The organism is Acidovorax sp. Root217 (genome assembly GCF_001428645.1).
Classification (GTDB): Bacteria; Pseudomonadota; Gammaproteobacteria; order Burkholderiales; family Burkholderiaceae_C; genus Acidovorax.
The window spans coordinates 32,640-81,753 of record NZ_LMIH01000042.1; the positions used below are offsets into that span (position 1 = coordinate 32,640).

At 66.8% G+C, this 49,114-nt stretch carries 49 protein-coding genes and 1 riboswitch; of the genes, 20 read left to right on the top strand and 29 right to left on the bottom strand.

Translation table 11 applies throughout. The annotated features are described in order from the left end of the window. Window positions 1-181: 181 nt before the first annotated feature. The 7 genes from ASE31_RS28700 to ASE31_RS28730 are packed head-to-tail and all read right to left on the bottom strand — an operon-like array spanning window position 182 to window position 7,514. A complete protein-coding gene (locus tag ASE31_RS28700) occupies window positions 182-859 on the bottom strand; it encodes an energy-coupling factor ABC transporter permease (protein WP_057206317.1) in 678 nt (225 codons plus the stop codon). 52 nt (window positions 860-911) lie between these two features. Beyond that, window positions 912-1,685: an ABC transporter ATP-binding protein gene (locus ASE31_RS28705; RefSeq protein ID WP_057206319.1), complete on the bottom strand. Its 774-nt coding sequence runs from the start codon at window positions 1,683-1,685 to the stop codon at window positions 912-914. Continuing rightward, entirely contained in the window at window positions 1,682-2,722 is a 1,041-nt protein-coding gene (locus ASE31_RS28710; RefSeq protein WP_057206322.1) for an iron ABC transporter permease, read from the bottom strand. Before ASE31_RS28710 ends, ASE31_RS28705 begins: the two co-directional genes overlap by 4 nt. Beyond that, complete coding sequence (locus ASE31_RS28715) at window positions 2,719-3,618, bottom strand: ABC transporter substrate-binding protein (RefSeq protein ID WP_057206324.1); 900 nt, start codon at window positions 3,616-3,618, stop codon at window positions 2,719-2,721. Before ASE31_RS28715 ends, ASE31_RS28710 begins: the two co-directional genes overlap by 4 nt. Then, window positions 3,615-4,220: a bifunctional adenosylcobinamide kinase/adenosylcobinamide-phosphate guanylyltransferase gene (locus ASE31_RS28720; RefSeq protein WP_057206326.1), complete on the bottom strand. Its 606-nt coding sequence runs from the start codon at window positions 4,218-4,220 to the stop codon at window positions 3,615-3,617. Before ASE31_RS28720 ends, ASE31_RS28715 begins: the two co-directional genes overlap by 4 nt. After that, the gene (locus ASE31_RS28725; RefSeq protein WP_057206328.1) at window positions 4,217-5,581 is read right to left on the bottom strand and encodes a cobyrinate a,c-diamide synthase; all 1,365 of its coding nucleotides are present in this window, start codon (window positions 5,579-5,581) and stop codon (window positions 4,217-4,219) included. The genes ASE31_RS28720 and ASE31_RS28725 overlap by 4 nt, the downstream gene beginning before the upstream one ends. Window positions 5,582-5,624: 43 nt before the next feature. Beyond that, window positions 5,625-7,514: a TonB-dependent receptor domain-containing protein gene (locus ASE31_RS28730; protein WP_057206330.1), complete on the bottom strand. Its 1,890-nt coding sequence runs from the start codon at window positions 7,512-7,514 to the stop codon at window positions 5,625-5,627. Between the two features lie 86 nt (window positions 7,515-7,600). Further along, a riboswitch (cobalamin riboswitch) is annotated at window positions 7,601-7,840 on the bottom strand. 36 nt (window positions 7,841-7,876) lie between these two features. Here ASE31_RS28730 and ASE31_RS28735 point away from each other — a divergent pair. The 4 genes from ASE31_RS28735 (at window position 7,877) to ASE31_RS28750 (ending at window position 10,404) form a co-directional block, all read left to right on the top strand. Further along, on the top strand, window positions 7,877-8,101 hold the full coding sequence (locus ASE31_RS28735) for a hypothetical protein (protein WP_007858570.1): 225 nt from the start codon (window positions 7,877-7,879) through the stop codon (window positions 8,099-8,101). After that, window positions 8,098-8,514 carry a cell division protein ZapA gene (locus tag ASE31_RS28740; RefSeq protein WP_057206332.1) on the top strand — a complete coding sequence of 139 codons (417 nt, stop codon included), beginning with the start codon at window positions 8,098-8,100 and terminating at the stop codon, window positions 8,512-8,514. Before ASE31_RS28735 ends, ASE31_RS28740 begins: the two co-directional genes overlap by 4 nt. A 393-nt stretch (window positions 8,515-8,907) precedes the next feature. Beyond that, the gene (locus ASE31_RS28745) at window positions 8,908-9,495 is read left to right on the top strand and encodes an ankyrin repeat domain-containing protein (RefSeq protein ID WP_082604412.1); all 588 of its coding nucleotides are present in this window, start codon (window positions 8,908-8,910) and stop codon (window positions 9,493-9,495) included. Window positions 9,496-9,588: 93 nt separating this feature from the next. Then, complete coding sequence (locus ASE31_RS28750) at window positions 9,589-10,404, top strand: sulfite exporter TauE/SafE family protein (protein ID WP_057206337.1); 816 nt, start codon at window positions 9,589-9,591, stop codon at window positions 10,402-10,404. A gap of 81 nt (window positions 10,405-10,485) precedes the next feature. On the opposite strand, the gene ASE31_RS28755 is transcribed toward ASE31_RS28750, so the two are convergent. Beyond that, window positions 10,486-10,863 carry a hypothetical protein gene (locus ASE31_RS28755; RefSeq protein ID WP_057206339.1) on the bottom strand — a complete coding sequence of 126 codons (378 nt, stop codon included), beginning with the start codon at window positions 10,861-10,863 and terminating at the stop codon, window positions 10,486-10,488. After that, on the bottom strand, window positions 10,848-11,882 hold the full coding sequence (locus tag ASE31_RS28760) for an NAD(P)-dependent alcohol dehydrogenase (RefSeq protein ID WP_057206341.1): 1,035 nt from the start codon (window positions 11,880-11,882) through the stop codon (window positions 10,848-10,850). Before ASE31_RS28760 ends, ASE31_RS28755 begins: the two co-directional genes overlap by 16 nt. An 86-nt stretch (window positions 11,883-11,968) precedes the next feature. On the opposite strand from ASE31_RS28760, the gene ASE31_RS28765 reads away from it, so the two are divergent. Further along, the gene (locus ASE31_RS28765; RefSeq protein ID WP_057206343.1) at window positions 11,969-12,787 is read left to right on the top strand and encodes a helix-turn-helix domain-containing protein; all 819 of its coding nucleotides are present in this window, start codon (window positions 11,969-11,971) and stop codon (window positions 12,785-12,787) included. Window positions 12,788-12,860: 73 nt separating this feature from the next. Here the strand turns inward: ASE31_RS28765 and ASE31_RS28770 are convergent, their stop codons facing one another. From ASE31_RS28770 to hemN, 4 genes are all read right to left on the bottom strand, one after another. Continuing rightward, window positions 12,861-15,329: a bifunctional diguanylate cyclase/phosphodiesterase gene (locus tag ASE31_RS28770; protein WP_057206345.1), complete on the bottom strand. Its 2,469-nt coding sequence runs from the start codon at window positions 15,327-15,329 to the stop codon at window positions 12,861-12,863. Then, window positions 15,326-16,654 (bottom strand): HD-GYP domain-containing protein, encoded by a 1,329-nt coding sequence (locus tag ASE31_RS28775; protein WP_057206347.1) that lies wholly within the window; start codon window positions 16,652-16,654, stop codon window positions 15,326-15,328. The genes ASE31_RS28770 and ASE31_RS28775 overlap by 4 nt, the downstream gene beginning before the upstream one ends. 313 nt (window positions 16,655-16,967) lie before the next feature. Next, window positions 16,968-17,699, bottom strand: coding sequence for a sulfite exporter TauE/SafE family protein (locus ASE31_RS28780; protein WP_057206349.1), 732 nt, complete (start codon window positions 17,697-17,699; stop codon window positions 16,968-16,970). Between the two features lie 2 nt (window positions 17,700-17,701). Continuing rightward, window positions 17,702-19,084: an oxygen-independent coproporphyrinogen III oxidase gene (gene hemN, locus ASE31_RS28785; protein WP_057206351.1), complete on the bottom strand. Its 1,383-nt coding sequence runs from the start codon at window positions 19,082-19,084 to the stop codon at window positions 17,702-17,704. A gap of 172 nt (window positions 19,085-19,256) precedes the next feature. On the opposite strand from hemN, the gene fnr reads away from it, so the two are divergent. Next, entirely contained in the window at window positions 19,257-19,976 is a 720-nt protein-coding gene (fnr, locus tag ASE31_RS28790) for a fumarate/nitrate reduction transcriptional regulator Fnr (RefSeq protein WP_057206353.1), read from the top strand. Between the two features lie 4 nt (window positions 19,977-19,980). Here the strand turns inward: fnr and ASE31_RS28795 are convergent, their stop codons facing one another. Then, entirely contained in the window at window positions 19,981-20,589 is a 609-nt protein-coding gene (locus ASE31_RS28795) for a histidine phosphatase family protein (RefSeq protein ID WP_082604413.1), read from the bottom strand. Continuing rightward, entirely contained in the window at window positions 20,561-21,532 is a 972-nt protein-coding gene (locus tag ASE31_RS28800; RefSeq protein ID WP_057206356.1) for an MBL fold metallo-hydrolase, read from the bottom strand. The genes ASE31_RS28795 and ASE31_RS28800 overlap by 29 nt, the downstream gene beginning before the upstream one ends. A 283-nt stretch (window positions 21,533-21,815) precedes the next feature. On the opposite strand from ASE31_RS28800, the gene ASE31_RS31975 reads away from it, so the two are divergent. The 5 genes from ASE31_RS31975 to ASE31_RS31330 all read left to right on the top strand — a co-directional run bounded on the left by ASE31_RS31975 (window position 21,816) and on the right by ASE31_RS31330 (window position 24,881). Further along, on the top strand, window positions 21,816-22,031 hold the full coding sequence (locus ASE31_RS31975; RefSeq protein ID WP_157412696.1) for a hypothetical protein: 216 nt from the start codon (window positions 21,816-21,818) through the stop codon (window positions 22,029-22,031). Window positions 22,032-22,136: 105 nt separating this feature from the next. Then, on the top strand, window positions 22,137-22,553 hold the full coding sequence (locus ASE31_RS28805) for a hypothetical protein (protein WP_235514799.1): 417 nt from the start codon (window positions 22,137-22,139) through the stop codon (window positions 22,551-22,553). A 4-nt stretch (window positions 22,554-22,557) separates the two neighbouring features. After that, a complete protein-coding gene (locus ASE31_RS28810) occupies window positions 22,558-22,833 on the top strand; it encodes a hypothetical protein (protein ID WP_057206360.1) in 276 nt (91 codons plus the stop codon). Window positions 22,834-22,953: 120 nt separating this feature from the next. Beyond that, window positions 22,954-24,168, top strand: coding sequence for an ATP-binding protein (locus tag ASE31_RS31325; RefSeq protein ID WP_162261446.1), 1,215 nt, complete (start codon window positions 22,954-22,956; stop codon window positions 24,166-24,168). Further along, a complete protein-coding gene (locus tag ASE31_RS31330; RefSeq protein WP_082604415.1) occupies window positions 24,165-24,881 on the top strand; it encodes an RloB family protein in 717 nt (238 codons plus the stop codon). Before ASE31_RS31325 ends, ASE31_RS31330 begins: the two co-directional genes overlap by 4 nt. On the opposite strand, the gene ASE31_RS32905 is transcribed toward ASE31_RS31330, so the two are convergent. Both ASE31_RS32905 and ASE31_RS28820 read right to left on the bottom strand, forming a co-directional pair. Continuing rightward, the gene (locus tag ASE31_RS32905) at window positions 24,868-25,272 is read right to left on the bottom strand and encodes a tyrosine-type recombinase/integrase (RefSeq protein ID WP_235514800.1); all 405 of its coding nucleotides are present in this window, start codon (window positions 25,270-25,272) and stop codon (window positions 24,868-24,870) included. The two genes, ASE31_RS31330 and ASE31_RS32905, sit on opposite strands and share 14 nt — an antisense overlap. A gap of 812 nt (window positions 25,273-26,084) precedes the next feature. Next, a complete protein-coding gene (locus tag ASE31_RS28820) occupies window positions 26,085-27,065 on the bottom strand; it encodes a tripartite tricarboxylate transporter substrate binding protein (protein WP_057206362.1) in 981 nt (326 codons plus the stop codon). Between the two features lie 95 nt (window positions 27,066-27,160). On the opposite strand from ASE31_RS28820, the gene ASE31_RS28825 reads away from it, so the two are divergent. From ASE31_RS28825 to iaaH, 3 genes are all read left to right on the top strand, one after another. Continuing rightward, on the top strand, window positions 27,161-27,973 hold the full coding sequence (locus tag ASE31_RS28825; protein ID WP_057206364.1) for an IclR family transcriptional regulator: 813 nt from the start codon (window positions 27,161-27,163) through the stop codon (window positions 27,971-27,973). Between the two features lie 55 nt (window positions 27,974-28,028). Then, window positions 28,029-30,368, top strand: a complete 2,340-nt coding sequence (locus tag ASE31_RS28830) for a cytochrome P450/oxidoreductase (RefSeq protein WP_057206366.1) — start codon at window positions 28,029-28,031, stop codon at window positions 30,366-30,368. A 109-nt stretch (window positions 30,369-30,477) separates the two neighbouring features. Then, window positions 30,478-32,034, top strand: coding sequence for an indoleacetamide hydrolase (iaaH, locus tag ASE31_RS28835; RefSeq protein WP_235514801.1), 1,557 nt, complete (start codon window positions 30,478-30,480; stop codon window positions 32,032-32,034). On the opposite strand, the gene ASE31_RS28840 is transcribed toward iaaH, so the two are convergent. Continuing rightward, complete coding sequence (locus ASE31_RS28840; protein WP_057206368.1) at window positions 32,031-32,963, bottom strand: LysR family transcriptional regulator; 933 nt, start codon at window positions 32,961-32,963, stop codon at window positions 32,031-32,033. The two genes, iaaH and ASE31_RS28840, sit on opposite strands and share 4 nt — an antisense overlap. A 98-nt stretch (window positions 32,964-33,061) precedes the next feature. On the opposite strand from ASE31_RS28840, the gene ASE31_RS28845 reads away from it, so the two are divergent. Continuing rightward, window positions 33,062-33,745, top strand: coding sequence for a glutathione S-transferase family protein (locus tag ASE31_RS28845; protein ID WP_057206370.1), 684 nt, complete (start codon window positions 33,062-33,064; stop codon window positions 33,743-33,745). 48 nt (window positions 33,746-33,793) lie between these two features. Then, complete coding sequence (locus ASE31_RS28850) at window positions 33,794-34,795, top strand: MBL fold metallo-hydrolase (protein WP_057206373.1); 1,002 nt, start codon at window positions 33,794-33,796, stop codon at window positions 34,793-34,795. A gap of 56 nt (window positions 34,796-34,851) precedes the next feature. Here ASE31_RS28850 and ASE31_RS28855 read toward each other — a convergent pair whose 3' ends face one another. Further along, the gene (locus ASE31_RS28855) at window positions 34,852-35,736 is read right to left on the bottom strand and encodes a LysR substrate-binding domain-containing protein (RefSeq protein WP_057206375.1); all 885 of its coding nucleotides are present in this window, start codon (window positions 35,734-35,736) and stop codon (window positions 34,852-34,854) included. A gap of 181 nt (window positions 35,737-35,917) precedes the next feature. Here ASE31_RS28855 and ASE31_RS28860 point away from each other — a divergent pair, with 181 nt between their 5' ends. The 3 genes from ASE31_RS28860 (at window position 35,918) to ASE31_RS28870 (ending at window position 38,891) form a co-directional block, all read left to right on the top strand. Then, window positions 35,918-36,943, top strand: coding sequence for a tripartite tricarboxylate transporter substrate binding protein (locus tag ASE31_RS28860; RefSeq protein WP_057206377.1), 1,026 nt, complete (start codon window positions 35,918-35,920; stop codon window positions 36,941-36,943). A 4-nt stretch (window positions 36,944-36,947) separates the two neighbouring features. Further along, on the top strand, window positions 36,948-38,420 hold the full coding sequence (locus ASE31_RS28865) for an amidohydrolase family protein (RefSeq protein WP_057206379.1): 1,473 nt from the start codon (window positions 36,948-36,950) through the stop codon (window positions 38,418-38,420). A gap of 186 nt (window positions 38,421-38,606) precedes the next feature. Beyond that, window positions 38,607-38,891, top strand: a complete 285-nt coding sequence (locus ASE31_RS28870) for a hypothetical protein (RefSeq protein ID WP_157412697.1) — start codon at window positions 38,607-38,609, stop codon at window positions 38,889-38,891. Between the two features lie 89 nt (window positions 38,892-38,980). On the opposite strand, the gene ASE31_RS28875 is transcribed toward ASE31_RS28870, so the two are convergent. From ASE31_RS28875 to ASE31_RS28920, 10 genes are all read right to left on the bottom strand, one after another. After that, complete coding sequence (locus ASE31_RS28875; RefSeq protein WP_057206383.1) at window positions 38,981-39,751, bottom strand: helix-turn-helix transcriptional regulator; 771 nt, start codon at window positions 39,749-39,751, stop codon at window positions 38,981-38,983. Between the two features lie 354 nt (window positions 39,752-40,105). Next, complete coding sequence (locus tag ASE31_RS28880) at window positions 40,106-40,402, bottom strand: hypothetical protein (RefSeq protein WP_057206384.1); 297 nt, start codon at window positions 40,400-40,402, stop codon at window positions 40,106-40,108. A 160-nt stretch (window positions 40,403-40,562) separates the two neighbouring features. Further along, a complete protein-coding gene (locus ASE31_RS28885) occupies window positions 40,563-40,850 on the bottom strand; it encodes a FixH family protein (protein WP_057206387.1) in 288 nt (95 codons plus the stop codon). A gap of 59 nt (window positions 40,851-40,909) precedes the next feature. Next, on the bottom strand, window positions 40,910-42,367 hold the full coding sequence (gene ccoG / locus ASE31_RS28890) for a cytochrome c oxidase accessory protein CcoG (protein ID WP_057206389.1): 1,458 nt from the start codon (window positions 42,365-42,367) through the stop codon (window positions 40,910-40,912). 115 nt (window positions 42,368-42,482) lie between these two features. Continuing rightward, window positions 42,483-43,403, bottom strand: coding sequence for a cytochrome-c oxidase, cbb3-type subunit III (gene ccoP / locus ASE31_RS28895; protein WP_057206391.1), 921 nt, complete (start codon window positions 43,401-43,403; stop codon window positions 42,483-42,485). Between the two features lie 47 nt (window positions 43,404-43,450). Beyond that, on the bottom strand, window positions 43,451-43,588 hold the full coding sequence (locus ASE31_RS28900; RefSeq protein WP_057206393.1) for a cbb3-type cytochrome c oxidase subunit 3: 138 nt from the start codon (window positions 43,586-43,588) through the stop codon (window positions 43,451-43,453). A gap of 140 nt (window positions 43,589-43,728) precedes the next feature. Continuing rightward, complete coding sequence (gene ccoO / locus ASE31_RS28905) at window positions 43,729-44,361, bottom strand: cytochrome-c oxidase, cbb3-type subunit II (protein WP_057206395.1); 633 nt, start codon at window positions 44,359-44,361, stop codon at window positions 43,729-43,731. Between the two features lie 26 nt (window positions 44,362-44,387). Further along, window positions 44,388-45,830, bottom strand: coding sequence for a cytochrome-c oxidase, cbb3-type subunit I (ccoN, locus tag ASE31_RS28910; RefSeq protein WP_057206397.1), 1,443 nt, complete (start codon window positions 45,828-45,830; stop codon window positions 44,388-44,390). Window positions 45,831-45,892: 62 nt separating this feature from the next. After that, window positions 45,893-46,030, bottom strand: a complete 138-nt coding sequence (gene ccoS / locus ASE31_RS28915; protein ID WP_007860012.1) for a cbb3-type cytochrome oxidase assembly protein CcoS — start codon at window positions 46,028-46,030, stop codon at window positions 45,893-45,895. Then, a complete protein-coding gene (locus ASE31_RS28920; protein WP_057206399.1) occupies window positions 46,030-48,441 on the bottom strand; it encodes a cation-translocating P-type ATPase in 2,412 nt (803 codons plus the stop codon). Before ASE31_RS28920 ends, ccoS begins: the two co-directional genes overlap by 1 nt. Before the next feature lie 103 nt (window positions 48,442-48,544). On the opposite strand from ASE31_RS28920, the gene ASE31_RS28925 reads away from it, so the two are divergent. Further along, window positions 48,545-48,988: a universal stress protein gene (locus tag ASE31_RS28925; RefSeq protein WP_057206401.1), complete on the top strand. Its 444-nt coding sequence runs from the start codon at window positions 48,545-48,547 to the stop codon at window positions 48,986-48,988. The last annotated feature ends 126 nt before the right edge of the window (window positions 48,989-49,114 follow it).

Sequence of the window (49,114 nt, forward strand, 5' to 3'; positions counted from 1 at the left end):
TTCCGAGCATCGCAGGTTGCCCCCATTCGCCCGGCAGGGCGAATGGGGGACGCAGACTGGGGGTCGCCTTTTCTTTGCCTACTTTCTTTTGGCGACGCAAAAGAAAGTAGGTGCGCCGCCGGGCGCACATCCCGGCCTCCGCCCTCGGCAAAGAAACAGCAGCAACCACAACCAAAAAACCTCAAGCCGCCTGGTGCAACCGGCGCTCAACGAATGAAGACCCCTCCAGACGACGCAACGCCTTGGCCGCCGCCAGCACCCCCAGATCCACCAGCGGCTCCAACAACACCACCGTCATATAGGCAGCCCCGAACGTGGCAATGCTCTCCAGATTCGCAGAGCCAACACCCGCACCGTAGATAGCCCAGAACGCCACCCACACCACGATCCCACCCTGGTACGCCACCGACAACTTGAACGTCTGCGCATACGTCATGTCGACATAGGCAATGCTGTCCGGCACGATGCGCTTGGCAATCGCAGCCGTCGCGAACAAAGGCACCAACAGCGTGGTGACGTTCATCCCGTACTGCGGCAGATCCTGCTGCGCAAAGAACACGCTCTGGATCAGCAGACCCCCAGCCAGACCGATGCAGGCAGGCGCAGCGCCGAACAGCAACAGCAAGGTGGTGCCCAGAATCAGGTGCACCTCGGACACCCCCACCGGGTGGTGCGGCAGCAGCTCGAAGAACGCAAACACCAGCGCGATCGTGAAGACCGAGCGTGCCAGCAGGGCCACGGGGCCCTCTTTCTTCACCATGTCGAGCGCCAGCTTGCCGGCGTACAGCAGCGCCGTGGCGCCCGTGGCATAGCTCAGGAAGATCTTGGTGGTATCCACCAGCCCGGGTTCGATGTGCATGGCACGGCTCCTTGGTTAAAACAAATGAAAGAGAGAAAACAAAAAACAGCGATCAGCGCGGCAAGGCCACCCACTGCCCCAGCAGCGCGTGCACCGCGATGCGGTTGTCGAAAACGGCTTCCAGCGCGCGGTGGGTGACAGGCTCATCACAACCCCCCTGGTGGGTGATGCGGCCCTGGGCCATCACCACCAGATCGTCGGCCTGCAGGGCCAGCGACACCTCATGCAGCACGCTGACCACTGTGTTGCCGGCAGCGACCAGGGCACGCACGGTGTGCAGCCAGTCGGTCTGGTGCGGCGGGTCGAGGTTGGCCAGGGGTTCGTCCATCAGCAGCACCTGGGCCTGCACGGCCAGGGCGCGGGCCAGCAAAACACGCTGGCGCTCGCCGCCTGAGAGCTGCGACAGGGGGCGGTCGCGCCAGTCCCAGGCCTGGGTCGTGCGCAGGGCCTGCTCCACGGCGGCATGGTCGGCGGGCGACGGCGGGGCCAGCCAGGGCTGGTGCGGCAGGCGGCCGAGCATGGCCACGTCGTAGCTCGTCAGATCGTCGGCCGAGCCCTCGTTCTGGCCCAGCCATGACAGCTGGCGTGCGCGGTCGCGGGCCGGCACCTGGGTGAGCATGCGGCCGAGCAGTGCCACCTGGCCATCGACATGGCCGCGCGGCAGCAGGCCGGCCAGCACCTTGAGCAGGGTGGACTTGCCCGCGCCGTTGGGGCCGACGATGCTGGTCCAGCGGCCCTCGGGCAGGTGCAGGTCGATGCCGTGCAGCACCTCGGCCCCGCCCACGCGCGCGGTGATGTGGTGGGCGCTGAGCGCAATGCCCTTCACAGGCCGCCCCCGTGCGCGGTGCGCCGGTGCATCAGCCACAGCAGGTAGGTGCCGCCCAGCGCCGCGGTGAGCACGCCCACAGGCAGCTCCTGCGGCGCCAGCATCCAGCGCGCCAGGATGTCGGCGGCCAGCAGCAGCACCGCGCCCATCAGGCTGGACAGCAAAATATGCCGCTCGTGCGTCACGCGCACCATGGAGCGCACCAGGTGCGGCGCCGCCAGGCCGACAAAAGCGATCAGCCCGGTCTGCGCCACGGCGGTGCCGGTGGCCAGCGCCATGGCGGCCACCAGGCCGGCACGCATGGGCCCGAGCGGCAGGCCCAGGCTGGCGGCGGTGGATTCGCCCAGCGTGAGGCCGTCGAGCGCGCGCGCCAGCACCCAGGCCAGCAGCGCGCACAGCGCCCAGGCGGCGCCCATCAGCGCGCAGGCGATCCAGCCGACAAAGGCCGTGCTGCCCAGGATGAAGGCCTGCATGGCCTGCAGGATGTCGGGCGAGGCCAGCTCCACCAGGTCGCGCAGGGCGCCCAGCACCACGCCCACGATGACGCCGGCCAGCAGCAGGCGCAGCGTGTGCTGCACACCCTTGGCCAGCACCAGCGTGAGCACCACGGCCCCGGCAGCACCGAGAAAGGCCATGCCGGTGATGCCGATACGCGCCATCCACTGCGCGGCCACGGGCGACACGCCGAACATGGCCATGGCCACCGCGCCGCCCAGGGCCGCGCCCGAGGCGCTGCCCAGCAGGTACGGATCGGCCAGCGGGTTGCGGAACAGGCCCTGCGCCACCGCGCCGGCCAGGCCCAGCAGCGCACCGGCGAGCCAGGCACCCAGGGTGCGCGGCAGGCGGATGTCCCACACGATCTGGCGGGCCACCGGGTCGTCGCCCATGTGCACCAGGCTCTCCAGCCCCGTGCTGCCCACCGCGATGCCCAGCACCAGCAGGACCAGGCTGGCCAGCAGCAGCCACAGCGCGCACCAGGCGGCGCGGCGCCGGCCCGCAGCCGAGGGGATCAGGAAGGTTTTTTCAGCAGCAGTCATCGCGCCTTTTCGGTCAGGCAGCGCGCCATGATGCGCGCGGCCTCGGCCATGCGCGGGCCGGGACGCACCACCACGTCGGAGTCGCCGGGGCCGAACACGCAGATGCGGTCATCGCGGATGGCGCGCATGCTGGCCCAGCCGGGGTACGGCACCATGGCCTGCATGCTGCGGTTGCCGATCATGATCACGTCGGGGTTGGCGCGCACCACGTACTCGGGGTTCAACCGGGGGAAGGGGCCGAGCGATGCGGGCACCACGTTGCGCGCGCCCAGGCGGGTCAGTGTCTCGCCGATGAAGGAGGACTCACTGGCCGCATACGGCCCGCGGCTCACCTCGAAGTACACGCGCGTGCCACGCGCCTTGGGCGGCAGCGACTGGGCCGCCGCCCGCACGGCCGCGTCGATCACGCGCCACAGCCGGTCGGCGCCCTCGGCCTGGGGCACACCCAGCACCTGGCCCACCACGCCGAGCACACGGCGCACGTCGGCATGGGTCTTGGGCTCCAGCACCACGACCTTCAGGCCCAGGGCCTCCAGGCGCTCGCTGGCGCGCGAGCTCATGGCCAGCAGCACCACATCGGGCTTCACGGCGACGATGGCCTCGATGCTCGGATCGATCCCGCCGCCCAGCTTGGGCAGCCTGTTCACCGACTCGGGCCAGTTGGAATAGCGGTCCACCCCCACCAGCCGGTGGCACTGGTCGAGCTCGCAGACGCTCTCGGTCAGCGAGGGCAGCAGCGTCACGATGCGCTGCGGCGGCTGGGGTAGCGACACCACGCGGCCGCGGTCGTCCGTCACCTGCACAGGCTGCGCCTGCGCCAGCCCCGCCATGAGCAGGCCCAGCACCACGATGATGGCAATCACCCAGAGGATGCGGCGCACGGGGGTCGGGGTCATCCGCGCGGCTCCTTCAAGGCCAATGGCAGCCCGGCGGCCATCAGGGTCACGCGCGGGCACACCTCGGCCACCTGCTGGTTGAGCGCGCCCAGCGCATCGACGAAGGCGCGCACCTCGCGCCCCAGGGGGATGACCCCCAGGCCGATTTCGTTGCCCACCAGAACAACGGGGCCAGGGGCTTGCTGCAATGCGGTGAAGAAGTGCTGGCGCTGGGCAGCCCAGTCGCTGTCCAGGGCGTCGCGGTCCTCACGGCCCATGGTCTCGGCGCCCGCCGGCATGGTCCAGTTGGTGAGCCACAGGGTCAGGCAGTCGACCACCACCAGCGTGTCGGCACTGCCGAGCTGGCGCAATGCGCCAGCCAGGTCGCGCGGTTCTTCCAGAGTGGCGAGGCCGGGCACGCGCTCTGCGCGGTCGCGCTGGTGGCGGGCGATGCGCTGGCGCATCTCCTCGTCCCAGGGCTGGGCCGTGGCGACCAGCACGGCACGGTGCGCGGGCGAGCAGGCCAGCCAGTCGCGCGCGATCAGCTCGGCGCGGCGCGACTTGCCGCTCTTCTGGCCGCCGAGGATGAATTCGGTGGTGATGGTGGATGGCAGGGTCGTCATGCGGGCACGCCCTCCTCGCCCAGCAGGTGCGCCACCGCAACGGGAGCGGATGCGAACCAGGCATGGAAGTAGCTCGCGTGGATGCTGCCCTGGCGGTACAGCGCCTCACCGGCATCGGGTGCAGGCACTGCGTCCGGGCGCGCCGTGCGGCCCACCACGGGCACCGTGCTCTGCGCCGTGGAGTAGTGGAACGTATGGCCGCGCAGCGTGTGCCCCGCCACCGTGAGGTGCTGCGGGCCCAAGGCAGCCAGGCGCTTTTGCATGGCCACGCGGCCGGGCAGCAGGCCCCACAGCGGGTGCTGCGCGCCATCGGCCAAAGCAATCGATTCGAACAGGGCCATCATGCCCCCGCATTCTGCCCACACGGGCTTGGCCGCAGCCACATGGGCACGCAGGCTGGCCTGCATGGCGGTATTGGCTGCGATGGTGGCGGCATGCAGCTCGGGGTAGCCGCCGGGCAGCCATACGGCATCGCAGGCGGGCAGCGCGGCATCGTGCAGCGGCGAGAAGAACACCACCTGGGCGCCCATCTGCGCCAGGCACTGCAGGTTGGCCGCGTAGATGAAGCAGAAGGCCTCGTCGCGCCCCACGGCCACGGTGCGGCCGGCGAGCAGCGGTGCCACAGGCGTCGCTGCGGGTGGCGGAAAATCCACCGCCCAGCGCTGCAGATCGTCCAGGCCCATCTGCCCGAGCGGCGTGGCGGCCAGCGCGTCGGCCGCCGCATCCAGGCGCTGCATGGCATCGTGCAGCTCGTGCGCCACCACCAGGCCCAGGTGGCGCTCAGGCAGCAGCGGTGCCGAGGCCTTGGTGGGGACATTGCCGGGCGCCACACGCATCAGCGCGCCCATCCAGTCATCCGCGTCCTGCAAGCCGTCGCGCAGCATCTGGGCATGGCGCTCCGACCCCACGCGGTTGGCCAGCACGCCGGCCCAGGGCAGGCCTGCGCGGTAGTGGCGCAGGCCAAAGGCCAGTGCACCGAAGGTACCGGCCATGGCGGATGCATCGACCACGGCGAGCACGGGCACGCCAAAGCGCTGCGCGAGGTCGGCCGCGCTCGGCGTGCCGTCAAAGAGGCCCATCACGCCTTCGATCAGGACCAGGTCGCTCTCCAACGCTGCAGCATGCAGGCGCTGCGCGCAATCGGCCTCGCCGTTCATCCACAGGTCGAGCTGGTGCACCGGCGCACCGCTGGCGAGCTGGTGCCAGTGCGGGTCGAGGAAATCGGGGCCGCACTTGAACACCCGCACCCGCCGGCCCTGGCGCGCATGCAGGCGCGCCAGTGCCGCGGTGACGGTGGTCTTGCCCTGGCCGGATGCCGGGGCGGCGATCAATATCGCCGGACAGCGTGCCGGGGTGACCATTCTTCTTGCTTCCCTTCCCTGCTCTCTCTCGTTGTCTTTGTGCTTAGAGCGGCGCCCACTTCACGCCCACATAGACCGTGCGGCCCGGGGTGGCGTAGGTGCGGGCCAGCTCGTAGGTCTTGTCGGCTGCGTTGTCAAGGCGCGCGGTCAGCGTGAAGTCGCGTGCGATGCGCGTGCTGGCATACAGGTTGAACAGGCTGTAGCCGCCCAGCACGAAGGTGTTGGCCACGGTGTCGAAACGGCGGCCCGAGGCCTGCACCTCGGCGCCCACGGTCCAGCCAGCCAGCTGCGTGTCGGCGCCCAGGGTGCCGTGGCGCTTGGCGCGGCGCGCCAGCATCTTGCCGGTATCGAGGTCGCGCGGGTTCTGCAGGTCCAGTGAGCCGCGCAGCTGCACGCTGCCCAGGCGGTAGGAGCCCGCGAAGGTCACGCCCTTGTATTCGGCGCGCGCCACGTTCGCATAGCAACCTTGCGTGGAGGGGCAGCGCCCGGCGGGGCCGAAGACGATCAGGTCCTGCACGCGGTTGCGGTAGGCGGTCACCGAGAAACTGCTCGAAGCCTGTGCCCAGCGCAGGCCCAGCTCGGCATTGCGGCTGCTCTCGGGGTTCAGGCTGCCCGTGCCGTACTCGCTGAAGCGGTGGTACAGCGTGGGTGCGCGAAAGGCCGTTCCCACCGATGCCGTGGCGCGCCACTGTGGGGCAAAGGTGTAGCCATAGGCCAGGCTGCCCGTGCCCTTGCCGCCGAACTCGCTGTCCGAGTCGTGGCGCACATTGGCCTGCAAGGTGTGGGCGCCGGCGGTGTAGCCATAGCCCAGTGCCAGCGCATCCTGCGAGCGCTTGCGGTCGATGGGGGCGTTGTCCAGGCGGTCCTCGCGGCGCTCCAGCGCGGCCGTCACCAGGTGCGGGCCCTGGCGCCATTCGTTCTGGAACAGGTAGCCGCGCAGCCGCGTTTCGGTCAGGTAGAAGGCCGGCGTGGTCTGGTACTCGTCGCGCGAGTCGGTGATCTGCACGCGTGTCTTGTACTGCGGGGTCCACTGCGCCTGCCAGTTCAGGCCCAGGGCGTGCAGCTGGTGCTGGTTGCGGTCGTCCTTGCCCAGGCCGCTGTCGTAGCCGCTGTCCAGGTCGTTGGCGAGCAGCGTGGCTTCCAGCCGGTGCGTGGCGTTCACCTGCAGGCCCACACGGGCGCTGGCCGAGGTGGATTCATAGCCGTCGCGGTCGGGGTTCTGCGTGGCGATGGTACGGGCGTTGAAGCCCTTGCTCTCCTCGCGTGCGATGCCGAAGGCGTAGTCGATGGTGCCGCTGGCACCGCTCACGCCGGCCTCGGCCTTGCGTGTGCCGTGGTTGCCAAAACCGATGCCGACGTAGGGCGCCACGCCCTGCTCGCCCCGCTTGGTGAAGATCTGCACCACGCCGCCCATGGCGTCGGAGCCATACACCGCGCCGGCCGGGCCGCGCAGCACTTCGATGCGGTCGATCTGCGCCAGCGGGATCGACTCCCACGCCGCGCCGCCGGTGGACTGCGAGTCCATGCGCACACCGTCGATGTAGACAGCCGTGAAGCGCGACTCCGCACCGCGCAGAAACACACCCGTGGTGGTGCCGGGCCCGCCGTTGCGCGAGATCTCGATGCCCGGCACGCGCGCCAGCACATCGGCCAGGCCGGTGGCGCCGCTGGTCTCGATGGTCTGGCGGTCGATCACGGTCACGTCGGCCACCAGGTCGGACAGGGGCTGCGGCGTGCGCGTGGCGGTCACCACGGTTTCGCTCAGCGAAGGCGCGCGCAGGTTCTGCGCCAGCAGCACAGATCCGTTGGCACCGGCCTGCTGGGCCTGAGCGGCGCAGGCGCCGAGCACAGCCAAGGCCACCAGGGCGGGACGCAGGCGCAGGGGCTTGGCGATGGACGCAGCAAGGCACGCACGGGGGGTACGGATTTTCATGGGGCGAATCGTCAGCAAACAAACCCGTGCCGGCCTCCCGCCAGCGAAATGGGTGATACGGCTGCGCGCGCCCTGCAATCCAGGGCGCATGCAACCACCGTGTTGGCCGGTATCCGGGCTGGCGGAACACTCCCCAACGCCTTCCCAGGTGCTTGTTCAAGGCACCCAGTGGCATGTGGCTGGAGAGAGAAGCCCGAAGGCTTCGTCCGCTGACCGTTGCGGGGGCAGCGCAGGCTCGGCGCGCCATGCGTGGCGCCACCTCCCTGCTTCCCGTTGAACTGCAGCATGTGAACCACACCGCGAGCACCAACCCGGTGATTTTACGACCGTTTACAACCCGCCGTCCTACAATCGGTGGCTGTATGGCAACAACACCATCGACCACTGACCAGATCGCCGAGCGCGTGGAGCGCCTGCTGGTGCGCCACGCCGAACTGCAGCGCACCAACGCCCTGCTGTCCGAGCAGGTGGCCGCACTCACCCAGGAGCGCGACTCCCTCAAATCCCGCCTGAGCGCAGCGCGCTCGCGCGTGGACGCCCTGCTCGAGCGCCTGCCCCAGGCCCCTCCCGCGAAAGACGCCGCATGAAGCAAATCGAGGTGCAGATCCTGCAGCAAAGCTACCTGCTCAGTTGCCCCGAGGGGCACGAGAGCCGGCTGCTCGACGCCGTGGAGCGCGTGGACACCGCCATGACGCGCATCCGCGATGCCGGCAAGGTGCGTGCCCGTGAACGCATCGCGGTGCTGGCCGCACTGAACCTCGCTTTCGAGATCGCCGACCGCGAAGCCGCCGACCTCGCCGAGGCGGCCGACCACCCCCACCCCGTGCCCATGGCCACCCCCATGGCAATGGGCGACGACATGCCGGCGCCACCGCCCCGGCGCAGCGCCAGCGGCGTGCAGGAATCGCTGCTGCCACCCGATGCGGACGAGGCCCTGCGCCTGCAAAGCCTGGTGCAGCGCCTGGACCAGGCCCTGGGCGAAGACGGTCGGCTGCTGTAGGGCCAGAAAGCGCCGCGCCGCACGCTATCAGCGGCACACATTCTGGAGATTTTCTTTACATCGCCTAACGGCTGCAAAGGGCATTTGCAGCGCCTACAATAAAGGTGTCTGCGGTGCCGTCGGGTCTTATATTTCCTTGAACCAATGCTCAACGAGCACGGGCTTGGTACATCGCCAGGGGAGCGTGATCATCTCGCGTCAGATGAACCCAACACCTGGCTGCCCTCGCCCACCTGAACCCCCGGTTCAGGATGAGGGTCCGGTAGCAATGCCGCAGACACCTATTCCCCAAATGGCTGCCGGAGCGATCCGGCAGCCATTTTTTTCGGCCCTGCATTCACCTGCATCCTGCCAACAAACGGTTCCACCGCTCCAGGTCTTCCACCCCCATCCATGCAAGCCCGATCCACCATCCGCCAGGCGGTCTGCTGCTGTGTGCTTGCCATGATCGCGTTGCCCGTGCTGCCCCAGACCGGTGCCGCCAAGTCAGTGCACCGAGCCACGCTGTACGACGCCGCCGTGTTCAATCACCGCGCAGCGGTGGAACGGCTCCTGGCCCGCGACCCAGCCAGCGTGAACCAGGGAGACGCCGCAGGCTTTACTCCGCTGCACGGCGTGGCCGGCGAAGAGCACACCGCCATGGCCCGCCTGCTGATCGCGCGCGGCGCCAACGTGAATGCGGCCAACCGCGAAGGCACCACGCCGCTTCATTTGGCCGCCTACCCGGAGATGGCGAAACTGCTGGTGCAAGCAGGCGCAAAAATCGAGGCCCGCGACCACGGCGGCAACACCCCATTGCATGCCGCCACCGAGCACCCGGAGATGCAGGACGTGATGGCGCAGCTGCTCAAGCTGGGCGCCAACCCGAATGCGGCCAACAAGGCCGGCGAAACACCGCTGGATGTGGCGCTCACGAGGCAGGAGCCCGCGAAGGTGGCGCTGCTGCGTCGCCATGGAGCGCGGCCGGGCAAGGCGAAGTAGCCAGACCGCCTGCAGCCGACAAGCCCGCGCTCTACAATTCCTGCCGCATTGCAGCACCTTCCCGCCCCCTCCATTTCCATCTGCCACCTCCCCATGCTCGACCCCCTCCTGATCGTTGAACTCGGCGTCCTCGGCCTGTGCACGGGCTTTCTCGCGGGGCTGCTGGGCATTGGCGGCGGCATGCTGATGGTGCCCTTCCTGACCTACATCCTGGGCGCACGCGAAGTCGCGCCGGACCTGGCAGTGAAGATGGCCATCGCCACCTCGATGGCCACCATCGTCTTCACCTCCATCTCCAGCGTGCGCGCGCACCACAAGCGCGGTGCGGTGCGCTGGGACATCGTCCAGCGCCTGGCGCCGGGCATCGTGATCGGCGGCTTCGCGGCCAGCCTGGGCATCTTCGCGCTGCTCAAGGGCTCGTCGCTGGCGATCTTCTTCGCGCTGTTCGTGAGCTTCTCGGCCAGCCAGATGCTGCTGGACAAGAAGCCCGCGCCCACGCGCCAGATGCCGGGCACCGGCGGGCAACTGGCCGCGGGTGGGGTGATCGGTTTCCTGTCGGGCCTGGTGGGTGCCGGCGGCGGCTTCGTGAGCGTGCCCTTCATGACCTGGTGCAACGTGGCCATCCACAATGCCGTGGCCACCAGCGCCGCACTGGGCTTTCCGATCGCGCTGGCCAACGTGGTGGGCTATGCCGTCAGCGGGCAGACGGTGCAGAACCTGCCGCCCGCCTCGCTGGGCTACATCTGGCTGCCCGGCCTGGCCGTGATCGCGGTGTGCAGCGTGCTCACCGCACCGCTGGGCGCCAAGGCTGCACACAACCTGCCGGTCAAGCAGCTCAAGCGCGTATTCGCCAGCCTGCTGTTCTGCCTGGCCGCGTACATGCTCTACAAAGGCCTCTCAAGTATCTGAGGGCCAGCGCCGATTGATGCCGTGCGGCCCGCAAAAACGCCTCCTTCGAGCCCTCTGCGGCGGCTTTGGTCCGCGCCTGGTCTACGCGGCAAGCTGCTCTGCAAACTGGTAGAGCGAGCGGATCCGCCCTGCCTCGTCCAGTACCAGCAGGTCCAGCCCGCGCGCTTCAATTGGGCCTCCCACGCGGGGCAGCATCTCCCAATGGAATTTGACAAGGTGGTTGTGGCTATCGGCATTGCCGCGGGAGCGAAAGATGAAGTCGCGCTGGTGCACCCACTCCATGTGGGCCCTGTCCACACGCGCGGCGATCTCGCCCAGGCCTCGGGCGGTGAAATTGCGGGTGATGTTCTCGGCCCCGGGTGCCCACAGCCGCTCCACGATCGCCCGCCGCCGTGGGGCATCGGGTTCGTGCCACATGGCCAGGTACTCGGCAATGAAACTGTCTAGTGGCTGCTGCATGACTCTCTCCCGGTGGCTTCCATGGAAATGACGACCTTGCCGAACGACTGGCCGCGCTCGAAGTGGCGGTACGCCTCTTGGGCTTGCGCGAATGGGAATACGCTGTCGATGACGGGCCGTATCTGGTGCTCCGTGAGGGCCCGGTTCATCGCCTCGAAGCTGTCGCGATTGCCGACGAACACGCGGCGGATGGTGGCCATGCTGGCGCCGTAGGCCTGCGAGGAGATCTCGATGTTCGCCTTGTGCACGCCGCGCGCGATCAACAGCATCACCTGGCCATGCAGGCCCACCGCACGAATGGACTGCTCAATGGTGTCAGCCCCGAAAGTCTCCACCACCAAGTCCACCCCCGCGCCGCCGGTGACCGCGCGCACCGCCTTGCCCCACTCGGGCTCATGGCAGTAGTTGATGACTGCATCCGCACCCAGTGCCTTGAGCCGATGGCCCTTCTCGTCGCTGGAAGTGGTGGCGAGCACCCGCGCACCCATGGCCTTGGCCAGCTGCAGCGCGAACAACGAGACGCCACCCGAGCCCAACACGAGCACCGTCTGCCCCGCCACAATGGGTACGGCGCCTGCGACACAGTTCCACGCCGTAACCCCGGCGCAAGGCAGCGTGGCGGCCTCTAGCCATGTCAAGTGAGCGGGCACGCGCACGGCCCACTCTTCATGCAGTACTGTGTACTCGGCAAGCATGCCGTCGAGCGTGCAACCCAGCTGGTCAAACACGTCGTAGCCGATGGGACCACTCTTCCAGCGCGCGAAATAATTGCCCGCCACGCGGTCGCCGATAGAAAAGCGTTTGACATGCCCGCCCACGGCTACCACCTCCCCCGCGCCGTCCGATAGCGGCACCACGCCGGACCTCGCGGCGATGGGGTACGTGCCCGCCTGGATGAACAAGTCGCGCTTGTTGAGTGATGCGGCCTTGACGCGCACAACAATGTCGCTGGGGCCTGGCGTGGGCACCTCGCGCTCCTGCGCCGAGATGCCGTTGGGGTGGAGGAAATAAGTTTGCATGGGGTGCATTCTTAGGCCCGCTACCTGGGCTGTCGATAACGTCGCAGGTTATTGCCGCCACGAAACGAAACGTTATTCTTGGAGCCATGAAGACTGCATCGCATTTTGGCCCGCAACTCAAATCATGGCGTGCCATGCGCGGGCAAAGCCAGATGGATCTGGCGTTGGCTGCGGGCGTCTCCACACGCCACGTGAGCTACCTGGAAACCGGCAAGGCCCGCCCCAGTCGCGAGATGGTGGCGGTGCTGACGAAAGCCATGGACCTGCCCCTGCGCGCGCGAAACCAGCTGCTGGCTGCTGCCGGCTTCGCGCCGCTCTATACCGAGACGCCAATGGACGGACTCACACTCGGACCCGTGCGCGACGCGCTGCAGTTCGTACTTCAGGCCATGGAGCCCAATCCCACCTTCATCGTCAATCGCTGTTACGACGTGGTCGACGCGAACGCAGCAGGAAGGTGGGTGCTGGCCACCTTCACCGCCGATGCCGGCAAGTGTGCAGCACCCGTCAACATGGCGCAGCTGGTCATGCGCCCCGAAGGCATGCGGGGCTTCATCCGGAACCTGGAGGAAGTGCAGCGCAAGGTACTGGGCCGCCTGCGTCGCGATTTGGGCAGCGCGCATGTGCGCGAGCAACGCGACGACGAACTGCTGATGGAGATCGATCCCGTACTCAAGGCTCTGGGCGAGCCGCGCCTGCCGGTCGAGACACTGCCACTGATCTCAGGATTGAACTTGAAACGAGACAGCATCGAACTCAATCTTTTCACCACCATTGCCACCATAGGCACGGCGCAAGACGTAACGTTGCAGGAGATGCGGATCGAGACATTGTTTCCAGCCGATGCAGCGACGCGGACCGTACTTGCCGAACGCCCGCCCCTGGCAAGCAGGCTTGCGGGCTGAGAAGGTCGATTGCTTGCACCACTGCTGGCAGATCGGCGCCCAGCTCTTTGCAACGACAAATGCCCCTGAGGGCTCAGTCCCCAGGCTCTGGCGCGGGCTTTGCTGTCACGGGCTGCGGCGCTGGCACACCGGGCGGTGCCACCGTTGGCCGGCCCAGCAGGCGCCGAAAGTCTTCGGCCGGCAGGCCGGGCGCGCACAGAAAACCCTGGTAGTGGTCGCAGTGCATCTGCTGCAGCACGGCGCGCTGCACCTCGGTCTCCACCCCTTCGGCCACCACCTCGATGCGCATCGCGCGGCCCATGCTGATGATGGCGCTGACGATGGCCCGGTCGCCATCGTCGTCGGGCAGGCCGCGCACGAAGGACTGGTCGATCTTGAGCTTGTGGATGGGCAGCTTCTTCAGATACGCCAGGCTCGAATAGCCGGTGCCGAAGTCGTCGATGGCCAGGCTCACACCCAGGCCCGCCAGTTCGTGCAGGCGCTGCTCCATTTCGGTAGCGTCCTGCAGCAAAATGGTTTCGGTCAGCTCCAGCTCCAGCAGTGTGGGCGGCAACTGGTGCACGGCCAACAGGCGCGTGAGCCGCTCCACGAAGTCGGGCTGGCGGAATTCGAGCGCCGAGACGTTGACCGACACCACGATGGGGTGGCCGCTGTGGATCCAGGCCGCCGCCTCGCGCACGGCCTGCTCCATCACCCAGGCGCCCAGCGTGACGATGTAGCCGGATTCTTCGGCCAGCGGGATGAACATGCCGGGCGAGACGGAGCCGAACTCGGGGTCGGTCCAGCGGATCAGCGCCTCGGCGCCGGTGATGGCACCGGTCTCCATGCTCACCTGCGGCTGGTAGTGCACGGCCATGCGCTGCTCGCCCAGGGCCTGGCGCATGGCGTGCTCCAGCTTCATGCGCGAGAGCAGGTTGGCGTTCATCTGCGGCTGGTAGAAGCCGTAGCTGCCCCGGCCGCGTTCCTTGACCTGGTACATGGCCGTGTCGGCCTGCTTGATGAGCTCGTCCAGCGAGCTGCCGTCCTGCGGGTACAGCGCCATGCCGATGCTGCACTGGATCGAAAAGCCCATGCTGTCAAGCGTGAAGGGGCGCAGCATCTCATCGAGGATGCGGCGCGCCACGCTCTCGGCCACCACGGCATCGCCGCCGTGCAGGTAGATCACGAACTCGTCGCCGCCCAGGCGGCACAGCATGTCGGTCTGGCGCAGGCAGGTCTGCAGGCGCTCGGCCACCAGCTGCAGCACGCGGTCGCCGAACGGGTGGCCCAGCGAGTCGTTGATGATCTTGAAGCGGTCGAGGTCCAGGAACAGAATGGCAAAGCCGGTGTCGCTCTGGCGCGCGCCCTGGATGGCGGTGTCCACGCGCTGCGACAGCAGCAGGCGGTTGGGCAGGCCGGTGAGCACGTCGCTGTAGGCCAGCTCCTCGATGCGCTTTTGCGCGGCGTGCTGCAAGGTGAGGTCGCGCATGAAGCCGATGCTCTGCACCAGCCGGTCCTCGTCGTCGCGCAGCGCCACCCAGGACAGCTGCACGGCGCAGTAGGCGTCGTTTTCGCGGGGCAGCCACAGCTCGCCCTCCCAGAAGCCCTCGCGCGCCCAGCCGGCCTCGACCTGGGCCATGAAGTCGGCATCGGGCCCGCCACCGAACAGCGAGGCTGCAGCCGCACCCTCGAAGGCGCGCGCGGTCTTGCCCACCAGGCGCTCGCAGCCGGGGTTCATGCGCATCAGGCGGTGGTGGCTGTCGGCGATGAAGATCGCGTCCATGCTCGACTCGAACACCCGCGCCGCCAGGCGCAGGCTGGCCTGCACCTCGTTCTGGCGCGTGATGTCGCGAAACGAATACACCCGCCCCACGGCGCGCCCCTGGCTGAACTGGGGCACCGAGCGGCGCTCCAGGCTCATGCCGTTGCGCAGCCCGAGGATGTCGATGCTCTCCTGCATGGGCTCGGCCACCACGGCGGCCAGGCGCTCGACATAGGTGGGCACGTCGGCCACCTGGTCGGCCATGTGGGCAAACAAGGCCTCGTCGTCGCGGCGCACCAGCAGCGGGGCCGGCACGTTCCACAGCTGGGCCAGCCGCTGGTTGAAGGCGCGCACCCGCCCATCGAGGCCGCACACGAGCATGCCGTCGGCGGCCGAATCGAGCGTGGCACGCAGCTCGGCCAACAGGGTTTCGAGCTCGCGCTCGGTGGCCTGCTGGTGGCTTCGGTCCACCATGGTGACGAGGAAGGCCGTGCCGCCTTCGAGCCGGGGCACGCGCGTCACGCGCCGCTCCACCGCCACCAGGATGCCGGTGGCGTGCAGCACGCTGGTGTGCGAATGGATGCCGTCGGCCACCACGGCGGCCGGCTGGCTCCAGAAGATCTGGTCCTGCGGCGTGGCCGCCAGCAGGGTGACCGGCGTGCCCAGCATGTCGGCGATGGTCAGGCCCGTCAGGTGCTCGGCCGCCTGGTTGGCGGCCAGGATGTACAGGGTCTTTTCATCGACGAGCCATACCGCCTCCAGCAAACCGTCGATCCATGCCTGCGGCAGCGGCCGGATCACGCTCCACCCTCGTCGGGGACGGGGGCCACGGCACGCTCGAAGAAGTAGCAGATGCGCTTGCGCGGCGACAGGTAGTCGAGCGCCTCGCGCGGCAGCTGGGCGGGCTTGAGGCTGCGGCGTATGCCGAGCTCGGGCACCGTCTCCAGGTCCAGGATGGGCGCCTCGTCCTTGGGCACGCGCGGGTCGTGCACGATGACCTTGGGGCGCAGCGGCCGCGAGGAGTTGACCGAGGCCACGATGGCGTAGCGGTCGTTGACCAGCTGCACGATGGAGCCCGGCGGGTACACCCCCATCATGCGGATGAAGGCCCCCAGCACCACGGCGTCGAAGCGCGCCTTGTGCTGGGCGAAGATGACGGACAGCGCTTCGTGCGGGGTCAGCCCGCCCATGCCGCTGCCGGGGCTGCACAGGCGGTCGTAGTGGTTTACCAGCGCCAGCACCTGGCCGGGGCGCGAGAGGTCTGCCGCCGTGAGCCGCATCGGAAAACCGCTGCCGTCCACCATTTCATGGTGCTGCGCAATGGCCAGCAGCACCGGCTTGCCCAGGCCCATGCGGCCCGCCAGCGCCACGGATTCGCGCACATGGCCCTCGTAGCGGGCGCGCTCGGGCGCGGGCATGTGGGCCTGCGCGTTCTTGAATGCGTCGGGCAGGCGCATCTTGCCCACGTCATGGATCAGGGCGGCCACCCCCAGGTCCTGCAGGTCTTCGGCCTTCATGCCCAGGGCCTTGCCCAGCAGCAGGCTGACGACCAGCACGTTCACGGGGTGCAGCGCCCCGGGCTCGCCCACGCCTTCGGAGAGCAGGCGGATCACCGAATCGCCGTTGTTGAGCAGGTCGCTGACGCAGCCGGCCACCAGCACTTCACCCTCGGTACGCGCGCGCTCGGGGTGGTCCACGACCACCTTCTCCAGCGCCACGTAGCGGCGCGTGGCCTCGCCAAAGCGCTGGTTGCACTGGGCCAGGGCACGGTTCTGCGCCTCCAACAGCCGGCGCCGGCGGGCGGCGGCCTCGTCCACAGCGGGGTCGGGTGGCACAGCAAGCGGAGCGGGGGCCGTCGCCTCCCGCGCGGCGCCTGGAGCATCGGCGGGCGGCGCCTCCTCGGGGCTGCCCACCGGGGGCAGCGCCAGCTCGCGGAGGTCGGGATCGCTCTTCTTGGGGACGTAGCGCACCTCCGTCAGCCCCAGTTCGCGCAAGGTGGCGATCTGCTCGGCAGACGCCACCCGGAAACTGCTCACCGGAAACGGATGGTGCATCCAGCCCAGGTCGAGCTGGATGTACATGCCGATGCGCAGCTGGCTGATGTCGATGAGGATGGAAGAATTCACTTCGGGGCGTACGGGTGGAAGCACGGCGGCATCGCTGCCACCATTGGTTACACCATTATCACCAGTTCTGAAGGCCTGTCTTGTCCTGCAATGTCATAGGACATAGCCATGGCGATACTGTCCCGAATTCGGTGATGCAATGCACGACACCCCGGGGAAAACCCTGCACCGGAGCGTTGCGCCAAAGCCGCGTTTCGCTCCAGGCCGCCCCCCTGCAGACGCAGAGCCCTGGCAATGCACCGATCAGGCGGCCCTGCGATCCGTGCAACTGCGTAGGACGCGCAAAACAACAGCTGGCGGCCGACCGGCTGTCTCACCGGCACCACAGCGAAGGCTTGTAGACCAGGTCCATCCACAGCGCCCAGCCGGCCGCCGCGCACAGCAGCCCCCCGGCCACGCGCGTGCCCCAGTCTGCCCGGGCCTGGTTGATGCGGCTGCGCAGGCGCGACCACAGCCACGGCCCGCCCACCAGCCACAGGCCACTGCCCAGGGCGAACAGCGCCATGGTGGCGCCCCCCTGCACCGGCCCACCGCTGAGCGCCGCCACCAGCAGGGCCGAGTACAGCAGGCCGCAGGGCATCAGCGCCCAGAGCAGCCCGGCCGCACCCACGCCGCCCGCCCCCGCCGTGAGGGGCTGCACGCGCCGCCACACCGAGCGGCCCAGGCCTTCCACCCAGGCCGGCTGGCGCGCCTGCACCAGGAGCAGCAGGCCCCAGGCCATGATGGCCAGGTGCAAAAAGGTCCAGGCCGGCTGCAGCGCGGCGGTGCGCTGGGTCAGCCAGGCCAGGCTGTCCATCGCGGTCGCAGCGGCCGCGCCCAGGCCCGCATAGCCGACCAAGCGCCCGCCATGGAAGGCCAGCAGCCGGCCCAGCACAAGCGATGCTACGGGTTCAGCCACCCCGGAGCCCCCCTGCCCGGCCCAGCGGACAGGCTGCTCCCCACCCTGCCCCACCAGCGCCCCGCACGGCGCCGCACACATGGCCAGACAGTGCGGGCCACCGGCCAGGCCCATCAGCAGCGCGGTTAAGCCCAGGGTGGACAGCATGGTCAGATGATCCGGGAGAATCTGGCGCGGTTGCGGTCGGCCTGCAGGTAGCGGTCGAACACCATGGCAATGCCGCGCACGAAGAACCAACCCATGGCCGAGACGGTGATGCCCTCCTCCGTGACGCTCACCAGGCCCTGCGCCTGCAGGCCCGCGAGCTGCTCCAGTTCGGCCGCAAAGGTGCGCCGGAAGTCGATCAGCCAGCCCGCCTCGATGGATTCGAACAGCAGCTCGCCCTGGCACATCAGCGCCATGATCACGGCGCGGCGCACCAGGTCGTCGCGGTTCAGGGCCAGACCACGCACCACGGGCAGGCGGCCCTGGTCCAGCAGGTCGTAGTACTCATCCAGGGTCTTGGCGTTCTGGCTGTAGGTGGCGCCCACCCGGCCGATGGCCGAGACCCCGAGGGCGATCAGGTCGCAGTCGGGCTGGGTGCTGTAGCCCTGGAAGTTGCGGTGCAGCCGCCCCTGGCGCTTGGCCACGGCCAAAGCATCGGTGGGCAGCGCGAAGTGGTCCATGCCCACGTAGACATAGCCCGCATCCATGAACTGCTGCAGCGAGCGCGAGAGCATGGCCACCTTGGAAGGCGCCGCTGGCAGCTCGGCCGGCACGATGCGCCGCTGCGGCTTGAAGCGCTCGGGCAGGTGCGCGTAGGCATACAGCGCAATGCGGTCGGGCCGCAATTGCTTGACCTGCTCCAGCGTGCGGTCGAAGGATTCAGGCGTCTGCCGCGGCAGGCCATAGATCAGGTCCACGTTGACCGACTCGAAACCCAGGCTGCGCGCCGCCTCCACCAGCGCAAACACCTGCCCGGCCGGCTGCACGCGGTGCACGGCCTTCTGCACGTCGGCATCGAAGTCCTGCACGCCAAAGCTCAGGCGGTTGAACCCGAGTTCGGCCAGCACCGCCAGGCGCTCGGCCGTCACGGTGCGCGGGTCCACCTCGATGGAGTATTCGCCGCCCGGCGCGAACGTGAAACTGCGCTTGAGCACCGCCATCAGCTCGCGCAGCTTGTCGTCCGACAGAAAGGTGGGCGTTCCCCCGCCCAGGTGCAGCTGGCTCACCATCTGGCCCGTGCCGCAGTGGGCCGTGTGCAGCGCCACCTCGCGCGCCAGGTAGCGCAGGTACACGTCGCCCCGGTCGTGGTGCTTGGTGATGATCTTGTTGCAGGCGCAGTAGTAGCACAGCGATTCACAGAACGGGATGTGTACGTACAGCGACAGCGGCAGCGCCTTGCCCGGCGTGCCCGCCTTGCGCTGGGCCAGGGCCAGCACATACTCGTCTTCGCCGAAAGCCTCGACGAAACGGTCGGCCGTGGGGTAGGAGGTGTAGCGGGGACCAGGCACATCGAAGCGGCTCAGAAGTTCGGGCGTCACAGCGGTCATTTGGGGGAAATCCTTCTTTGATAAGGACTTTGCCGCAGCCGTTGCCCACCGGCCTTGATGTAGATCAAGTGTTCACGGAGTCAGAGTGGCGACAATTTGATGCATGTCAGCCACCACCACGCTCCTCTCCCCGGACACGGTCCGCCCGCGCCTCCAACCAGCGTCCACGCCCATGAACCCGCTTGCCATCAAAGTCGCCTGCTCCAACTGCAACCTGCGTGAGCTGTGCATGCCCGTGGGCCTGAATGACGAGCAGCTCACGCGCATCGACGAGATCGTGGCCGTGCGGCGCAAGGTCAAGCGCGGGGGCACGCTGTTCCACAACGGCGAGGTATTCACCTCGCTCTACGCCATCCGCACCGGCTTCTTCAAGACCTGCGTGGCCACCGAGGACGGGCGCGACCAGGTGACGGGCTTTCAGATGGCGGGCGAGATCATCGGCCTGGACGGCATCGTCAACGACCACCATACCTGCGACGCCGTGGCGCTCGAAGATGCCGAGGTCTGCGTGATGCCCTTCGACCGCATCGAGGAGCTCTCGCGCGAGGTCACGGCCCTGCAGCACCATGTGCACAAGATCATGAGCCGCGAGATCGTGCGCGAGCACGGCGTGATGCTGCTGCTGGGCAGCATGCGCGCCGAAGAGCGCCTGGCCGCCTTTCTGCTCAACCTGGTGCAGCGCCTGCACGCGCGCGGGTTCTCGCAGTCCGAACTGGTGCTGCGCATGACGCGCGAAGAAATCGGCAGCTACCTGGGCCTCAAGCTCGAAACGGTGAGCCGCACCTTCTCCAAGTTCGCCGAGGACGGCATCGTCGAGGTCAAGCAGCGCCATGTGCGCATCCTCGACACCGATGCTTTGAAGCGCATCGTCAACTCGCAGACGTGTAGCTAAACCCTCAGCCCTGAACCTGCAGGCGGGCCAGCACCTCGGTCTTGCCGCTGCGGTCCGCGCGCAGGATCAGCGCCTCGCCCGAACTGGTGTTGGTGCTGGCCAGATCGGACAGCACGAACATATGGGTGAACCAGGCCTCGAAGCTTGCGCCCCGCGCCGACGCGGCCGCCAGCGCCTGGCGCAGCTCGCGCAGGTGGCCGGCACCGGTGGTCTCCGGCGCGCCGCGCGGCGAACCCAGCGCGGGCCAGACCTGGGGCGCGGCAAAGGCCAGCGTGGCACTGTCGATGCAGCGGCACCAGGGGCTCGAAAGCACCTTGGCCGGCTGCAGCTGGCGCTCCTTGAACCACACGCCGGTGCGCCGTGCCTGCTCGCGCCCTTCTTCGCTGAGGTTGCGCTGCGTGCCGCAGTCGCCCAGGCGAAACCCCGGTGGATCGAAGGTGCCGGGCGCCAGCGCGTGGCGGAACGCAGCCACCACCCCGCCCTTGCGCAGCAGGGCCTCGGCCTCGGGGTCCTGGGCGGCCCAGGCATGCAGCGTGGTCAACGCCAGCCCGGCGCCCAGCACGGTGCGCCGGCCAACGGCCACTTCAGGCTGCGGGCTGGAAGGCATAGCCATTGCCCGATGCCGCCATGCGCCCGAAAGCCGGGAACGGGAAGTGAAAGCCCCCCAGCATGGCATTGCTGGCGGTGATGCGCTGGAACACCTCGCGCCGCACCTTGCGTGCGGCCTCGGCATCCATGTCGAAGGTCACGGCCCAGTCGGGGTTGCGTGCGAACAGGGCCGGCACGTTGGTCAGGTCAGCCACGTAAAAGAAGTTCTGGCCGGCGGACTTGAGCTCAAACAGGGTGTGGCCCGGCGTGTGCCCGTAGGCCGCCACGGACTGGATGCCCGGTGCCACTTCGGTACCCGCCCCGAACTGCACCAGCGTGTCGGCCGGCATGGTGGCAAAGGTGCGGCGCACATTCTCGAAGGCGCCCTTCATGCCTGCAGGGGCAGCCGCCATGCGGGCATCGTCCATCCAGAAGGCATGCTCAGCGGCCGGCACCAGCACCTTGGCCTTTGGGAAGGTCAGCGCGCCCGCCTTATTGCGAATACCGTTGATGTGGTCGCCGTGGTAGTGGCTGATGAGCACGGTGTCGATGTCATCGGCCTTCAGGCCTGCAGCGGCCAGGCTGTCGAGCAGCTTGCCGGTGGTGGGGCCGCCAAACTCGCCCAGGCCCGTGTCGATCAGGATTTTGCGCCCGCCTGCCACCACCAGGAAGGGGGTGTAGGGCACGTCGATGTAGTCCGTGGGCAGGCCCTGCGAGGTGAGCAGCGCACGCACTTCGGCCAACGGCGCGTTTTTCACGAACTCCTCGCCCAGCGGGCGGCGCGTGACGCCATCGGCCAGCGCCACCACCTCCACATCGCCCACCTTCATGCGCCGAAAGCCCGGGTTGGGCAGGGTGGGCGTACCGAAGTTGGGCGCATTCTGCGCCCACACGGGCACGAACGAGCCCGCAGCGTAAAAGGCAGGGGCGGCAAGCCCAACACCCAGGAAATGGCGGCGTGACAGCATGAAACTCTCCGGTATTGAGTTGAACTGATGAGTTTTCAACTGTAACGGGGAGTGGCACGATGGCACCAGAACCGGTGCAATCCAGTAGCGGCCATGGGGTCTTGCCGGGAGCGCCCTTGCAATCGTCGGCAGCCGCCTTCGATGGAATTCAATCAGCCCCACAGTGGCTACGCCAAGCCCACCAATACCTTCAAGGGCCCCGAAATGGAGATGATCGCGCAAGCGGGCGGAATCCACGCAGACAGGGCAAGCGCCTCACAGCCTCCTGCTTGCCATCGTCGCCATGAAGCTGCAGCGCCACCAGGTGGTCCAAGTCATGCGCCCCGGCCACGCCGGCTTCCGCGCCATGCGTGAAGCCGTGACCACAGAGCTGCAATGGGCCCACGTGGTGAGCGCGATGAACATCGCCGATGCAGTAGGCCACCCACGTCCACATCCTAGCCGCGCAACAGGCGTTGGACGGGGACTCCTGCGCCGCGCCATGGGCTCGGGCGCATGAAACCCTGCAAGCCGCGCGTGATCCATACCAACGTGTTCGGCACTGCGCTGTGCCGTGCCGTGCCGCTCGGCTGACAGACGCCGAGCGCGCCACCGTGATGGACCCTTGCGCTTGTGCCTAAAAGCCCTGCGCGAGGGCGTGGCCACAGAGCTGCAGGACGACACCATGCACAGCTGCCTGGGCATCGCCCAAGCCATCGAGCGCACCGGCATCGTGCGCGGACTGACCGACCACTTCACCAGCGCAATCGACGCCTGCGACACCATTGCTATGCGTTGCCGCTGCGGCCCCTCTTGGCAGCGCACCCCGCTCTACTTCTATGAGCTCGACGCCCCAGCCACGGCCGTGCGCCTGCACGAGTACCAGCTGCACACGGCCGTGCGCCTGCACGAGTACCAGCTGCAGCAACTCAGCGCCGGCGAGCTGCATGCCGTAGTCACCAAATTAAAGGGCGCCAACCTTAGCGCCGGCGGCCGCGTCATCCAAGTTTCCAACACCGATCTGGCCGCCCTAGCCGCTTGAAACCATGGCCGTTATTGCCCTTCACCCCGACCAGCAACCCCAGCAAACCACCTTGCGGGCTATTCCGCGGCCGATCCTCTGCAAGGGCGACGTTGCCCTGAACACCGCCGACATCGCGCATCTGCTGGGCTGCAGGCGCGCGCATGCCACCAACCGCGTGACCAAACTGTCCGACTTTCCCGCACCCGCAATCGACCTGTCCGAGCGTATGCGATGGTGGAGCTTTCTCAAAGTTCAAGGGTGGCTTTTGAACAGACAACGTCCAAGCTGCAAGCGATAGCCATCGCAGCCTCCGCCACTGGATCGAGTCATGTACACTCTAAAAAATCCAAAAATTGGATAAAAACGACTTTTTTCGACAGGCTTACCTATGCTTCTACGCTTCACGATAGAGAACTTCATGTCCATCAGAGACGAAACAGAGGTTTCGCTGATGGGAACAGCGCTGAAAGATCGGGACCAAGATCTGATCGAGACAAAGTACAGCAAGCACGGTGTTTTGCCGCTTCTAGTGCTCTACGGCGCCAATGCCAGTGGCAAATCTAACGTACTCCATGCGTTGAGAATGTTTAGAAACATGGTGGCCAGCTCTTTTAAGATGACAGGAAAAACTCTTCCTTATGATCCATTTGAGCTGGATGAGAGCAGCGGCGAGAAGCCAACTAAGTTTGCAATCGATTTCATTCATAACGAAGTTCGGTATCAATACGGATTTACCTACGACGCAACTCAAATTCACCAAGAGTGGCTTTACGCGTTCCCAAAACAAGCCCAACAACTTTGGTTTCATCGCGACAAGAATAATAAGTCAATAGATTACGGTCGATCGTTATCAGGCAGCAACAAATCGGTTGAAAATGTAACGAAAAAAGATGTCTTATTTCTATCTACAGCACATGCCTCAGGCCATAAGCAGCTAGACGAAATTTATAATTTCGTCTGCGACAAAATATTCTTTCTTAGTCGAAAAAAGCCATTGTCAGACATATTCGAGGAATTACACAAGGACCCTAATCTTAAATCCCGCACAGAAGAGTTTTTAAGACATGCGGACACAGGTGTAGTCAATATACAAACTGAAGAACGCCCCAACGAGCCATCTGAGACATTGACTGAGTTTTACGGTTTCATGTCAAAAGTGATAGATGCAGAGATGAAGCCCCCGGCAACAACATTTGAGGGAAAGCTTGGCCACTTGGCTCAAAGCGGCGGGACAAAAGCTCTCAAATTTGAAACCGAAAGCTCCGGGACACGTGAATTGATGATATTGGTGCCAGCTATTGTCAAGGCCCTTTCATCCGGCTCAATAGTAATTTTGGATGAGATTACTACCACTTTGCACACTTTACTTTCGCGAAATATCATCACACTCTTTGCGGACAAAAAATCGAATCCAAGGGGTGCCCAGTTGTTATTCTCAACTCACGACACGAATCTTCTGAACGATAAAGTTTTGAGGCGTGATGAAATTTGGTTTTCAGAAAAATCGCGCGACGGGGCTTCAGTTGTGTACCCGCTCGTGGAGATACCAACAAAGAACACCGACAATATCGAAAAGGGTTACATTCAGGGTCGATTTGGCGCCATCCCTTACATCTCCGAGGAGTATCGATGATGGCTCGTACAACGCCAGCTGTAAAACCTCTCGAACGATCTATAGGTAAGGGTCGCAAACCTAAAACTCAATTTATTATTGTTTCAGAAGGGGAAATAACAGAGCCATACTATTTCAGAAAACTCAAGGATTTGTGGCACTATCCCCTTCTGGACATTCGCATCATTGAAAAGGCAGGCGTTCCCACCTCTGTTGTCGAGCGAGCAATCGAAGAGTTCAAATCAAAACAGCGTGAGACAAAGAAAAACAATAACTCTTTCGAAATATTCGAAGTATGGGCCTTGTTTGATCGCGATAATTTTACTTCAGCCATGATTAGCGAAGCATTTCAACAGGCCGAGGCAAACAACATCAAAGTCGCCCACTCCAATCCATGCTTTGAGTTGTGGGGCCTGATGCACTTTGGCTGTTACGCCAAGCCAGGCCACCATCACGCGGTACACAAAGCTCTAACTAAAAAAATACCTACATACCACCATGATAAAAATCCAATATTTTGCCCATCAGAAATAATGGACAAGTATGAAGCCGCAGTGAATAATTCCGAAAAAGCGATCATCAATAGGGAAGGAGAAGGCACACCCCATCCAAAAGGTGATCCTTCTACAAACGTCCATCTCTTAACAGAAGCCATACGAAAAGCTGCAAATGTGCCTATGCCAGTTAGAGCCGTGCCGCAATCTCCTCCTCGGTCTCGCGCTAGTAAGTGTTGAAGAGTTCTTGGATGTTTCTATGGCCACTTATTTTCGCAAGCGTCATCACGTCGGAGCGCTTACTTAGCTGCCAGGTCAACGCCGCTGCCCGGCTGTCATGGAAGGTCAGCCCCTTGACTATCAAACGGTCTCGAACCTTCCGAAAATTCACGTCCCGGCTTTCGTCGGTCACTGTGAAATAAGCATCTTTGGCCGCAGCAGCCGCATCTAGCACCCCTAGCAGCTTGCCCACGCGCCTAGTGAGGGGCACGATACGGTCACCTACATCGTCATCGGTCTTGTGCCTGACCAGGTGGTAGACCCGCCGCTTCAGGTCCACCGTGGACCGTGACATGCGCAGGATTTCGGCCGAGCGCATCGAGGTGTGGAGGGCCACCAAGTAGGCCCACATCGTCTCTGTCTGCGGCGGCGCCGGCGGCCGTCCGGTGCGATAACCGCCCGAGGGCACGATCTGGCGAATCTGCTGTCACAACGTCTTCTTGCGCCTTGCGTGCCCCTTGGGCGGCAGCGTGATGTCCTTCTAGAGGCTGGCGCCCGCCCACTTCCATTTCTTGATCGCCAGGGTCCAGATGGGCCGAAACTGCTGCGCCGCGCGTCTCGCCATGCGGCCAAGTCATCGCCCATAATCTCTCAAAACACCTTGTTAGCCAGGTCAGGGTAGTCCCGCAGCCAGGCCTCAAACCGCAGGTTGTCTGCCCTGGCCACCTTGGGCTTCTTCTCGGCCTTCTCGCCGGTAACCCCGGCCTGGTAGCGCTTGACGGCCTCGCGCAGCGTGCGCCGGTGGAACTGGTTGCGCTTGCCGGCCAGGATCGCTGCCTCTTCGGCGATGGCCCAGGCCTCAGCCTGGGCTTCGTTGGCAGCCTATTGGACAGCCGGATGCCCAGCCGCTCAACCTGCACCCGAACGCCGCCCTTGACCTTCGTCTAGTACGCCATTCCCGTCCACCTCCTCGCGCGAGATTCCGCGCGGGATCGCCATGCAACACTGGATAAAATTCCAGTAATTTAAAGCGTTCTCGCTGACTGCATCCATCATGGCAAAAGGCCTGTTCCATAGGGAAACAGGGCTTTTGCATGACTCAGTGAAACTGCGCCAAATCCATTGGTGGTGCGCGGGGGGGCGACTCGAGCCCCCGCAGCATTTCTGACCGCCTCAGCCCGCCGCCAACGGAACGCCACGGCGGGTCGCAGCCAAGCTAACAGCTCAGTCCAGGGTGATGCGCTGCGCCTTGATCAGCTTGTGCCACCGGTCCGTCTCGGTGCGGATCAGGTCCGCATACTGGGCCGGCGTGCTGGCCACGGGCTCGATGCCGAAGTCGATGAGCTTTTGCTTGACCGCAGGCTGGTTGATGGCCGCAGCCACCTGTTTTTGCAGCGAGGCCACCACGTCCGCCGGTGTGCCTGCGGGTGCGACGATGCCCACTTGGGCAGACGCTTCGACGTTCTTGAAGCCCAGTTCGGCGAAGGTCGGCACATCGGGCAGCTGCGGCAGCCGCTTGGCACTGGCCACGGCCAGCGGGCGCACCTTGCCGGCCTTGATGAAGGCGCCACCGGCGGCCAGGTCGACCATCATGGCGGGGATCTGCCCGCCGGCCAAGTCCGTGAGCGCCGGCGCAGCGCCGCGGTAGGGGATGTGGGTCATGAACAGGCCGGCATCGACCTTGAGCAGCTCCATCGCCAGGTGGTGCGGGCTGCCCGCGCCGGCCGAGCCGAAGCTCATGGCGCCGGGCTTGGCCTTGGCCTTGGCGACGAAGTCCTTGGCGTCCTTGAAGTCGGCGCCCGGGTTGACCACCAGGATCATCGGGAACTTGCCCATCAGCGTCACGGGCAACAGGTCCTTGCTGGGGTTGTAGGTCAGCTTGCTGTACAGCGCGGGGTTGAACACCATGGTGCCGTTGTCGGCCGACAGGATGGTGTAGCCATCGGGCGCGGCGCGGCCCGTTTCCACGGCGGCGATGGCCGTGTTGCCACCGGGCTTGTTGTCGATCAGTACCGGCTGGCCGACCTGGGTCGACAGCTGCTGGCCCACCGTGCGCGCGAGAAAATCGGACCCGCCGCCCGCCGGGTACGGCACCAGCCAGCGGATGGCCTTGGCCGGGTAGGTTTGCGCGCTGGCCGGGCCGGCCCATGCCAGCAATGCCGGCAGAGCGAGCATTCCAGCCAACAGGCGACGATTCTTCAACATGTCTGCACCTCAGGGGATTAATATCTGCGTGATGTTACTCCGCTATGCGTAATAGACTGGGGCAGCGTTTACCCTAGGTTTTCGACCAAGACACCATGACTACACCTTCCTCCAACGGCCGTGTTGCCGACCGCCGGCAACGCGTCCAATCGGCCGAAATGGGGCTCAGCGTCCTCAAGGCGCTGACCCGCCTGGGCGGCGCCGCAAGCCTGACCGCGACGGCCGCCGAGGTCGACGAGAGCCCCGCCAAGGTGCACCGCTACCTGGCCAGCCTGTGCCAGCAGGGCTTTGTCGAACAGTCGCCCGTCAACCAGCACTACTACCTGGCCCAGGAGTCGATCGCCATCGGCCTGGCCGCCCTGCGCCAGTGCGACCCGATCCGACTGGGCGAGGCGTCCCTGCAGCGGCTGCGCCAGGCGCTGGAGGTCACGGCCTTCCTGGCCGTCATGGGCAACAAGGGGGCCACCGTGCTGCGCATGGAAGAGCCCATCCTGCCCGTCACGGTGAACATCCGCGCGGGCTCGGTGCTCTCCACGCTGTGGTCGGCCACGGGCCGGGTGTTCCTGGGTTTTTCCAGCGACCGGCTGGTGATCGACATGGCCGAGCAGGAGCTGGCCGAGGCCTCGGCAGACAGGCGTTCGCAGCTCGATGGCACGCGGCCGGTCGAGCAGTTGCGCCAGCAGGTGCGGGCGCGGGGCTGGGCCATGGCCAATGACTCGCTGCTCAAGGGCATCAGCGCGCTAGCGGCGCCGGTCTTCGACGCCACCGGCAATGTGTGCGCCTGCCTGACCACCCTGGGCGCCACGGGCGGCTTCGACCTGCGGCCCGACGGCGCCATCTGCCCCGCCTTGCTGCAGGAAGCGCGGCTCATCAGCCGCGCCATGGGCTACCAAGGCAACCCAGGGTAAACCCGAATCATTGTCGCTACATTGCGTAATACATTTACGCGAAAGGAGATTTACGATGACTGCCCCCGCCAACGCCTCCCGCTGCCCGGTCGACCATGCCGCGATGGCCGCCGCCCAGAAAAGCCCCACGGGCTGCCCCGTGAGCGCGCGCGCGGCGGCGTTCGACCCGTTCGCCGCCAGCTACCAGCAAAACCCGGCCGAGGTGGTGCGCTGGGCGCGCGAGGAGGAGCCTGTCTTCTACAGCCCCGAGTTGGGCTACTGGGTGGTGACGCGCTACGAGGACGTGAAGGCGGTGTTCCGCGACAACATCCTGTTCTCGCCCTCGGTCGCGCTCGAAAAGATCACGCCCGCCACCGAGGAGGTGCTGGCCATCCTCAAGAGCTATGGCTTCGCGATGAACCGCACCATGGTCAACGAGGACGAGCCGGACCACATGGCGCGCCGGCGCCTGCTGATGGACGCCTTCATGCCCGAGCGCCTGATGGACTACGAGCAGCCCATCCGCGAACTCGCGCGCAAGTACATGGACCGCTTTGTCGACAAGGGGCGTGCGGACCTGGTGGCCGACATGTTCTACGAGATTCCGCTGACCATCGCGCTGCACTTCCTCGGGGTGCCGGATGAAGGGGCAGAGCAGTTGCGCAACTTCGCGGTGGCGCACACCCTGAACACCTGGGGCCGGCCCACGGCGCAGGAGCAATTGGAGATCGCCCACAACGTGGGCCGCTTCTGGCAGACCGCTCAGGGCATCCTGGACACCATGATGGCCCAGCCCGATGGCCAAGGCTGGATGTACGACTCGATCCGCCAGCACCACGCGCACCCGGACATCGTGACCGAGTCGTACCTGCGCTCGATGATGATGGCCATCCTGGCCGCCGCGCACGAGACCACGTCGAACGCCACGGCCAACGCCTTCATGACCCTGCTGTCGCACCGCCATGCGTGGGAGGAGATCTGCGCGCAGCCCGCGCTGATCCCCAACGCGGTGGAGGAATGCCTGCGCGTGGCGGGCTCCATCATCGCCTGGCGGCGCATGGCCACACGCGACACCGAGGTCGGCGGCGTGAAGATCCCGCAGGGCGGCAAGCTGCTGCTGTTCCAGGCATCGGCCAATGCGGACGCCAGCCACTTCGAAGACCCCGACCGCGTGGACCTGCACCGCGAAAACGCCGTCGAGCACCTGACCTTCGGCTACGGCGCGCACCAGTGCATGGGCAAGAACATCGGGCGCATGCAGATGCGCATCTTCCTCGAAGAGTTCGTGCGCCGCCTGCCGCACATCGCGCTCGTCGAAGGGCAGCAGTTCGAGTTCCTCTCGAACACCTCGTTCCGCGGCCCGTCGGCGCTGTGGGTGCAGTGGGATCCGCTGCAGAACCCCGAGCGCCAGGCCGACAAGGCGCCTGCCGTCCTCGCCAGGTTCCAGATCGGCCCGCCGCCCAAGGACGGCATTGCCCGCGCGGTGGTGCTCAAGGACAAGATCGCCGAGGGCGAAGGCCTCTACCGCTTCGTGATCGCCGCGGCCGGCAGCACGCCCCTGCCGGCCTGGAGTGCGGGCTCGCACATCGACCTCATCGCCGGGGGCCACCGCCGCAAGTACTCGCTGTGCGGATCTGGCGCCCACCCCGGCTGCTACGAGATCGTCGTGCAGCGTGAAGAAGGCGGCCGAGGTGGATCGCGGCACTTCTGCGACACCTTGCAGCCCGGTGACGAACTGCAGCTGGCCGGGCCGAAGAACCTGTTTCGCGTTGACGAAGCGGGCACTCACCACATCCTGCTGGCCGCAGGCATCGGCATCACGCCCATCCTCGCCATGGCCGACCGACTCAAGGCCCTGGGCCTGCCCTACGCGCTGCACTACGCGGGCCGCTCGCGCCAGAACATGGCGCTGCTGGGCCGGGTACTGAAGGACCATGCCGGCCACGCCACCCTGCACATCAAGACCGAGGGCCAGCGCATGGACCTGCCCGCGATGCTGCGGCATGTGGACGGCGCCACCCGCGTCTATGCCTGCGGGCCGGACCGGTTGATCGCCGAACTCGAAACCCTGGGCGAGCACTGGCCCGAGAGCGTGCTGCGCTTCGAGCACTTCAGCACCGACAACGCAGCGCTCGACCCGAGCAAGGAGCACGCCTTCGTCGCCGAGCTAAAGGACTCGGGCCTCACCATCGAGGTGCCCCGCCACCAGACCCTGCTGCAGGCGCTGCAGGCAGCGGGCGTCGATGTGCCCTGCGATTGCGGCGAGGGCCTGTGCGGCGCCTGCGAGGTGCAGGTGGCCAGCGGCGACATCGACCACCGCGACAAGGTGCTGACCAAGACCGAGCGCCAGGCCAACCAGCGCATGATGGCCTGTTGCTCACGCGCAGCGGGCGAGCGCGTCGTTCTTTTTCTGTGAGGGAAGGCTGGTCCCGTTGGGGGCACGCCTCCTCAATCCTGGGGATACCGCGCCCGGCCAGGCGCCGATAACCTGAAGGCTTCGAGTTTCGACCTTCAGGAGCGTCTTCATGAGCCACCCCTCGCCCCAGCCCCGCCGCCGGTTTCTGCAACGCACTGGCGCCCTGGCCGGCACCCTCACCGCCCCCGCCTGGCTGGCCGCCTGCGCGAGCACGGCATCCACGCCATCGGACCTCACCCAGCTGACCTCAACGCAGGCCATCGCGCAGATCAAGGGCGGCCAACTCAAGGCCGTGGACTATGTGGCCGCGCTGGTGGCGCGCGCCAAGGCGCTGCGGTCGCTTAACGCCCTCATCACACTCGACGAAGCCGGTGCCCTGGCCGCCGCGCGGCGCATCGACGCGGCGCGCGCCTCGGGTGCACCACTCGGCCCGCTGGCCGGCCTGGTGATCGTGGCCAAGGACAACATCAACACCGCCGACCTGCCCACAACCGGAGGCACGCCCGCGCTGAAGGGATTCAAGCCACCGCGCACGGCGCCCTCGCTGCAAAAGCTCATTGACGCGGGCGCCATCGTGCTGGGCAAGGCCAACTTGCACGAGTTGGCCTTCGGCATCACCAGCACCAATTTCTCGCCGTTCGCCGGCGCCGTGGGCAACCCCTACGACCCCACGCGCATCCCCGGAGGCTCGTCGGGCGGCACGGCCGCAGCCATTGCCGCGCGCATGGTGGCGGCCGGCTTGGGCACGGACACGGGCGGCTCCACCCGCGTACCTGCCGCCCTGTGCGGTATCGTGGGCCTGCGCCCTTCGGTGGGCAATGGCGGCGCCGAGCGGCGCTACCACGACCCATTGGCTGTGGTGCCCATCAGCCACACGCGCGACACCGTGGGCCCCATGGGCCGCACCGTGGCCGACGTGGCGCTGCTCGATGCGGTGATCACCGGCGAGGCCAGCCTGCCCGCCATGCCGCTGTCCCGCGTGCGCCTGGGCCTGCCGCGCCCGCTGTGGGCGGGGCTCGATGCCTCGCTGGCCACGGTGGTGAACGCCGCCCTGGCCCAACTGCGCGCGGCCGGCGCCACGCTGGTGGAGGTGGACATGGCGCAGTTGCTGCCACTCAACGAAAAGATGTCGTTCCAGATCGCGCTGCACGAGCCCGTGGCAGACCTGCCCGCCTACCTTGCGGCCAACAACGCCCCCGTGAAGACGGTGGCCGAGGTCGCGGCCAAGGTGGCCAGCCCCGACGTGCAGGGCGCCTTCGGTGCCATCACCGCCGATGCCTTTGGCGCCGCCTACCCCGAGGCCATGGCCGTGCACCGGCCGCAATTGCAGGCGCTGTATGCCAGCACCTTTGCGCAGGGCCAGTTCGATGCCCTTCTGTTCCCGACCACGCCACTGCCCGCCGTGCCCATGGACCGGGCCAAGGGCTCGTCCACCGTCAAGGTCAACGGCGGGGCGGATGCGGACACATTCGCCACCTTCATCCGCAACACCGACCCGGGCAGCAATGCCGGCATACCGGGCCTCTCGGTACCCGCGGGCCTGACCAGCGCGGGCCTGCCCGTGGGGCTGGAGCTCGACGGTCCGGTGGGCAGCGACCGCAGGCTGTTGGCCATTGGCCTGGAGATCGAGAAGGTGCTGGGCAGCGTGCCGGCGCCCAAGATCTAGGAGACCACCGCGTCTTCACCTGCCTGCTCTGCGACGGCCGTGACGAACAGCTCCCGCAGCCAGCGGTGCCCCGCATCTTCCTGCGCGCGGGCATGCCAGGCCATAGCCAGGTTGAAGGGCGGTATCTCGAACGGCGCGGGCAGTATCTCCAGGATCTGCGCGTAGCGGCGCAGCAGGTGGCTGGGCAGGGTGGCCACGCAGTCGGTGTGCGTGAGCACCAGGGCCACCTGGTTGTAGCTGGGCACGGTGACCACCACGCGCCGGCTGCGTGACAGGGCCGCGAGCAGGTCGTCGATCTGGCTGTGCGGGTGGCCCACCTGCGAGACCAGCACATGCGAGAGGCCGCAGTATTCGTCGAGCGTGGCGGCCACCTTGCCGCGCGGGTGGCCGATGCGCTGCGCCATCTCGAAGCGGTCGCCCATCAGAAAGCGTGACTTGAGCGGGCCCGGCACCTTGCCCACATCGCCCAGGTACAGGTCCACCTCGCCGCGCTCCATGCGCTCCACCAGCCCGGAGTCGGCCGCAGGCACGAAGCTCACGCGCAGGTCCGGGTTGCCGGTGCCCACGATGCGGCCGAGCGCCGCCAGGCCGAGGATGCTGAACACGCTGTCGTTCGCCGCGATGACGAAGGCGCGGCGCGCGGTGGCGGGGTCGAAGCTGTCGCCCAGCTCCACGGCACCGCGCAGCTGGTTGAGCGCCTCGCTGAGCCGAGGTTTCAACTCCAGCGCGCGGTGCGTGGGCACCATGCCGCGGCCGTTCTCGGCGGGCACCAGCAGCGGGTCTTCAAACAGGTCGCGCAGCTTGGCCAACTGGCCCGACAGGCTGGGCTGGCTGATGTTCAGGCGCCGCGCCGCGCGTGTGACGTTGAGCTCGTCGAGTAGCGCATCGAGCGAGATCAACAAGGGCAGATCGGAACGCCGGATATCCATGGTGCCTATACCTCCTATCGGCAATTCCGACTCACGCTGCAGTGCCTGCGCGCCCTATCGTTGCGCACCTTTCCACCGCACCGACTGTGAGTTTTCAGATGATCCAATTTTATTACCACCCCACCCCCAACCCGCGCAAGGTCGCGCTGCTGCTGGAGGAACTGGGCCTGCCCTACCAGATGGTGCCCGTCGATACCTCGAAGGGCGAGCAGCACAGCGCCGCCTACCGCGCCATCAACCCCAACGGCAAGGTGCCGGCGCTGGTCGATGGCGATGCCGTGGTGTTCGACAGCGCAGCCATTTTGCTGCACCTGGCCGAGAAGACCGGGCGCTTTCTCGGCGTGCCCGGTGCCGCAGGCCGCGCCGAGATGCTCTCGTGGCTGATGCTGGCCGCCACGGGCCTGGGCCCTTTCACCGGCCAGGCTGTGCATTTCACCCACTACGCCCCCGAACCCAAGGAGTATGCGCTGCACCGCTACCTGTTCGAGGCCGAGCGCCACTGGGCGCTTTTCGACGCACGGCTGGCCACACGCCGCTATGTGCTGGGTGATGAGCACTACAGCATCGTCGACATGTCGCTCTGGGGCTGGTGCGGCGGCCTGGCCTACCTGATAGGCGACGCGGCGTGGGCGAAGTTTCCGAACATCAAGCGCCATTTCGACGAACTCAATGCCCGGCCCGCCGCCATTGCGGCCATGGCCCTGGCCACCAGGCACGCCTTCAAGGCCGAGCTCGATGCCGATGCCAAGGCCCAGCTGTTCCAGCACGGCCGGGTGGCCTGAGGCCACCGCCATTCACCAGACGTCTGCACACTTCATCCATTCCAAGACATGACCACAACACGCCGCTCCCTGATCTCCCTGGCCGTAGCCGCATCGCTGCTCGGCCCCGCTCTGGCCATCGCCCAGGCCGCTGCGCCTGCCGCCCCGGCCAGCGCTCCCACCGCCACCCAACAGGCCGGCTTCTACCGCTTCAGCGTGGGCGGCGTACAGGTCGTCGCCCTGTCCGACGGTACGGTGCCGCAGGACCTGCACACCCTGCTCACCAACACCACGCCCGCACAGACCGACCAGTTGCTGCAGCGCGGCTTCCTCGCCAACCCGGTGGAGGCCTCGATCAACGCCTACCTGGTCTATGCCGGTGACCGCCTGGCGCTGGTCGATGCCGGCGCCGGCGCCTTCTTCGGCCCGGGCGTGGGCGGCCAACTGGTTGCCAGCCTCAAGGCCGCGGGCGTGGAGCCCGCGCAAATCCAGGACGTGCTGCTTACCCACATCCACACCGACCACAGCGGCGGTCTGGTCGATGCGCAGGGCCAGCGCGTGTTCCCCAACGCCACCATCCACGTGGGCAAGCCAGACCTGGACTTCTTCCTCGCACCCGCCAACCAGCAGGGCGTGCGCGGCTACGACAAGGCCTATTTCGAGCAGGCCACCACGGCCCTGGCGCCCTACGTGAAGTCGGGCCAAGTGCGCCCCTTCACCGGCGCGGTGGAGTTGGTACCCGGCATCCGCTCACGGCCCACCCCGGGCCACACGCCCGGCCACGCCTTCTTCGTGCTGCAGGGCAAGGGCGGCGAGGCGCTGGAATTCATCGGCGACATCCTGCATGTGCAAGCGGTGCAGATGCCCCGGCCGGACGTGACCATCGTCTACGACGTGGTGCCCCACGATGCCAAGGCGCAGCGCAAGCAGCAGTTCGCGCGCCTGGCCAAGGAGCGGCGCATGGTGGCTGCGGCGCACATCCCCTACCCGGGCGTGGGGTACCTGCGGGATGAGGGCAAGGGCAAGTACGCATTCGTGCCGGTGGACTACCGGTACCGCGCCGCCGATTGAGCGAAGCGCCTGTTCGTGGCCCCTGTTGAGACCGTGAGCAGGCCCGTGGGCCGGCGCTATTCGCGCGCCAACCCCAGCAGCCACGCGCGAAAGGTCTGAAGCGCCGGCAAGCGCTCCGACTCCTCGGGGTAGACCAGGTAGTAGCCCTTGGCGTAGCGCCACACGCGGGGGGACAAGCGCTGCAGCCGGCCGGCCTGCACCATGTCCTGCGCCATGTAGGCTGGCAGCAGCACCACGCCCAGCCCCGCCACGGCGGCGTTGAGCGCCATGGACATGATCTCGAAGCGCGGACCATCGCGCCCCGGGCTGGTGCCGATCTGCTCGAATTCGAACCACTGCTCCCACCCATCGGGCAGAGTGTGGTGGTTGAGCAGCGCGGCGCGCGGTGTGCTTGCATCCACCCGCGCGCCATGGCGCTCTACCCATGCGGGCGCGGCGTAGGGCGACAGGTCCAGCGCAGCCACGAAGTCGCTGTGCAGGCGAGGGCGCTGGCCGTCGCCGAACTCCAGCGAGGCGTCGATGGCTCCGGTCTTGAAGTCCACCGGCCCCACGCGCGTGCTCAGGTTCAGCGTGATCTCGCCATGCGCGCGGGTGAAGGCAGGCAGGTGCGGAATCAGCCAGTACGCGCCCAGCGATGCGCCCACCGACAAGGCCAGCCCGCCGCCCCGCCCCTTGAAGGCCATCACGTTCACCGTGGCACGCTCCAGGCGCTGCAGCAACGGGGTGACTTCATCCAGGTAATAGCGGCCTGCGTCGGTGGGCACCAGCGCGTCGCGCCGGCGAGTGAACAGGCGCACGTCAAGCCGCTCTTCCAGCGCCTGGATCTGCCGGCTTACCGCGCCCTGGGTGAGGTGCAGTTCCTGCGCGGCAGCGGTGAACGAGCCCAGCCGCGCGCTGGCTTCCAGGCACAGCAGCGACATGGTCGAAGGGGCACGGTACATGCTTTACTCCATGAGGTATGCACATGATAGGTGCATCGAGCAGCCATGAAAAACCCCATTCACCACAAAGATGCATGAGCATTTTGCATGGTAGCCGCAGAAAACATGGTTTGTGCAAAACGGGGGCGGTTTCTAGCATTCCCACCGTGATCAGCCCTTCAACAACGAAAGGAATGCGCCCATGACCTCCCCCGCTTCGCGGCCCTCTCCCACTGTGTCGCCCGCTGCAGCCACCCGCCGCCGGTGGCTGCAATCGGCCACCGCCGCGTCCGCCGCCGCACTGCTTCCGCAGTGGGCGCAGGCCGCCGCCAGCTACCCAGACCGCCCCATCCGCCTGGTGCTGCCCTCGGCCGCTGGAGGCTCGCCCGACGCCATCGTGCGCATCCTCACCAACGAGCTGGCCAGGTCCATCGGCCAGCCCTTCGTGGTGGACAACAAGCCCGGCGCCAGCGGAGGCATCGGCATGGCGGACGTGTTCCGCGCCGCACCCGATGGCTACACCCTGGGCTACGGCAACGTGGGCACGCTGGCCATCAACCGCGCGCTGTATGCCAGGCTGCCCTACGACCCCGATGCCCTGGTGCCCATCGCCCTGCTGGGCTTCGTGCAGAACGCGCTGGTGGTGCGCAAGGATCTGCCGGCCAACAGCGTGAAGGAGCTGATCGCGCTGGCCCGCGTGAAGCCGGGCGACCTGAGCATGGCATCGGCCGGCAGCGGCACCACCGGCCACCTGAGCGGGGAGCTGTTCAAGTCCATGGCGGATGTGTCCATGACGCACATCCCCTACCGGGGCAGCCCCCAGGCCATCCAGGACCTGATGGGCGGCGTGGTCGACGTGATGTTCGACAACCTGAGCTCGATCACCCCGCACATCCAGTCGGGCCGGGTGCGCGTGCTGGCCGTCACGGGCGCCGCGCGCAGCCCGCTGCTGCCGCAGACGCCCACCGTGGCCGAGGCCGGTGTCAAGGGCTACGAGACCGTGGCCTGGGGCGGCATCGTCGCGCCGCCGGGCCTGCCCAAGCCGCTGGTGGCACAGCTGAACAAGGCCATCAACGACTTGCTGCGCCTGCCCACCGTGCAGGAGAAATACGCCGCCATCGGCTTCGAAGTGACGCCCGGCCCGGCCGAGCGGCTGATGGAGCGCGCGAAGAAGGAATCGCCCATGTGGGCCGAGATGGTCAAGCGCTCCGGCGCGCAGGTGGGTTGACCGCATGCTGGACCTGATCATCGCTGGAGGCACGGTCGTCGACGGCAGCGGTGCACCCCGCTTGCGCGCTGACGTGGGTGTGGCCCAGGGCCGCATCACCGCCGTGGGCGACCTGCGCGGCCAGCCGGCCCGGGCCCACCATGACGCCACAGGCCGCATCGTCTGCCCCGGCTTCATCGACGTGCACACGCACGACGACCGGTTGCTGCTGGGCACGCCGCACGGCCCCCACCCCAAGCTCACCCAGGGCGTGACCACGGTGGTCACCGGCAACTGCGGCATCAGCCTGGCGCCACTGCTGAGCGCCACCACGCCCCCGGCCCCGCTGGACCTGCTGGGCGCCGACGACTGGCGCTACGCGCGCTTTGGGGACTACCTCGATGCGCTGCAGGCCGCCCGCCCCGCGCTCAATGCCGTGTGCCTGGTGGGCCACTCCACCCTGCGCGTGCGCCACGTGGCCGATCTGGAGCGCCCCGCTACGCCGTCAGAGGCGGCCCGCATGGCGGCCGACCTGGCAGACGCGCTGGATGCGGGGGCCAGTGGCCTGTCCACCGGGCTGTACTACCCGCCAGCGCGCGCGGCCACCGCCGAAGAAGTGATAGCCGTGGGAGCCCCTCTCACCGCAGCGCGCGGCATCCTCACCATGCACCTGCGCGATGAGGCCGACGCTATCGACGACGCGCTGCGCGAGGCCCTGCACATCGGCCGCGCCCTGGGCGTGGAGGCCGTGCTCTCGCACCACAAGCTCATCGGCCAGCGCAACCACGGCAGGTCGGTGCAGACCCTGGCCGCCGTGGACGCGGCCGCCGCGCACCAGCCGGTGTGCATGGACTGCTACCCCTACAACGCTTCATCCACCATGCTGCTGGCCGCGCGCGTGGGGCAGTCCAGCGAAGTATTGGTCACCTGGTCGCGCGGCGACCCCAGCGCCGCCGGCCGCTCGCTGTTCGCCCTGGCGCGCGAGCGCGGCTGCACGCCCGAGGCCCTGGTGGAGCAGTTGGCACCCGCTGGCGCGGTGTACTTCGCCATGCACGAGGACGATGTGCGCCGCATCCTGGCGCACCCGCTCACCATGGTCGGATCGGACGGACTGGCCCACGACGCCGTGCCCCACCCGCGCCTGTGGGGCACCTTCCCGCGCGTGCTGGGGCACTATGCGCGCGAGCAGCGCCTGTTCCCGCTGGAGACCGCCGTCTACAAGATGACCGGCCTGAGCGCACGCCGCTTCGGCCTGGCGGACCGGGGAATGATCGCACCTGGGTATGCAGCCGACATCGTGGTCTTCGACGAGGCCCACGTGGCCGACCGCGCGAGCTTCGAGCATCCCACCACCCCGAGCATTGGTATCGACGCAGTCTTCGTCAACGGCCACCTGGCCTGCGAGCAGGGGCGCACGGTGCATGCGCATGCGGGGCAGGTGCTGCGTCGAACAACGAAGTTGGGCCCTGCATATTCATCGCCGGGACTGGCCACCTGATCAAGCGGCAGGCCATTGCAGCACCCATACCAACGCCTGAGCGATTGGCGCTGCCCCGCGCTGGAAAGCGCTTACCGCGTCAATAACTTTTGGGGGATTCTGCAAATGCCTTTCCTGGCCTTACCGTGGCAAGATTCAAGCAGTAGGTGGGGAAGTAGCGACCCACCCGTTTCAATAGGAGTGTCCATGTCCAGGTTTCGTTGGGGCCTCATCATTGCATTGGCCCCTATGGCTGCACCATTTGTCCTGTGGCCCTTGTGGTGGCTGGCCGGCTGTGAACCAGCAGCCCAGGCGGTGAATTGCAAGAACGCCTTGTGGTATGGCCCCGTTGCCATGGCCATACTCAGCATTCCCTGGCTGTCTTTTCTTTCGGTGCCGGTGGGATTCATCGTGATGCTGTTCGGTCCCATTCCATCCGAAACACCGCACCTGGAGGCAGCAAGTGACAAAGAGAAAGGCTCAATTGAGTAAGCCCCTGCCAAGCGCTCCGATGGCCAAGAGGCAGGAAGAATGCACCATGCAACAAAAGGCAAGGAAACGCGGGATCTAACCAAAACGCTTCAATGCGGCCTCCCCTCCCCCAGCAACCGCCGCACCAACTCCGTCCGGTTATGCACCCCGAACCGCTCGAACAGTGCATCCACATGCGTGCGCACGGTCGAGTACCCAATCGCCAGCTCGGCCGCGATCTTCTTGTCGGGCCAGCCCGCACACAGGGCCTGGGCGATCTCGCGGGCGCGGCCGTTGAGGCCTTGCCAGGGGTCGGGTGAAGCGGGTACAGGTGCGACCGGCGCCGTGTCCGCCGGCCGCGCGCCCAGCCGCCGCAGCGCGCCGGTGAACGCCGGCTGCACCAGCCGCAGCAGGTCCAGCGTGTCGCGGTCGAACGGCCCGCGCTGGCGGCTGCGCCAGATGCGCAGGTCACCGAGGTTGCGCCCGCCGTCCCAGGCAAAGAGGTTCACGCCGTGGTGCAGGCCGTCGCGGGCCAGGAAGTCGTTGAAGAACTCGGTCTTCATCAGTTCCTGCTGGGGCAGGATCTGCGTGACCAGGGTGGGCTCGCGGCGCTGGCGCAGTTGGTGGGTGATGGGGTCGTGGTACTGGTAGTACGCCTCGTACGCCTGCAGGTTGGCGTCGTCCATGTGGATGGAGGCGCGGTCGCCAAAGCGCTGGGCGCCGTCGTCCCAGGCGTACGAGGCGAAATGGTCGGCCTGCAGCAGGGCCAGCAGGTCGCTGCCCACGGCCAGGCGCAGCGGGGCGCTCGCCGGCAGTTCGGCAGCCTCCAGCCGGCCCATCAGGCGGGACAGCATTTCTACGCGGGCGTGGCTCAGGTACATGGCGGTGGGTGTGCAGGGCTCGGGCACAGCAATGGTGCCGGCCCGCCCGCTACTGTAGGGACATCACTGCCCGCATTCAAGAGCTGTGCCAGGCTCGCTTTCCCTTACACGATCTCGCTCTGGGTCTCGGTATCGGCCAACAACCTGGCCATGCCCCCGCTGACGAAAACTGGCGCGGCAAAGGCCAGTGCCCCCGCGCAAGGGCCGCCCCGCCGCGCTGGGGGCGTCCCACTCCCGACTCGCGCAGCGAGGCGAGAGAGGGGCTGAGGGCCGAGGCTCCAATCCTGCCTGCGCAGGCTTGGACGTGCCCGAAGAGCCACCGCCTCTGGCGGTGGCACCGAGGCGCGAAGCGACTCAGGGGGTGTCAATCCTATGCCGTGCGCAATCCGCCGGCCGCTCGGTCACGGGCACCGGGCAGCGGTTGACCTCGAACGGCGACATGGAAAGCAGCGTGGTGAGCGCGCTCGATGCGATGGTCACCAGCCAGAACACGAAGAAGGCGATGGTGTAGACGCCCTCGCGCGACAGGGCCAAGGGCTGGCCGAACCAGTGCATGTCCTGTGGGTCCACGAAGGCAAAGACCAGCATTTCCAGCACGCCGGCCGTCAGAAAGGCGGGCCAGGCGATCCACATCAGTCGCTGCAATCTCATGGGCTTGTCTCCTTGTTACGGTTTTGCCTTCAATCGGCTAACGTCGTTGGGGAGCCTTGCCGTGCTACAGCACTGTCTGCGGCTCCCCGCCTAGTTATCCGATCGAATTCAAAACCGCTTTGCTCGTTGGGTGTTTCGTTGTTTGGAGGCTGCGCCGCTTTCAGCGCGGCCTGTCCTGCTCGGGCGTGGCCGCATGGTTGCGCGCCTTCATGGCGGGGGCCAGGCTGCTGGGGTTGTCCTCCAGCGTCTTGTTGATCTCGATGCCTTGCTGGTAGTAGTCCTCCGCCACCACGGGGTCGGGGCGGGCGATGGCGATCCACAGCGTGGCGAAGCCCGCTACGACGACGATGGCCGGGCCGGAAATGACCAGCCAGACATGGCCGAATTTCCACCAGGGAGCGGCGGCTGTGGCAGCGACGGGCGATGCGGCGACGGAAGGGGATGGCATGGGGTACTACTCCTGACGGACAAGGACAACAAAGGGGCGGCAGCGGCTGGCGGGCACGGTCAGCGCGGCACCAGAAACACCGACTTCTCGGTGACATGGCCCCCGCCACCCAGGGCCTCGATCTCGAACTGCACGGGGTGCGATCCAGGCGGGGCCGAGCCGTACGGGATCTGCAGGCGCACGGCGACCCAGCGCGACTCGGCGGCGCCGATGTCGACTTCGGCCTCCGATGCCACCGTGAGCCCATCGAGCCCGTGCGCGCCGATGCGGTAGCGCTGGCCGGCCTCGCTGGCGTTCATGATCTGCAGGCGGTAGATGTTCTCAAGCTGCCCACCCGCGACGATGCGCGAGAGCGCGGCACGGTCGCGCACCACGTCGACCTTGAAGGCGGTGCGCAGGGCCAGGCTGGCCGTGAGCCCCACGCACAGCGCGAGCAGGATGGCGCTGTAGATGAGCACGCGGGGCCGCAGCACGCGGCGCAGCATCTGCGCGCCGCTCCAGCGGGCCGCCACGGCGTTCTCGGTGGCATAGCGGATAAGGCCGCGCGGGTAGTGCACCTTGTCCATCACGGTGTTGCAGGCGTCCACGCACAGGCCGCAGCCGATGCACTCGTACTGCAGGCCGTTGCGGATGTCGATGCCCACGGGGCAGACCTGCACGCACAGCGTGCAATCGATGCAGTCGCCCAGACCCTTGGCCTTGTGGTCCACGGTCTTGCTGCGCGGGCCCCGGGGTTCGCCACGCGCCAGGTCGTAGCTGACGACCAGGGTGTCCTTGTCGAACATGGCGCTCTGAAAGCGTGCATACGGGCACATGTATTTGCACACCTGCTCGCGCATGTAGCCCGCATTGCCATAGGTGGCAAAGCCGTAGAAAAAAACCCAAAAGATCTGCCAGCTGCCCTGCAGCGCCAGCAACTCGGCACCCAGTGCGCGGATGGGCACGAAATAGCCCACGAAGGTGAAGCCCGTCCACAACGCCACGCTGATCCAGAGGAACTGCTTGACGGACTTCTTGCGGACCTTCTCCCAGGTCCAGCCACCAGCATCCAGGCGCAGGCGCGCGCTGCGCTCGCCCTCCACCTTGTGCTCGATCCACATGAACATCTCGGTGTACACCGTCTGCGGGCAGGCAAAGCCGCACCACAGGCGCCCCGCCACCGTGGTGAACAAAAACAGCGACATCGCGCTGATGATGAGCAGACCGGTGAGGTAGATGAAATCCTGCGGGTACAGCACCAACCCGAACAGGTAGAAGCGCCGTGCGCCCAAGTCGAACAGCACCATCTGCCGCTCGCCCCACTGCAGCCAGGGCACCACATAGAACACCAGCTGCGTGAGGGCCACCATGGCCCAGCGCCAGCGGGCGAAGGTGCCGCTGATGGAGCGCGGGTAGATCTTCTTTTGCGCCTCGTACAGCGACACGACTTCGGCCGCTGAGTCGCTGCTGCCCCCAGGGGCGGCAGCGACCGGGGTGATGGGAATGACCTTGCGGGCAGGCCCGCTGGGTGGCTTCATGGCAGTTCTCGAATAGGGGGCCGATCGCAATGCCCTTTGGGGCATGCACCGGCCGGCGCGCTACGGCCCCGCCGTATGGCGGCGAAGCCTTTGCGCCAGGGTTCAGGTCACACGGTCATCGCGCGGCGGCTGCAGCGCCGTTGTTGGAGAGGCTCCACACGTAGGAGGCCAGCACATTGATCTGCGCCTCGGTCAGCTTCTCGGCCTGGGCGGGCATCTGGTTGGTCTTGCCGTTGTTGATCATGGCGGTGATGGCGGCTTCGCCCCAGCCGTGCAGCCACACGTCGTCGGTGAGGTTGGGGGCGCCCAGGGCCTGGTTTCCCTTGCCGTCCATGCCGTGGCAGGCGGCGCAGGCGGCAAACTTGGACTTGCCCAGCGATGCGCGCAGCGAGTCGTGCGGGCTCTTGGAGAGGCTCAGCACGTAGTGCGAAAGGTTGCGCACGTCCTCGGGCGAGCCCACGGCGGCCGCCATGGGCGGCATCACGCCGATGCGGCCCTGCGCGATGGTCTCGCGGATCTTCTCGGGTGCGCCGCCGTGCAGCCAGTCGGCATCGGCCAGGTTGGGAAAGCCCTTGCTGCCGCGTGCGTCGGAGCCGTGGCACTGCGCGCAGTTGTTCATGAACAGGCGCTCGCCAATGGCGTGGGCCTGCGGGTCGCGCGCCATGTCCTCGGGCTTCATGTCGGCAAAGCGGGCGTACAGCGGCGCCAGCTCGGCCTTGGCCTTGTCCATCTCGGCCTGGTACTCGCCCAGCTGCGTCCAGCCGAGCTTGCCGGCAAACGTGCCCAGGCCCGGGTAGGCGGCCAGGTAGGCCAGGCCGAAGACGATGGTGATGACGAACAGCCACACCCACCAGCGCGGCAGGGGGTTGTTCATCTCGACCAGGTCTTCGTCCCAGACGTGGCCCGTGGTGTTGTCAGCGGTGGCCATGACCTTCTTGCGGCCGGCCATCCACAGCAGCAGACCGCAGGCGACGATGCCGCCCAGGGTCACGGCGGTCACGAAGACCGACCAGAAATTGCTGGTGAAGTCACTCATGGGGTGCTCTCTTGTTCATGTGGTTGTTGTTCTTGAGGCGGGCACGGTCACTCGTGCTCGAAGGGCACGCGGCCCGCTTCGTCGAAGCGGTCCTTGTTGCTGCCCAGGTAGGCCCAGACCCAGATGCCGACAAAGCAGGCCAGCGAGGCCAGCGTGGCGACGATGCGCATAGTCGTGATGTCCATTGCAATCTCCCAGAATGTGGTGTTACTTGGAGCGGGAAAAAAACTCAGCGAAGCGGTTCTGGCCAGGCGCTGCGTCGCAGGCAGTACGGGTAGTACGACAAGACGCGGCAACGACGCCAGAAGAGTTTTTTTAGCCGCTCTTACTTGAGCGCGCGGCCCATGACCTGCAGGTAGGCCACCAGGGCGTCCATCTCGGTCTTGCCCTTGAGCTCGGCGGCCGCGTCGGCGATCTGCCCGTCGGTGTAGGGCACGCCCACGGTGCGCAGTGCCTTCATGCGGGGGGCTGCAACGGCAGTGTCGACGGGTGTCTTCTCCAGCCAGGGATAGGCGGGCATGTTCGACTCGGGCACCAGGTCGCGCGGGTTGGTCAGGTGGATGCGGTGCCACTCGTCACTGTACTTTCCGCCCACGCGGTGCAGGTCGGGGCCCGTGCGCTTGCTGCCCCACTGGAAGGGGTGGTCGTACACGAACTCGCCGGCCACCGAGTAGTGGCCGTAGCGCAGCGTCTCGGCGCGGAAGGGGCGGATCATCTGCGAGTGGCAGTTGTAGCAGCCCTCGCGGATGTAGATATCGCGCCCGATCAGTTGCGTGGCGGTATAGGGCTCCACGCCCTTGACGGCCTCGGTGGTGGACTTCTGGAAGAACAGCGGCACGATCTCTACCAGACCGCCGATGGCGATCACCAGCAGGATCAGCACGATCATCAAAAAGTTGTTGGTCTCCACCTTTTCGTGGCTGAAACCGGTGGTCGCGGGGGTCTTGTTGTCAGACATGGATGAAAGCTCTCCGTACGTGCTGCTCAGGCGTGGGCAGCGTGCACTGCAGGGATGGCGACCTTGACCGAGCGGCCGGCGATGGCGGTGGCCCACACGTTCCAGGCCATGACCAGCATGCCGCCCAGGTACAGCAGGCCGCCGAGCACGCGCACCACATAGAAGGGGTAGGTGGCCTTGACGCCTTCGACGAAGGTGTAGGTGAGCGTGCCGTCGGGGTTGATGGCGCGCCACATCAGGCCCTGCATGACACCGGCGATCCACATCGCGGCGATGTACAGCACGATGCCCACGGTGGCCATCCAGAAGTGCAGCTCGATGGCCGGCACGGAGTGCATCTTCTCGCGGCCGAACAGGCGGGGAATCAGGTAGTACAGCGAGCCCATGGAGATCAGGCCCACCCAGCCCAGGGCGCCCGAATGCACGTGGCCCACGGTCCAGTCGGTGTAGTGGCTCAGGGCGTTGACGGTCTTGATGGACATCATCGGGCCCTCGAAGGTGGACATGCCGTAGAACGACAGCGACACGATCAGAAAGCGCAGGATGGGGTCGTCACGCAGCTTGTGCCAGGCGCCCGACAGGGTCATCACGCCGTTGATCATGCCGCCCCAGCTGGGCGCCAGCAGGATCAGCGAGAACACCATGCCCACCGATTGCGTCCAGTCGGGCAGCGCGGTGTAGTGCAGGTGGTGCGGGCCGGCCCACATATAGGTGAAGATCAGCGCCCAGAAGTGCACGATGGACAGGCGGTAGCTGTACACCGGGCGGCCGGCCTGCTTGGGGATGAAGTAGTACATCATCCCGAGGAAGCCGGCCGTGAGGAAGAAGCCCACCGCGTTGTGGCCGTACCACCACTGCACCATGGCGTCCTGCACACCGGCGTAGGCCGAGTAGCTCTTCATCCAGCCCGCAGGCACCGCGGCGCTGTTGACCAGGTGCAGGATGGCCACGGCCAGGATGAAGGCGCCAAAGAACCAGTTGGCCACGTAGATGTGGCGCACCTTGCGCATGCCTACGGTGCCGAAGAACACGATGGCGTAGGACACCCAGACCAGCGTGATCAGGATGTCGATGGGCCATTCGAGTTCGGCGTATTCCTTGCCCGACGTGTAGCCCATGGGCAGGCTGATGGCCGCCGCCAGGATCACGAGCTGCCAGCCCCAGAAGGTGAAGGCCGCCAGCGGTGCGGCAAATAGCCGCACCTGGCAGGTGCGCTGCACCACGTAGTAGCTGGTGGCAAACAGCGCACAGCCGCCAAAGGCGAAGATGACGGCGTTGGTATGCAGTGGCCGCAGGCGCCCGTAGCTGAGCCACGGAATGCCGAAGTTGAGTTCAGGCCAGGCCAGCTGGGCGGCGATGATGACGCCCACCAACATACCCACCACCCCCCATACCACTGCCATGATAGAAAACTGCCGCACGACCGTGTCGTTGTAGTGCGCAGCAGCTGTGTTTTGCGTTGAATCCATCGGGCACCTCTTTGTGTTGGAATGAGTCTCCGGCAAGAGGGGCCGATGGGTATTGACGCATGTCAATCATTCCGGAGAATGCGCTCGCCCTCTTGCTCCACGCTCTCGAACTGGCCGCGGTACACGGCCCACCACAGGCCGGCCAGGATCAGCAGCACCAGCACCACGGACAGGGGAATCAGCAGGTACAGGATGTCCATCACACGGTCTCCAGCGCGGTCCTGGGCAGCGCACAAGCAGCGTCTTGCCCAGGCCTCGCCTCCCCCACCAGCCGGGCCAGGCGCGAGGCGTTGAGCACCACCAGCAGCGAGCTCAATGCCATGCCCAACCCGGCCAGCCAGGCCGGCATGTAGCCCAGCACCGCCAGCGGCACGCACAGCGCGTTGTAGGCGGCCGCCCAGCACAGGTTCTGGCGCACCACGCGCAGCGTCTTGCGCGCCAGCAGCACGGCCTGCAGCACCAGCTGCAGGCGGCCGCCCAGCACCACGAAGTCGGCGCGCGAACGCGCCAGCGGAACGGCGCTGCCAAAGGCGAAGGACACGTTGGCCCCGGCCAGCACGGGGCCATCGTTGAGCCCGTCGCCCACCATGGCGACCTGCCGGCCCTGCGACTGCAGTGCCTGCAGCGCCGCGAGCTTGCCCCCTGGCGAGCAATCACCCTGCGCGTGCGCGATGCCGGCCTGCGCAGCCACGCGCTGCACCGACGCCATGCGGTCGCCCGAGAGCATGTGCACGGCCACGCCTTCGCGCTGCAGCGCCTGTACCACGGCGCAGGCCTCGGGCCGCAGGCTTTCGGCCAGGGTGAAGCGGGCCAGTTCGACGACGGCGCCGGGCTCATCGGTTTCCTCAGACAGCACCACCTGCAGGGCCGCGCTGTCGGCGCCCTGCCCTGGCCCCACGCCCGCATGGCGCGCAGAGCCCAGGCGCAGGCGGCGTGGGGCCAGCGCGCCGGTGGTGTCGATCACGCGGGCGGTAAGGCCCTGCCCCGCTTCTTCCACCACCTCCGTGGCGGCCCAGCGACCGGCGTCGCCATCCGCCGCCGCGCACAGGGCGCGTGATGCGGGGTGCATGGACTGGCGCGCCAGCGCGGCGGCCAGCGCCAGGGCATCGTGCTGCGCCAGGCCGGTGATGGTGTGCACGCCCTGCAGTGCCATGCCGTCGCGCGTGAGCGTGCCGGTCTTGTCGAACACAAGGGTGTCCACCGCCGCTAGGGCTTCGAGCCCCTGCAGGTTGCGCACCAGCAGGCCATGGCGTGCCAGGGTGCCGGCAGCGGTGAGCATGGCCACCGGCGTGGCCAGCGACAGCGCGCACGGGCAGGTGACGATGAGCACCGCCACCGCCACCATCAGCGCATGGCCCGGATCGCTGGGCCACCAGTACGCAGCGGCCAGCACGGCGGCGAGCAGCACGGCGATGAGAAAGGGCCGCGCCACGCGGTCGGCCAGTTGCGCCAGGCGGGGCTTTTGCAGCGAGGCGCTTTCCATCAGCGCCACGATCTGCGCAAAGCGCGTGGCGCTGCCTGTGCCCTCCACGCGCACCTGCACCGCCGCCTGCAGGTTGTAGCTGCCAGCCACAACGCTGCTGCCCAGCGGGCGCGCCACGGGCGTGGATTCGCCGGTGAGCAGGGCCTCGTCGGCCTGCGTGCTGCCCTCGGTGATGCGGCCATCGGCCGGAAAGGCCTCGCCCGGCAGCACCCGGATCACATCGCCCACCGCCAGGCGGCGCGTGGCCACACGGGTGAAAGCGCCATCGGCACCGCGCCGCTCCACGCTGTCGGGCAGGCGGTTCATCACCGCCTCCAGCGCGCCGGCGGTGCTGTCGCGCAGGCGCAGCTCCAGCCAGCGGCCGGTGAGCAGAAAGAACACGAACATGGTGAGCGAGTCGAAGTACACCTCCTTGCCGAAGATGCCCGCCGGGTCGAAGGTGCCCGCCGTGCTCACGGCAAAGGTGATCGCCATGCCCAGCGCCACGGGCAGGTCCATGCCCACGCGGCGCAGGCGCACGTCACGCAGCGCACTGGCGAAGAACGTGCCGCAGGCAAAACACACCACCGGCAGCGTGATGACCCACGAGGCCCAGCGCAGCAGCGTCTCCATCTCCTGCGACAGATCGCCCGGCTGCGCCACATAGGCGGGCCACGCGTACATCATCACCTGCATCATGCAAAAGCCCGCCACCAGCCAGCGCCACAGCGCGCGCCGGCTCTCTTGCTGGCGCTGGGTGCGTACGAACGCATCCATCGCCGGCAGCGCCTGGTAGCCCGCACGGGCCACGGCGGCCATCCAGGTGGAGGGCAGCACCTGCGCGGGCTGCCACACCACGCGCGCACGGTGCGTGGTGGCGCTCACATCGGCCTGCAGCACGCCGCGCACGTTGCGCAGCGCCTCTTCGATGGTGAGGGCGCAGGCCGCGCAGTGCATGCCCGAGAGCACCACATGCGACTCCCAAGCGGGCGCGTCCCCAGGGGCGGACTCCACCGGCGCTCCGCGGCGGTCGCAGGGGCGGCCAAAGGAAGACCACTCCTGCGGATCGTCGAGCAGTGTGGCGTGCAGCTGCTGTGGCGAGGCCACCGGCGAGCTTGCATCTGCGGGGCTGGGGGTGGCATTTGACATGGCTCAAGCCTATCGCCGCAGCCCGGTTGGCTTGTTGACCTGGATCAAGGCGGGGAACATCATGGCCCTTACGCTTGCACTATCTACAAGCAAGGAGACCACCATGTACCAACGCATCCTGATCGCCACCGATGGCTCCACCCTGTCCGACAAGGCGGTGGACCATGGGCTTGGACTGGCCGAACTGACATCGGCCACCGTCATCGCTCTCAAGGTGGTGCCGCGCTACCCGCGCAGCTACTTCGAAGGCGGCATGCCTGTTGAGATGAGCGACGTGAAACGCATCGAGCAGCAGTGGAACGATGCCGCACAGGCCATGGTCGATGCCGTCAAGGCGCGCGGTGGCGCACGCGGCATCACAGTGAAGGCCGTGGTCCACAAATCCGACCTGGTGGCCGAGGCGATCATCGCGGCGGCCAGGAAGCACAAGGCGGATCTGATCGTGATGGCGTCGCATGGGCGCAAGGGGGTCAAGCGGTTGTTGATGGGGAGTGAGACGCAGCATGTGTTGACCCATTCGCACATTCCGGTGCTGGTGTTGAGGTAGCTCTTTGCGTCTTGTGCGGTGCTTGCGGCGCGTGGTGGCTGCATGCTTTGATTGAGGGCGGGAGCCGGGGTGTGCGCCCGGCGGCGCAGTAACTTTCTCTTGCGTCGCCAAGAGAAAGTCACCAAA

Excerpts from the sequence above, each read along its gene's own strand:
- ASE31_RS28700 (WP_057206317.1), bottom strand. The coding sequence starts at position 859 with ATGCACATCGAACCCGGGCTGGTGGATACCACCAAGATCTTCCTGAGC.
- ASE31_RS28710 (WP_057206322.1), bottom strand. The coding sequence starts at position 2,722 with ATGACTGCTGCTGAAAAAACCTTCCTGATCCCCTCGGCTGCGGGCCGG.
- ASE31_RS28800 (WP_057206356.1), bottom strand. The coding sequence starts at position 21,532 with ATGCTGTCACGCCGCCATTTCCTGGGTGTTGGGCTTGCCGCCCCTGCC.
- ASE31_RS28870 (WP_157412697.1), top strand. The coding sequence starts at position 38,607 with ATGTCCAGGTTTCGTTGGGGCCTCATCATTGCATTGGCCCCTATGGCT.
- ccoO (WP_057206395.1), bottom strand. The coding sequence starts at position 44,361 with ATGTCTGACAACAAGACCCCCGCGACCACCGGTTTCAGCCACGAAAAG.
- ASE31_RS31325 (WP_162261446.1), top strand. The coding sequence starts at position 22,954 with ATGTCCATCAGAGACGAAACAGAGGTTTCGCTGATGGGAACAGCGCTG.
- ASE31_RS28735 (WP_007858570.1), top strand. The coding sequence starts at position 7,877 with ATGGCAACAACACCATCGACCACTGACCAGATCGCCGAGCGCGTGGAG.
- ccoS (WP_007860012.1), bottom strand. The coding sequence starts at position 46,030 with ATGGACATCCTGTACCTGCTGATTCCCCTGTCCGTGGTGCTGGTGCTG.
- ASE31_RS28780 (WP_057206349.1), bottom strand. The coding sequence starts at position 17,699 with ATGCTGTCCACCCTGGGCTTAACCGCGCTGCTGATGGGCCTGGCCGGT.
- ccoN (WP_057206397.1), bottom strand. The coding sequence starts at position 45,830 with ATGGATTCAACGCAAAACACAGCTGCTGCGCACTACAACGACACGGTC.
- ASE31_RS28730 (WP_057206330.1), bottom strand. The coding sequence starts at position 7,514 with ATGAAAATCCGTACCCCCCGTGCGTGCCTTGCTGCGTCCATCGCCAAG.
- ASE31_RS28755 (WP_057206339.1), bottom strand. The coding sequence starts at position 10,863 with ATGCAGCAGCCACTAGACAGTTTCATTGCCGAGTACCTGGCCATGTGG.
- ASE31_RS28720 (WP_057206326.1), bottom strand. The coding sequence starts at position 4,220 with ATGACGACCCTGCCATCCACCATCACCACCGAATTCATCCTCGGCGGC.
- ASE31_RS28740 (WP_057206332.1), top strand. The coding sequence starts at position 8,098 with ATGAAGCAAATCGAGGTGCAGATCCTGCAGCAAAGCTACCTGCTCAGT.
- ASE31_RS28795 (WP_082604413.1), bottom strand. The coding sequence starts at position 20,589 with ATGGCTATGCCTTCCAGCCCGCAGCCTGAAGTGGCCGTTGGCCGGCGC.
- ASE31_RS28715 (WP_057206324.1), bottom strand. The coding sequence starts at position 3,618 with ATGACCCCGACCCCCGTGCGCCGCATCCTCTGGGTGATTGCCATCATC.
- ASE31_RS28865 (WP_057206379.1), top strand. The coding sequence starts at position 36,948 with ATGCTGGACCTGATCATCGCTGGAGGCACGGTCGTCGACGGCAGCGGT.
- ASE31_RS28830 (WP_057206366.1), top strand. The coding sequence starts at position 28,029 with ATGACTGCCCCCGCCAACGCCTCCCGCTGCCCGGTCGACCATGCCGCG.
- ASE31_RS28810 (WP_057206360.1), top strand. The coding sequence starts at position 22,558 with ATGGCCGTTATTGCCCTTCACCCCGACCAGCAACCCCAGCAAACCACC.
- ASE31_RS28885 (WP_057206387.1), bottom strand. The coding sequence starts at position 40,850 with ATGCCATCCCCTTCCGTCGCCGCATCGCCCGTCGCTGCCACAGCCGCC.
- ASE31_RS31330 (WP_082604415.1), top strand. The coding sequence starts at position 24,165 with ATGATGGCTCGTACAACGCCAGCTGTAAAACCTCTCGAACGATCTATA.
- ASE31_RS28825 (WP_057206364.1), top strand. The coding sequence starts at position 27,161 with ATGACTACACCTTCCTCCAACGGCCGTGTTGCCGACCGCCGGCAACGC.
- ASE31_RS28850 (WP_057206373.1), top strand. The coding sequence starts at position 33,794 with ATGACCACAACACGCCGCTCCCTGATCTCCCTGGCCGTAGCCGCATCG.
- fnr (WP_057206353.1), top strand. The coding sequence starts at position 19,257 with ATGAACCCGCTTGCCATCAAAGTCGCCTGCTCCAACTGCAACCTGCGT.
- ASE31_RS31975 (WP_157412696.1), top strand. The coding sequence starts at position 21,816 with ATGAAGCTGCAGCGCCACCAGGTGGTCCAAGTCATGCGCCCCGGCCAC.
- ASE31_RS28750 (WP_057206337.1), top strand. The coding sequence starts at position 9,589 with ATGCTCGACCCCCTCCTGATCGTTGAACTCGGCGTCCTCGGCCTGTGC.
- ccoG (WP_057206389.1), bottom strand. The coding sequence starts at position 42,367 with ATGAAGCCACCCAGCGGGCCTGCCCGCAAGGTCATTCCCATCACCCCG.
- ASE31_RS28820 (WP_057206362.1), bottom strand. The coding sequence starts at position 27,065 with ATGTTGAAGAATCGTCGCCTGTTGGCTGGAATGCTCGCTCTGCCGGCA.
- ASE31_RS28860 (WP_057206377.1), top strand. The coding sequence starts at position 35,918 with ATGACCTCCCCCGCTTCGCGGCCCTCTCCCACTGTGTCGCCCGCTGCA.
- ASE31_RS28855 (WP_057206375.1), bottom strand. The coding sequence starts at position 35,736 with ATGTACCGTGCCCCTTCGACCATGTCGCTGCTGTGCCTGGAAGCCAGC.
- ASE31_RS28725 (WP_057206328.1), bottom strand. The coding sequence starts at position 5,581 with ATGGTCACCCCGGCACGCTGTCCGGCGATATTGATCGCCGCCCCGGCA.
- ccoP (WP_057206391.1), bottom strand. The coding sequence starts at position 43,403 with ATGAGTGACTTCACCAGCAATTTCTGGTCGGTCTTCGTGACCGCCGTG.
- ASE31_RS28880 (WP_057206384.1), bottom strand. The coding sequence starts at position 40,402 with ATGAGATTGCAGCGACTGATGTGGATCGCCTGGCCCGCCTTTCTGACG.
- hemN (WP_057206351.1), bottom strand. The coding sequence starts at position 19,084 with ATGACCGCTGTGACGCCCGAACTTCTGAGCCGCTTCGATGTGCCTGGT.
- ASE31_RS28760 (WP_057206341.1), bottom strand. The coding sequence starts at position 11,882 with ATGCAAACTTATTTCCTCCACCCCAACGGCATCTCGGCGCAGGAGCGC.
- ASE31_RS28900 (WP_057206393.1), bottom strand. The coding sequence starts at position 43,588 with ATGGACATCACGACTATGCGCATCGTCGCCACGCTGGCCTCGCTGGCC.
- ASE31_RS32905 (WP_235514800.1), bottom strand. The coding sequence starts at position 25,272 with ATGTGGGCCTACTTGGTGGCCCTCCACACCTCGATGCGCTCGGCCGAA.
- ASE31_RS28845 (WP_057206370.1), top strand. The coding sequence starts at position 33,062 with ATGATCCAATTTTATTACCACCCCACCCCCAACCCGCGCAAGGTCGCG.
- ASE31_RS28765 (WP_057206343.1), top strand. The coding sequence starts at position 11,969 with ATGAAGACTGCATCGCATTTTGGCCCGCAACTCAAATCATGGCGTGCC.
- ASE31_RS28840 (WP_057206368.1), bottom strand. The coding sequence starts at position 32,963 with ATGGATATCCGGCGTTCCGATCTGCCCTTGTTGATCTCGCTCGATGCG.
- ASE31_RS28745 (WP_082604412.1), top strand. The coding sequence starts at position 8,908 with ATGCAAGCCCGATCCACCATCCGCCAGGCGGTCTGCTGCTGTGTGCTT.
- ASE31_RS28875 (WP_057206383.1), bottom strand. The coding sequence starts at position 39,751 with ATGTACCTGAGCCACGCCCGCGTAGAAATGCTGTCCCGCCTGATGGGC.
- ASE31_RS28925 (WP_057206401.1), top strand. The coding sequence starts at position 48,545 with ATGTACCAACGCATCCTGATCGCCACCGATGGCTCCACCCTGTCCGAC.
- ASE31_RS28920 (WP_057206399.1), bottom strand. The coding sequence starts at position 48,441 with ATGTCAAATGCCACCCCCAGCCCCGCAGATGCAAGCTCGCCGGTGGCC.
- iaaH (WP_235514801.1), top strand. The coding sequence starts at position 30,478 with ATGAGCCACCCCTCGCCCCAGCCCCGCCGCCGGTTTCTGCAACGCACT.